Origin of the sequence: Promicromonospora sukumoe 327MFSha3.1 (assembly GCF_000385135.1) — a bacterium.
Taxonomy (GTDB): Bacteria; Actinomycetota; Actinomycetes; order Actinomycetales; family Cellulomonadaceae; genus Promicromonospora; species Promicromonospora sukumoe_B.
Genome location: NZ_ARQM01000018.1, coordinates 56,585 through 114,255, shown reverse-complemented (window position 1 = coordinate 114,255; position 57,671 = coordinate 56,585). Strand labels below are relative to the sequence as shown.

Genomic DNA, 57,671 nt, shown 5'->3' with positions numbered 1-57,671 from the left:
GCGTGGTACATCCGCATGGACGAGCCGATGGTGCCCGTGAGCCAGTAGATCGTGATGTTCGTGAGGATCTCGTCGCGGGTGTACGCGTCCTCCAGGTCGCCGAAGCTCCAGGCCCGGAGCTTCTCGACGATCCACGCGGCGAGCCCGGCGGGGGAGTCGTTCAGCGCGGCCGCGGCCGTCTGGGGCTTGGTGCGGTGCATCGCCCCGTAGGCGCCCTCGGTGGCGCTCCAGGTCGCGGTCTCGGCGAACCAGGCGCGCTCCTCGGGCTGGAGCGTGGCCGGATCACCCGCGAAGACGGGCAGCCCGCCGTCGGTGCGGTGCACGGCGACCACGCGGTCGGGGTGGTCGAGCGCCAGGTACCGGCTCACGTGGCTGCCGATGTCGCCGCCCGCCGCGCCGAACCGCTCGTACCCGAGCACGGTCATCAGCCCCGCCCACAGCCCGGCGACGGCGATCGAGCTCAGGGGCTGCCCCGTCGGCCGGTCCGAGTACCCGAAGCCGGGCATGTCGGGGACCACGACGTCGAACGCGTCGGCGGGGTCGGCGCCGTGCGCGCCCGGGTCGGCCAGGAGCGGCACCACCTTGGAGTACCGCCAGAACGAGTCCGGCCAGCCGTGGCTGAGCACCAGCGGCAGCACCGGGCCCGACGGCGCGACGGCGCGCGCGTGCACGAAGTGGATCCCGAGCCCGCCGATACCGGCGCGGAAGCGGGGGAGCCGGGTCAGCTCGGCCTCCTGCGCCCGCCAGTCGAACCCGTCCGTCCAGTACGCGACGAGCTCGCGCAGGTAGTCGAGGTCGGTGCCGAGGGACCAGCCGACGTCCTCCGGGGAGTCGGGCCAGCGGGTCGCCCGCAGCCGTGCGCGCAGGTCCTCGATCGCCTCCGGCGTGGCCTGCGGGGCGAACGGCTGCGGGGCGGTGGTGTCCGGCACGGCACACACCCTACGTGCGCCCGCGGCGCCCGGCGCGCCGCCGTCGTGGGGCCCCGCGGGACCCGGCCGACGGCGGCACGCGGGGCGCCGTCCGGTCAGTCGAGCGGCGAGACGCGGATCAGGTTGCCGTCGGGGTCGGCCACGACGAACGTGCGGCCGAAGACCGCGTCGTGCGGCTCCTCGACCACGGTGGCGCCCTTCGCGACCCAGGACGCGAAGACGTCGTCGACGGCGGCCGCGGACCGCTCCACCATCAGGCCGACCTCCGACGACCGGGGCGTGCGCGCGGTGAGCCCGTCGCTCTGGCCGCCCCACAGCGCGAACAGCACGCCGGGCGCGACCTCGAACGGCACGTAGCGCGGCGTGCGCATGACCGGCTCGATCTCGAACAGGTCGCCGTAGAACGCCGTGGCGCGCTCGACGTCGGTCACGTACACGAGGAAGAGGTTCGGTGCGGGCATGGGTTTTCTCCTTCCAGAGCGCCGCCGGCGTTCGGCGACGTCCCCACGCTCCCGGCATAATGCGACAGAACCTGTCATGTTCCGGACGGCCGGGGGATCGGAGGCGAGATCGTGGGCTCGGCGCAGCGCCTCATCGGCATCCTCGGGGCGCTCCAGGCGCGCCGGTACGCCACCGCTGCCGAGCTCGCCGCCGAGTTCGGCGTCTCGGCCCGCACGATCCTGCGCGACGTCCAGAAGCTGGTCGACGCCGACATCCCCGTGCTCACCGAGCGCGGCAGGTACGGCGGCATCAGCCTGCTGCCGGGACAGCAGGTCGACCTCACCCGGCTGACGACGTCGGAGGCCGACGTGCTCCGCGCCGTCGGCGTGGACCTCGACCGGGCGCGCGCGCTCGGCGCGGAGACGGCGGCGCGGGCCGCGGTCGGCAAGTTCGCGACCCGGCCCGGGTCGCCGCAGACCCGTTCGAGCGCGGCGCCGCTGTCCCTGGCCGACGTCGTCACGGTCGAGAACCGCGCCTGGTTCGCCGCCGAGCCCGCGGGCGACCCGCCCGACGTCGCCGCGCTGGCGCGCGACCTGCGCCAGGCCCGGCGGCTGCGCGTGACCTACCGGCGCAGCGGCGCCCGTTCGGCGTCGGACCTGGTGGTGGACCCGTACGGCCTGCTGCTCCGGGTGGACCGCTGGTACCTCGTGGCCGACGTCGACGCGGCGCCCCGGCTGTTCGCGCTGACCCGGCTGGACCGCTGGGCGCTGCTCGACGAGCCGCGCCGCACCCGCGCCGGTGCCACGCTGGCCGACGTCGCCGGCGGCCTGGGCCGGGCGCTCGAGACGCGGCACGAGGTCACGGTTCACGCCCTGCTGGACGCCGACGGCGTGGACCTGGCCCGCCGCATCCTGGGTTCCCGGCTACGCACGGTCGGCCCGGCGGACGCCGCCGGCCGGGTGCCGATCACGCTCGCCTACGCCCAGGTCGAGGCCGCCCGGCAGCTCCTCCAGTTCGCCGACCACGTCGAGGTCACCGGCCCGCCCGAGGCCCGGGCGCTCCTGCGCCGCCTGGCCGAGGCGACGGCCCGCCGCCACGTCTGACACGCGGGGCTACGGCGCCAGCCGGCGGGCCGCCTCCAGGAGGGCGCGCGTGCCCTGGGTCAGGGCGCGCAGGTCCTCCAGGGCGAGCTCGTCCAGCAGGTCGGGCGGCAGGTCGTCCTCGTACGCGACGATGCGGCGGATCGCCTCGCTGCCCTTCTCGGTGCTGGTCACGCGGCGCACGCGGCCGTCGACCGGGTCGGGGGTGCGGACCGTCATCCCGGCGGCGGTGAGCCGGTCGAGGATCCCGGAGACGGTGGCGGCGGAGACGCCGAGCGCCTCCGCGAGCCGGTGCGGCGTCGAGTCGCGGTCCACCTGCACGAGCGCGAGGGCCCGGATCTGTTGCACCGTCAGGTCGGTCTCCAGCAGCGGCCGGACCCGGGAGGCGAAGAACGCTTCGCCGAGCCGGTGGTGCAGGGCGGCGAGCTCGGCGACGAGCTGCTCGCGGGTCTGGTCGGTCACGGGCTGACTTTAGTGCGCGCCCGCCCGCGGGAGAACCGGAGTTGCGTGCCGGGAACCACGGCAGGATCCTTTGCGTTAGGCAAAATACTGCGCCGACGGAGTCGTGGACCCCGGCGCGTATACCCCAGACCTGGAGGAAGTGTGTTTCGTCTTGCCCGGATGTCGCTCGCGAATCGTGCTCTCGTAGCACTCGCGACGATCGCCGTCTTCGTCGTCGGCATCTTCAGCATGGGGCAGCTCCGTCAGGAACTCATACCCTCCCTCAACGTGCCCGTCGTGGCGGTCACGGCGGTCTACCCGGGCACCTCGCCCGAGATCGTGTCCGACCGCGTCACCGACCCGGTCGAGACCGCCGTCCAGGGCATCGACGGCGTCACGGGCGTCACGTCGACCGTCGGCACGGGCATCTCGATGACCACGGTGGAGCTGGAGTACGGCACCGACATCGACGACGCCAGCCAGGAGATGACGTCGGCGATCGGCAACATCCAGGACCTGCCCGAGGACGTCGAGCCCGAGGTCATGGCCGGGTCGTTCGACGACCTGCCGGTGATCCAGCTCGCGGTCTCCGGTGACGGCACCGAGCAGGAGCTCACCGACACGATCGACTCCGTGCTGGTGCCCGAGCTGTCGGGCATCGCGCAGGTGCGCGACGTCACCGTGACCGGCACCACCGAGCGCCAGGTCGTGATCGAGCCCGACGAGAAGAAGCTCGCCGCCGCCGGCCTCACGCCCGCCCAGCTCTCCTCCCTGCTGCAGGACAACGGCACGGTCATGCCGGTCGGCTCCGTCACCGAGGACGGCCGCACCAGCAGCGTCCAGGTGGGCACCACCGTCAGCACCGTCGAGGAGCTCGAGGACCTCCCGATCGTCCCGTCCGCGGGCGCGTCGGCCGGCGCGAGCGCCGGAGCCGGGGCGAGCGCCGGGGCCGACGCCGCCGCAGCAGCGGGTGCCGCGGGCGCCGCCGGGGCCACCGGCCAGTCGCCCCAGGCCGAGGCGGGCCCGCCCGAGGTCGTCCACCTGGGCGACGTCGCGAAGGTGAGCGTCAAGGACGTCGACCCCACCTCCTTCTCGCGCCTGGACGGCGAGCCGTCCCTGGCCATCGCCATGACCAAGACGCCCGACGGCAACACCGTGGACGTCTCGCACGCCGTGCAGGACGTGCTGGCCGACGTCGAGGACGAGCTCGACGACGCCGGCGTGAGCACCGCCGTCACGTTCGACCAGGCGCCTTTCATCGAGGAGTCGATCGAGGGCCTGACCACCGAGGGCGGGCTGGGCCTGCTGTTCGCCGTCCTCGTGATCCTGGTGTTCCTGGCCTCGCTGCGGGCCACGCTCGTGTCCGCGATCTCGATCCCGCTGTCGCTGGCGGTCACGTTCGCGGCGATGAACCTGACCGGCTACACGCTGAACATTCTCACGCTCGCGGCCATGACCATCTCCATCGGGCGCATCGTGGACGACTCGATCGTCGTGATCGAGAACATCAAGCGGCACCTGTCCTACGGCGAGGACCGCGTGGACGCGATCGTCACCGCCGTCCGCGAGGTGGGCGCGGCCATCACCGCCTCCACGGTCTGCACCATCGCGGTGTTCGCCCCGATCGCCCTGGTGGGCGGCATGGCGGGCGAGCTGTTCCAGCCGTTCGCCGTCACCGTGGCCATCGCGATGGGCGCCTCGCTGGTCGTCGCGCTGGTCGTCGTGCCGGTGCTCGCGTACTGGTTCATCAAGGTGCCGGTCTCGGCCGACGGCGGCGCCGCGATGCGCGAGGCCGCCGAGCTCAAGGAGCGCCGCGGCGTCTGGCAGCGAGCCTACGTGCCGTCGCTGGCCGCCGCGCTGCGGCACCCGGCGGTCACGCTGACCGTCGCGGTCGCGCTGCTGGCCGGCACGCTCGCGCTGGTGCCGCGCATGGAGACCAACTTCATCGGGGCGGCCGGGCAGGACACGCTGTCGGTCACCCAGGAGTTCGAGCCGGGCACCTCGCTGGAGAACCAGGACGCAGCCGCCAAGGAGGTCGAGGAGGTCCTCGACGGCGTCGACGGCATCGAGACCGTGCAGACCACCGTCGGGTCGGGCGACGGCATGGCCGCCGCCTTCGGCATGGGCGGGGCGGGCGCCAGCGCGTCCTTCGCGATGACCCTGGCCGAGGACGCCGACGGCGAGGCGGTGCAGGACGACGTCCGCGACGCGATCGCCGAGGCCGACCTGGACGGCGAGGTCACCGTGGCCGCCGGCGACGCCGGGTTCTCCAGCACCACCGTGGACCTGGTGGTCACCGCGCCCGACGCCGACGACCTGGCCGACGCCGCGAGCACCGTCGAGGACGCCGTCACGGACCTCGACGGCGTCGAGAGCGTCACCAACAACCTGGCCGCCGAGCAGTCGACCGTGCAGGTGACGGTGGACCGCGACGCGGCCGCGGAGGCCGGGCTGACCGAGGCCGCGGTCTCGGGCCTGCTGGCCGGCGCCATGAACGAGTCGAGCATCGGCACCGTCGACCTGGACGGGACCAACCTCGACGTCGTGGTGGCGGGCGACGTGCCCGCCACGGCGGCCGAGATCAAGAAGGTCGACGTGCCGACGGCGGCGGGCATGGTCCCGCTGAGCGACCTGGTGACGGTCGAGGAGGTCTCGGCCCCGGCGTCGGTCACCCGCGTGGACGGGGAGCGCAGCGCCACGGTCGCGGTCACCCCGGCCGGGCAGGACCTGGGCACCCTGACGGTGGCCCTGACCGAGGAGATCGAGGGTCTGGACCTGCCGGGCGGCGCGGACGTGACCATCGGCGGCGTGGCGTCCGACCAGGCCGACGCCTTCGCGGACCTGGGGCTGGCGCTGCTGGCGGCCATCCTCATCGTGTACCTGGTCATGGTGGCGACGTTCCGGAGCATCGGGCAGCCGCTGATCCTGCTGGTCTCCGTGCCGTTCGCGGCCACGGGCGCGCTGCTGGCGCTGCTGCTGACCGGCACGCCGCTGGACGTCGCCGCGCTGATCGGCGTGCTGATGCTGGTGGGCATCGTGGTCTCCAACGCGATCGTGCTGATCGACCTGATCAACCAGTACCGCGCCGAGGGCCGGCCGCTGGACGAGGCGGTGCGCGAGGGCTCGCGCCAGCGCCTGCGGCCGATCGTGATGACGGCGGCGGCGACGATCCTGGCGCTGACCCCGATGGCGTTCGGCCTGACCGGCGGCGGCGCGTTCATCTCGCAGCCGCTGGCACTCGTGGTGATCGGCGGGCTCGTGTCCTCGACGCTGCTGACCCTGTACGTGGTGCCGGTGATCTACACGCTGTTCGAGCGGCGCTCGGAGGGCAGCACGCCCAAGCGGGCCGCCCGCGCCGCGCGCAAGGCCGAGAAGGCGCAGGTCAAGGCCACCGAGGCGGCGCAGGTCGCCCAGCGCCTGGCGGCGGACGCGAGCTGAGCACTGCCGGCCCGGCCCTTCGCGGGCCGGGCCGGCGTGGCCTCAGCCCTGGTCGGCCAGCCAGACGGGCGGGTGGGTCCTGGCCAGCTCGGTCAGGTCCCGGCGGTCCCGGACCCGCAGCACCTCGTAGATGCGGCGGAACCGGTTGGCGACCGTGCGCAGCGAGATGTAGGCGATCTCGGCGATCTGAGCGTTGGTGCTGCCGCGCAGCGCCAGGCGGACGATTTCTCGCTCGTCTTCGCTCAGCTGGTCCCAGCCGTGCCCGCCCGGGGTGTCGTGACGGGCGAGGCAGACGTCGATCGCCACGCCCCAGCCGGGTACGCCGGCCAGGTGGGCCAGGGTCCGAGCCTCCCTCAGGGCCGGCTCGGCCGCCGTCCGCTCGCCGCGGGCCAGGCCGTACCTGCCGTAGGCGACGAGGGACCGCAGACGTTGCCACGGCGAGACCGGGGACAGGCCGGGCGGCAGCCACTCGTCCAGGCCGCCGTGGTCCGGGTCCACGCCGGCCAGCGCCGCCAGCATCCGGGCGTGCGCGACGCCGGTGTCGGGGTCGGCGTGCTCCTGGGGGTGCACGGGCGGGTCGGCCAGCCGCCGGGCCTGGCGGGGGATCGCGCCGCGGTGGCCGTCGTGCGCCAGGGCAGCCTCGACGAGGTCGGCACGGGCCTGCACGCGGCCGCGGTAGGGCCAGGCGCAGCGCTCCAGCCCGATCGTGAGCAGCTCGGCGGCCCGGTCCACCTGCCCGACCGCGAGGTGCGCGCTGCCGAGGTCGACGGCGAACTCGCCCAGCGCCCGCGTGGACCACGCGCCGGCCCGGGACGGCAGCTCGCCGTCGGGCCCGCGGCCGTCGAGCATGGCCGTGGTCGCGGCCCGTAGCCCCTGCACCGGGAGCCAGTCCTGGATGCTGGGCCGCAGGTCGGTCGCGCGGGCGAGGTGGGCACGGGCGTCGGCTGCGCGACCGTCGAACATCGCCACGCGGGCCGCCGCGAGGTCGCGCGCGACGATCTCGGCGACGGTGCGGCCCGCGACGGGTCCGGACTGGTTCTCCAGGAGCCGGTGCGCGCCCGGCGCGTCGCCCAGCAGCAGGCGGCCGCGCACCTGGACGCACAGGCCCACCCAGTGCGGGTCGGGTCGTGCTCCGATGCGGCCCAGGTCGGCGCGCAGGACGGCGGGGTCCGCGAGCCGGCCGGTGTGCTCCAGCTCGATCAGCGCGGCGGCGGCGCGGGCACCGGCGGCCCGGGTCTCGGCGTCCGCGTCGGCCGGGTTCCGCCACCACAGGTGGTCGGTCCACCCCGTGCCGTCGACGGTGGGTGCCCAGCGCCCGGGACCGTCCTCCGCCCAGGTGGTCCCCGTCAGGAGCGTCACACCGGCCGTGCGCGCGGCGGCCCGCGGTTCCGCGCCCACCTCGGCCATGCCGGCGACGTCGTCCAGGTGCAGGCCGTCCAGGATCGCCTCGGCGACCGTGGCCGATCCCGCGTACGCGGGGCGCTCCACCCCGCCGGGCAGGGTGACCGGACCCTCCTGGCGCAGCAGGCGCAGGAGCGGGTAGCGCTCGGCGTCGGCCGGATCGGCGGCGTCGGGCGAGCCGGCCCCGCCGAGAAGCTCGCGGTAGGCGCGCCGGGCCGCCGGGCCCGCGGTGTGCGGGCCCGTCCACTCGGTGTCGCCGCGTTGCTGGGCCGGGCTGAGCCCGTCGGCCAGCTCCAGCGCGATCCGGGGGTTGCCCGCGCTCCAGCGGTGCAGGCGGACGGCGACGTCGGCGGCGACCGGTAGCCCGAGCTGCGCGTCCAGCAGCAGGCGCAGCGACCGCTCGTCGAGCGGGTTCACGGCGAGCACCTCGACGTCGTCGGGCAGCGGGCCCTGCGCCACCCGCCGCGCGGCGACCAGCACGCGCCAGTCGCGCTCGTAGGCGACGTCGCCCAGGTGCTGCAGCCAGGCTGCGCGGCTCGGCGAGAGCACCTCGACGTCGTCGACGAACAGCACCCGGGGGCCGGTGGTGGCCGGCGCGATACCGGCGGACACCGCCTCCAGGAGCCCGACGGCGTCGATCTCGTAACCTGGGCCGGGGTCGGCAGGACCGACCTGCTTGGACAGGTCGATGCGGTCCCGGCCCGCCATTCCGTGCGCGTACGGGCGCGAGGAGCACGACCGCACCACGCGGACGGCGCCCGCGGCCGCGCCGATGCGGCCCAGCGCGGCCAGCACGGCGGTGCTCTTGCCGATACCGCTCAGACCGCTCACGACCAGCGTCGTCGGGTCCAGGCCGGTGGCGAAGGCTCCGATCAGTCGCAGCTCCCGCTCCCGGCCGTGCACCGGACGGTCCAGCCCCCTGCCCCCCTCGGCAGGCGCCCACCCGGAGGAGTCCGTGGCGGGCGCGGCTGCCGGGGGTCCGCTTTCTGGACCCACGTTCGTTCCTTTCCAGAAGGCTTCATGAATGCCTGTGGAAGCTTCCCTGGGGGAGCATAAGACATCGGGTGAATTTTGCGAGATATCGACACGATCCCGTCGTGTCGCGGCCGTCGCCGGCCTGACTGGCCCCTTGAGCAGGGCTGAGGTATTTTTTCACCCGCTCCCATTCGCGGTTTCCTGGGCATTGTGTGCTGTTGAGCTGTCGCGCCTTTGTCCGGCCGGAATGTCGCGGATTGCATCAACGCAAACTCACGTGCATTGCCTTGCGCTCATGCACGTTTGGCCATTCTGCGTGGCACCTGTCTCAGAACGTGTGTCTTCTGAGACCGGGTCCGCAGCACCCTCGTCGCGGCCCGCAGTCACCCGGACGCCGTCTCAGGACGCGCGAGTGTGAGGAGTGATCTCTTGATTCCGAAGCGTGTGCCGACAGGTCGAACCCGGAGGCGAGGGGGCGCGACGTGGCGCCGTGGCCTCGCGGTGGTCGCCGCCTCAGCCCTCGTCGCCACGACCGCGGGACTGCCCGCGGCGGCGGTGGACAACTACCCGGACGAACCCGCGGAGGCCGCGGCCGGCGTGCTGGCGGCGTCGCTGATGCAGCAGGCGCTGCTGGGCGCGGCGACCTCCGACGCGGGTTCGGTCAGCAACCCCGGGCCCAACACCGAGAACCTGGACGCCGATGTCCTGGGCTCGCAGGTGCTGGCGCTCGGTGACCTCCAGCTGCCGGTGGACCAGTTCCTCGACTACGGCCAGATCGGCGCCCTCGCCAGCACGAGCGAGGCGTCGGGTCCCGCCGACGCCCACGCCGTCTCGGGCCTGCTGGGCGCCGACGGCGGCGTGACGCTGGACGGCGCGGAGGACGCCTTCGGCACCGCCAGCATCGACGTGCTGTCGCTGGCCCGGCTCGCCGGCGTCGACGGGATCTCCGACGCCGTGGTGGACCAGCTCACGATCGAGCTCGGCGCCCTCGCGGCCGAGGTCACGGCAGAGGACGGCGTGATCCTGGACCCCGACGGCGGCGTGACCGGCCCGGGCCAGTACCGGCTGGGCGACGGCACCCTGCTGGTGCACTCGCCCGTCGTCGAGGATGCGGCGGGCACGATCTTCGACATCGGCGGCGCCGTCGACTCGCAGATCGAGACCCTGGTCAACGACACGTTCGACGTGTCTGAGCTGACCGCCCTGCTCTCGGCGGTGCCGGGCATCCCGGAGCCGACCGTCACCGTGGACTCGAACATGCAGGAGACGCTGTTCCAGTCCGTGGTCGGGGAGCCGATCACCTCGGCGAACCAGCTCGTGACCGTCGACTTCTCGACGGGTGAGCTCCAGGTCCACCTGGAGCACCTCGTCGAGGGCAACGACCCCTGGGGCGGCGGCGACGACGTCGGCATGAACGGCCTGGCGCCGAACTACGAGGTGTTGGACGACCAGACGTACCCGCAGATCGCCGAGGGCGTGCACGAGATCATGCAGGAGGCCACGCGCATCATGATCGGCGCGATCGAGGACGCCCTCGACGCCGTGACGATCGACATCGCCTTCTTCGACCAGTCCCCGCTCGGCACCCTCGACGTGTCCTGGTCCGTGCCGCTGGCGGACGCCGTCAACGGCGACTTCCCGCAGGTCGTGAACAACAGCACCGGGACGCAGGCGATCACCGGCACCCTGCTGGCCACCACGATCAACGGTCTGGGCAACGCGGCGGCGCCGATCTTCGGCACCGTCTATGACCTGATCATCAGCGACGAGGGCGACCAGCTCTTCGACCTGCTGATCAACGACCTCAAGTCGGGCATCACCTCGACGATCGGTGCGGCCCTGTCGCCCGTGTTCGACGTCGTGGTGCAGTTCGTCTCGCTGCAGATCAACCACCAGGAGACGGCCACCTGCACGACGGCGGGCGGCGACGAGCTGCTCGGCCAGGTGGAGGTATCCGCGCTCAGCCTGGGCCTGGTGCAGTCGGCGGACGCCGGCCGGATCGGGCTGGGCAACGCCGGTGTGCGGATCGACGCGTGCGACCTCGCGGCCGTCGCCCCGACGCTGACGGTGGACCCCGCCGAGGTCGCTCCGGGCGACACCACCACCGTGATGGGTGAGGGCTACACCCCAAGCTCGACGGCGACGGTCCAGCTCACGGACGCGGACGGCAACCCGGTGGGTGACCCGATCACCGTCGACACCGACGAGAACGGTGCGTTCACGACGCCGCTGGTGGTCCCGGAGGACGCCGAGCCGGGCGACTACACGGTGGTCGGCACGGACGACGCGACGGACACCCCGGCGGAGGCCCCGCTGACGGTGACCGACGCTCCGGCCATCACGCCGGAGCTGACGGTCGATCCGACCGAGGTGGCTGCCGGTGAGTGCACGGAGGTCTCGGGCGAGGGCTACACGCCCGACAGCACCGCGACCGTGCAGCTGACGGACACGGACGGCAACCCGGTGGGTGACCCGATCAGCGTCGACACCGACGAGAACGGTGCCTTCACCACCGAGCTGTGCGTCCCGGAGAACGCCGACCCGGGCGACTACACGGTCGTCGGCACGGACGACACCACTGGCACCCCCGCCGAGGCGCCGCTGACGGTCATCCCGGCCGCGGCGATCGACCCGGCGATCACGGCGGCCCCGTCGGAGGTCGCCCCGGGCGGCACGACGACGGTCACGGGTGAGGGCTTCACGCCGGACAGTACTGCGACGGTCCAGCTCACGGACGCCGACGGCAACCCCGTGGGTGACCCCCGCCCGGTCGACACGGACGCGGACGGTGGTTTCACGACGCCGCTCGTGGTCCCGGAGGGTACTGAGCCGGGCGACTTCACGGTCGTCGGCACCGACGACACGACAGGTACGCCCGCGGAGGCGGCGCTGACCGTGATCACGGGGGCCGAGCAGTGCGAGTCGGCCCCGGCGATCACGGTGACGCCGAGCTCCACGCCCGCGGGCGAGGACGTCACGGTGGTCGGCACGGGCTTCCCGGCCGGTGTCGACGTCACGGTCCAGCTCACCGACGCCGACGGCAACCCGGTGGGCGAGCCGGTCGTGGTCACGCCTGACGAGACCTGCTCGTTCGCCACCCCGTACTCGATCCCCGAGGGGACCGATCCGGGTGACTACGAGGTGGTCGCCGAGCCCGAGGACGGCAGCGCGGGCGCCACGGCGCCGCTCACGGTCGAGGGCGCGGGCGACGGCCCGGCGATCACCGTGGACCCGGCCGAGGCCCGTGCGAGCGAGGACGTCACGGTCATGGGCACCGGCTACACGCCGGACTCGACGGTGGACCTGGAGATCGTGAGCGACCTGGGCGTCCTGTACACCGCGGGCGACATCCCGACGGACGAGGAGGGCGGGTTCGAGCACGTGGTGACGCTGCCGGCCGACTCGTACCCGACGGCGTACGTCGTCACGGGTACGGACGCCGAGGACCTGACCGCCGAGACGGACCTGACGGTGCTGCCGCTGGAGCCGACCCTGTCGGTGGACCCGTCCGAGGCGTTCCCGGGTGACGAGGTCACGGTCACGGGCACCGGCTACACCCCGAGCTCGACGGTGGGCCTGGAGATCGTGAGCGACCTGGGCGTCCTGTACACCGCGGGCGACATCCCGACGGACGGGGAGGGAGGCTTCGAGTACGTGGTGACGCTGCCGGAGGACTCCGCTCCGACGGACTACGTGGCCACGGGCACGGACTTCTCGACGGACGTGTTCGCCACCGACGACCTGGTGGTCCTCGACCCGGCGGCAGAGATCGACCCGGCGATCACGGTCGCCCCCGCTCAGGTCGCACCGGGCGGCACGACGACGGTGACCGGCACGGGCTACACCCCGGACGCCACCGCGACGGTGCAGCTCACGGACGCCGACGGCAACCCCGTGGGTGACCCGGTCACGGTCGACACCGATGCGGACGGCGGCTTCACGACGCCGCTGGTCGTCCCGGAGGATGCCGAGCCGGGCGACTTCACGGTCGTCGGCACCGACGACACCACGGGCACGACCGCCGAGGCGTCCCTCACCGTCGCGGGGGCGCCCGGCGAGGAGTGCACCGACCCGACCGTGGTGGCCGCCCCGAGCACTGTCGAGGCGGGCGGCGACGTCACGGTCACCGGCACCGGCTTCCCCACGGGGGTGGAAGTGAGCGTCACGCTGACCGACGCCGCGGGTGAGCCGGTGGGTGAGGCCGTCACGGCGGTCCCGGACGAGGACTGCGGGTTCACGGTGACGGTCGCCGTGCCCGAGGACGCCGAGCCGGGCATCCATGTCATCGTCGCCGAGCCGGCGGACGGCAGTGCGGGGGCGGAAGTGCCGATCGAGGTCTCCGCGGACGGCGCCCGCACGCTGACGGCCCGGTTCGCGAAGGCCGCGGTGAACCCGGGGGAGAGCCAGACCTTCTCCGCCTCCGGCTTCGCGCCGGGAGAGATGGTCACCGCGGTGATCCGCTCGACGCCGATCGTGCTGACCAGCGCGGCGGCCGACGAGGACGGCGAGGTCAGCTGGACCTTCACCGTGCCGGAGGACCTGCTGACCGGGGCGCACGTGGGTATCGCCACGAGCGCCGAGGCCGGCGACTCGGCCCTGGCCACGTTCCAGGTCGAGCCGACGTCCACGGCCGGCCCGGGGAACGGGGACGGCAACGGCTCCGGGACGGGCGACGGGGACGGTGGCTCGGGTGACGGTTCCGGCAGCGGTACCGGCGGCCTCGCGGCCACGGGTGCGGACGTCGCGACCCTCGTGACCGGCACCGCGCTCCTGCTCGCCGTCGGCGCCCTGCTGATCCGGCGCCGGCGCGAGCTCGGTCTCGCCGTGGCGACGGCTCTGGGCAAGATGCCGCAGGAGGACGTCCACGACCGCTGACGGTGACCCGTGGGCGAACGTCCGGCCCGGTACGACCTGCGTCGTACCGGGCCGGACGTTCGCCGCGGCACGTCGCCGGGCGAGGGTGCTACACCGCCGAGGCCGCGAACTGCGAGAAGAACTCGTCGATCTCGGCCTCGTCGTAGACCTGCCGCCCGAGCACGAGGGCCAGCTCGTCGCAGCAGTGCTCGGTGCAGTAGGCGCGCACCTCGGCGGCCTCGAAGAGGTCCCACGAGGGCGCGAGGTTGGACTGCAGCCCGGCCCGGACGAACCCTGCGGCCGGCGCGAGGCTGTCGAAGAACGCCCACCGGTCGCCGATGTCGACGGCCGCCCCGCGGAACACGCTCGTCTCGCCCTCCTCGCGGGCCGGTGGGAGCGGCGCATGGTCGACGACGGCGCAGTAGTCGCCGTCCTCGGCGGTGGCCCGGACTCCGGGATGGCTGCCGTAGTGCCGGCAGAGGGATGTCTCGTGGTCGCTGCCGACGGTCGGCTTGCCGTCCATCAGGCGTGCGGTGAATGCCTGCGCGAGCATGGCGGTCCTTACTTTCGAGATCCAGGTCGTGGTCACGACACAGTGCAGAGCGGACCAACTGGTCGAACCCGGCTTCGGCGGCAGCGTAGCGACAAGTGGGGCAAATTGCCTGGGCAAGCGTCCAACTCAGGGAGCCGCGGAGCCGGGCGTCTCGATCGCGGCCCAGTCCATCGAGGAGCCGAACAGGTCGGTCAGGCCGATCCTGGAGACCTCCGCGGTAGCCTCCTGCCCGTCGGCCGCGGCCTGGTCCCAGGCGTCCGTCGTGGCGATCACCAGTCGGCTACTGAACCGGTCGTCAGCGGACCCGGAGAGGAACTCCGCCAGGTCCGTGACGGCCAGCGGCTCGTCCGGGTCCTGGAAGGCGCACCGCACTGCGACGAGGTCGCCCGTGTCCCGTTCCTGCGCCACGAGGTCGACGACGTCGGCGGGCCCCTCGCTCTCGGGCCACTCGTCCCAGGACCACACCTGCTCCAGCCGCGTGGACCAGTGCTCGTCGGTGCGCAGGAAGGCCTTCATCAGGTCGACGAATCTCTGGTCCTGAGCTGCCTTGGTCGGGGACTCGTACAGGCAGTCGTCGAGGAGGGCGCCGAGCGTTGTCACCCGGACATCCTGGCAGCGTACGCGCACGACGGCCGGGCGTGACCCGAAGAGTGCACTCGTTGCGTTGCCGCAGGGCTCGCACGACCGCGGGGCGCACGGTTGCCCGTACGCCCCGCGTCACCGCCGTGCCGTCGTCAGCTGTTCCAGGTGGAGACCTGGTACCGCTCGCCGTCGACCATGAAGGCGACCTCCGCCCCGTTGTACTTGCCGCTCATGAAGCACGAGAGCGTGCGGGTCCCGCTGGACCCGTTCATCGGGTACTTGGTGCTCCCCGCCCAGGCGTTCGAGTGCGGCGGGTGGATGTCGTGCCAGTACGTCGGGCTGTCCTGGTCGTACTTCTGCGTGTTGCCCGCCCAGCAGGCCGCCTCGTGGTTGCCCGAGTCGAAGCCCGACCAGTTCAGCACCCAGTTGCGGCAGTTCGCGCAGTCGCCGCTGTTGCCGCCGACGGTCACCCAGGCCTTCGGCGTCAGGCCTGCCGCCGAGTCGCAGGCGCTGGCCTTGGTGCCCGTGGAGTCGGTCACCGTGACGCACGCCTTCTTGGACACCCCGGGGCCGGCCGTGGCCGACTGGGTACCGCTCTTCGCGGTGCTGCTGATCGCGCCCGTCACCGCGACGGTGGTCGGGCGGCCGTTCTCGGCCCGTGCGTCCCAGGTGAACGTGACCTTGCCGCCCTCACCGGTGGCGGTGATCTTCGGCGTGGGCGGCGGACCGTACGGCGTCACCGCGTTCGAGGCGGCCGACCAGTCCGAGCAGGAGTTGGCGTTGGCGTTGCACGCCCGCACCCGGAACGTGTACTCCGTGCCGTTGTTCAGGCCCTTGTACGTGTACGTGTTGTTGTTGCCCGCGCTCGGGCTGCCATCGCCGTTGGCCGATACCTCGTAGCGCGCACCGGTGCCGCGGAACTCCGAGACCCGGCTCCAGCTCACGTCGGCCTGGCCGCTCGTGGTGGACCCGAGCTTGGCGGTCGGCTTGCCCGGGACGTCGGGGATGCCGAAGGGCACCACCTCGTTCGAGAAGGGGCTCGCCTCGCCCTTGCCTGCCTTGTTGATCGCCCGGACCTTGAACGTGTAGGTCGAGTCGGTCGACAGCTCCTGGACGGTCTGCGTCGTCCGGGTGGTGTCGACGGCCTTCACCAGCTCGCCGCCCGTGTACACCCCCAGCCAGTACTTCGAGATCGCGTCACCGTTGTTGGCCGGCGCCGTCCACTTGACCGTGATCTGCCCGCCGACGGCGGTGTCCACCCGGCTGGCGTTGGGCGCGGCCGGCTGGGCCGGGGGCGCGGCCGGGGTCTCCGGCGCCGACGGCTGCGACCACTCCGACGGGTCCGGCGCCTTGTTCTTGGCCTGGACCCGCACGGTGTAGGCCGTGCCGTTCTCCAGGCCGCTCCACGTGACGCTGCTCCCGGCCTGGCAGGTCTTCTGGGTCACGTTGTCCGCCGGGGCCGGGCTGATCTCCAGGTTCACGCACTCGATCGCCGAGCGGTCCGTGTACGCCTTGTTCTTCCAGGACACGGTCAGCTTCTGGTCGCCGAACTTGAGCGTCGGCGCCGCGGGCTGGTCCGGCTTCGCGTCCGGCCGGACCTCACGGGAGGCCGGGGACGGCGCCGAGTCGCCCACCCCGTTGGTGGCGGTGACGGTGAACGTGTACTTCACGTTGTTCTTGAGCCCGTCGAACGTGCAGGTGGTCGTCTTGCACGCGTGCTCCTGACCGTTCTGCGTGCGCAGCGTGTAGCCGGTGATGTCCGAGCCGTTGTTGTTGGGCTGGTCCCAGCTCAGCACCACCGTCTCGGAACGGACCTCCTCGACCCGCGGCGCGCGGGGCGCCTCGGGCTTGCCGAGCACCGTCAGCTTGGCGATGCCGTCGACCTCGCGGTCGGGGTCGCCGGTTGCGTCCTGCACCCGGTAGCGCACCGTCATGACGCCGGTGAAGTCGTCCGCGGGCGTGACGATCACCTCGGAGTCGTTGAACTTCACGTCGCCCTGGCCCGTCTCCTTGTCCGCGCCGACCACCTTGAGCGGCTTGTCGGGGAACGGGTTGGTGTCGTTGGCCAGCACCGGGATCGTGGTGGCCTTGCCCTGGTGGGCGTCGAGCACCACGTCCTGCGCCGTCTTGGCGAGCTGCCTGGTCGACGGCACCACCCGGACCGTCAGGACGGTCTCGACGGCCGGGTTCTTGCCGTCCGAGACCGTCATCGGCAGCTCGCGGAAGGTGCCCTTGGGCACCGAGGCGTCGACCTCGCCGGTCACGACCGCGCCCGACACCGTGGTGGTGACCCCCGCGACGCCCTTGACGTCGAACGTCAGCGGGTCCTTGTCGGGGTCCGTGACGTACCGCGACAGGTCGACCTCTGCCTTCTCGGCGGCCGCGACCTTCAGCACGGGCCGCCCGGTGATCTTGGGCGGCATGTTCTTGGACGGCGTCACGTCGATCGGCAGGGTGAGAACCGCCGTCAGGCCGTCGGTGTCGTCCGGCCCGTCGCCGTCGGTCACCTCGAAGCTGACCGACGTCCCGCCCGCGTAGTCCCGGGCCGAGGTGTACACGATCGTGTCGTGGTCCTCCGCCTCGGCCTTGCCGTCCCGGGCCTTGACCGTCTTCTCCTCGGTGATCCGCGGCTCGCGACCCTCGCGCACCACGACGTAGTCCGCCAGGTCGATGGTCAGCGGCTCACCGGAGAACGCCTTGAGCGGCTCCAGGCCCGGCTTCACGTGCGGCCGCGCGAGGTCGCCCGGGACGCGCACGAACGCCTTGGCCTCCAGGCCGTCCATGTCCTTGACCGTGTAGGTGACGACCCGCGGGTCCTGCGTCAGCTCGACCTCGATGCCCTTCTCCTCGGTGAGGGTCACGCCCTCCAGGCCCGGGTCCACGGACACCTCGAGGTCGGCGGCCACGCCGTCCGGGTCGACGTCGTTGGCGAGCACGTCGACCGTCACGCTGGTCGAGCCCTCCACGTCGGCGGCCGTCACGACGTCGTCGTGGGCGATGGGCCGCAGCAGGGGCGCGTTCTGGTCCACGTTCAGCGTGATCGCGCCGCTGGCCTTGGCCTTGAAGGCGTCCTGGATGCCGTAGTAGAAGGAGTAGGCGCCCTCGTCGTCGGGGGCCGTGACCACGACGTCGTCCTCCACCGCCTTGGGCTTCAGGTCGCCGGTGCCCTCGAAGCCGTCGCCCACCAGCGAGATCTGGTCACCGTCCGGGTCCGAGTCGTTCTCCAGGGCCGGGACGGCGACCGTGCGGCCGGGCCGCACCGTCGTCACGTCGTCGATCGCCTGCGGTTCCTGGTTCGACGCCGGGGGCACCGCGATGCCCACCCGCACGACTCCCTCGGCGGGTGCGCCGCGGGTGTCCGTGACCTGGTAGGTGAACGTGTCCAGACCCGTCGAGTCCTCGCCCGCCTGGTAGTCGATGAACCCGTCCACGATCGTGGCGGTGCCCTTCGTGGGCGCGGCCGAGATGCTGCTCAGCGTCACGTAGTCGCCGTCGGGGTCGGTGCCGTCCAGCGGCAGGGGGATGCGCACGACGCCCTTCGCGAGCACGCGGGCCTCGATGTCGGGCAGCTGCGGGGCGGAGTTCTCCGGCGCATCGAGCACGTTGATCGTGATCTGGGCGGAGTCCTTCTGCCCGTTGGCGTCCGTCACCTCGTAGACGGCGTGGTAGGTGCCCGCCTCCTGGCCGGCGCGGAAGCGCACCGTGTCCTCGGAGACGAAGGCCTCGCCGGCCGCTGCCGGCGGCGACTCCTGCAGCTCGTCCGTCAGGGTCAGCTCCAGGCCGTCCGGGTGGGTGTCGTTCTTCAGCACGGGGATGGTCACGACGTCGCCCACGTGCACGGTCGCCTCGTCCGGACCCGCCTCCGGCGGGCGCAGCTGGGCCGGCGTCGGGATCGGGACCACGCGCACCTGGCCCGTGGCCGTGCTGGTGCCGTTGGCCACCGTGTAGGTGAGGGTCACCGGACCCTCCAGGCGCTTGACCTCGGAGATCTTGAGGATCTGGTGGTTCAGCACCGACACGCTCACGGGGGCGTCGCCGGGCACGTCGACGCCCTGCACCACGAGCACGCCGCCCGCGGGGTCGGTGTCGTTGGCCAGCACGTCCACCAGCGCGGTACCGCCTGCCGGGAGCAGCAGCTGGTCCGAGACGGCGATCGGTGCGCCGGCCTCCTCCGGCGGGTCGACGACGTCGACGCGCACCAGGCCCATGGTCGGCTCGGGGCCGTCGGTGATCTGGTAGGTCACGTCGTACGAGCCGGTGGTCTCGGACTCGAACTTGAACGTCTCGGCCGTCGAGTTGGTGGTGATCGTCGCGCCCTGCTTGTCGTCGACCCGGGTCAGCCGGATGTCGTCGCCGTTGGGGTCGAAGTCGTTGACCAGCGGGTCCACCGTGACCGGCTCGCCCGCCAGGACCGTCACGTGGTCCTGCACGGCGACCGGCGGCACGTTGGACGCGACCACCTTGATGATCAGGCTGCCCTGGAAGGCCTGGCCCATCGCGTCGGACACCTGCACCTCGACGACCTTGCTGCCGGTCACGGTGCCGCCGTCGCGGAACTCGATGGTGCCGTCCGGCCGGAACCGCACCTCGTCCAGCGGGTCGGCGGTGCTCGCGCTGGACAGGAACATGTCGTCGCCGTCGGGGTCGGTGAAGTAGGGCAGCACCTTGATGGTGCCCATGCTGCCCTGGCCCACGACGAGCACCGGCTTGCCGGGCTGCTCGGGCGGGTTGTTCTCCTCGAGCGGCACCACGTCGACCTCCACGGAGCCCTCGTCGTAGCCGCCGCGGCCGTCGTCCACCCGGTAGGTGAACGTGGTGGTGCCGCTCGCGCCGTCCGGCACGTCGGCCTGCAGGGCCGCGCCGTCGAGCACGCGGTTGACCTTGATGTCGCCCTCGACCTCGCCCACCACCTCCGCCGTCATGACGTCGCCGTCCAGGTCGGAGTCGTTGCCCAGCACGTTCAGCACGGTCGTGCGGCCCGGCCGCACGCCGAACGTGTCGTCCTCGGCGACCGGTGCGCGGTTCGGCTTGCTCCGGTCGGCCACGGCCTGGTCGACCTGCTCCGGGGTCGCCTGCTCCGACTTGGTCTTCTCGCCCTTGGCGTTGTCGGGCATCGTCTGTTCCCAGTCGTCGACCTTCTCGAACTCCTCGGCGGCCATCCACAGGAAGCCGTTCGCGACGTCGTTCAGGACGATGATGTTGCGGTTGACGCGGTAGACCAGGTTCGCGGCGGAGTCGACGCCCTCGAGCACCTCGTTCACGTTGTCGTCGGCGTCGCCGCACTCGCGGATGACCTGACCGCCGGCCCAGGCGCCGTAGAGGCACCCGCCGAGCTGCACGGGCGCGGACGGCTGGCCGCCGCTCCCGCCCGCGAAGTTGTGCTTGACCGGGTCGCCCCCGCCGAGCGGCACGGTGACCAGGTTCCCCGGGGTCGCCACCGCGACCTCGTCCGCCTCGCCGGAGGGCTGCTGGAGCATGCCCTGCGAACCGCTCTCGATCTGCACGGAGTCGCCGCCGGGCAGCACCAGGTTGCCGGTCGACTGGTCCAGCACCACGGGCTTGTCGCCCACGGCCGAGACCTGCAGCTTCGCGTCAGGGCCCAGCGAGATCGACGACTCGTCGGCGTCCTCGGCGACGCCCTGCGTGCTGGTCGGGACTGTGTACAGCTTGCCGTCGGCGGGCACGGCCAGGAACACGGTGCCCTCGCGGCCCACCGCGAGCGTGCCGCCCTTGCCCACCTTGAGCGTCGGCCTGGTCTCCTTCTCGTCGAAGGTGGCCGAGTCGAACGGCATGACCCATGCCCGGCCCGTCTCGCCGTCGTACACGGCGGTGGTGGCGGCGCCCGACGCGACCTGCGCACCCACGGGGAACTTCATCGTCCCGTCCAGGGTCAGCTGGGCCGGGTTGACCGGGCTCGCGGAGAAGTCGCTCACGCTGTCCAGGAGCACGCGCTGCGCGTCCTGCTGCACGTCGAAGCTCGCCGCGCCCGCCACCAGGACGCCGTCCAGGGCCTTGGCCTCGTAGTTGAACCGGCCGAGCTGGCCCTCGGCGGTCTGGGTCACCCAGACCCCGCTGTCGTTCAGGTCCAGCTCCGCGGTGGTCTCGCCGTCGTACCAGAGCGCGAGGCCCAGCAGACCCGCGCCGAAGAGCGTTACCACACCCGCCGAAACTACCGACCTGCGATTCTCAAATACGCGTGAGGCAAAGCTCATGCGTCCTCCCGATCATCACTCCACAAAGAAAAGCCCGCCCGGACATCCAACACAGGCGCGGCGTCAGCAACCCTATCGATCGAGGAGGTGAATTGTCGCCGAAATGGGCACTTTTCGCAGCGCGTATGCCGACGTCAGCGGGTTTTCGGGGGGTGCGAGGTCAGTAGGACGCGGCGCGCCGGTCGACCCATTCCTTCGCCTCCAGCAGATCGTGGCCAGTCTCCTCGCGGTACAGCTTGATCGCCTCGATGCGGCGGTCGGACCAGATGCACCGGTCGATCTCGGTCAGCGCCTCGGGCGAGATCCCCTCGGCGGCGGGGCCCTCGATGCCGAGGTGCTTGATCACCAGGTCGAGCTTTCGCTCGACGCGCTCCACCGTCTTGCCGTTCGCACGCAGGTTGCCGCTCACGGTGATGTACAGCAGGAGCAGGACGACAAAGATCGCGACGGGGATGATCTCCAGGGGAAACATTCCTGCACCCTAGTGGTCGGAGCGCGCGAGCAGGCTGAAAGTGTTCGGCACGCGCCCGTCCCAGGCCGCGGCGGTCACGCCGCCCGGGTACCAGAAGGGTTCGGGGTGCTCGTCGAGGTGCTCGATCTCGAGGCCCGCGCGTCGGCAGGCCATGACGATGCCCGACAGGGTGTGCTGCCGCTCCACGGCGCCGTTGCCGGGGTAGGTGTCGTTGACGTGCGCGGGGGAGAAGTACCCGCGGTCGGCGCGGACCCGGATCTGCTCGGGGTCCCAGTCCCACAGCGGCACCAGCGGGTGCGCCTCGTAGACGTAGAGCCGGCCGCCGGGGCGCAGCAGGCGACGGCACTCCGCGAGGAACGCGTCCAGGTCGGTCACCCAGATGAGCGCGCCCTTGCCGGTGTAGACCAGGTCGGCGCACGCATCGTCCAGGCCGCTCGCGGGCAGGGCGGCCCGGGTGTAGCGGCAGGGCAGGCCGAGCTCGTCCGCCCGCCGCCGCGCGCTCGACACCGCCGCCTCGCTGTAGTCGATCCCGTGCACCGAGCGTGCCCCGAGGCGCGCCAGGGCGACGTCGTCGAGCCCGTGGCCGCTCATCGGGTGCACGACGTCGGCCCCCGGGACGAGCCTGCCGATGACGCCTACCTCGGCCGGCAGCAGCTCGGCGGTCCGCGCCAGCGAGAGGTGCTCGGCGTACTCGTCCTCGTACTTGCGCGAGGCGATCGCCCAGGCGGCCCGCGTGCTGTCCTCGGTGGCGTCCATCGAGGCAGCCTGGCACCGGTGCCCCGCCCCGGAACAGGTCTTTTCCGTCAGCTCCCGTCCAGCGGCATGACGCCCGCCGCCGTCGGGCGGAACCCGCACCTCGCGTAGAACGAGGTCAGGTGCGGCTCGAAGTCGACGTGCAGCCAGACGGCGCCGGCCGCCCGCGCCGCCTCGGCGGCCGCGCGGACCAGCCGCACCCCGAGCCCGCGGCGCTGCTCGTCGGGGTGCACTGTCGTGTCCAGCACGAACGCATGCGCGCCGCCGTCGCCCGCGACGTTGACGAACCCGACCAGGCGGCCGGCCCGTCGGGCGGCGACCCAGGCCAGGCTCCGCGCCAGGACCGGCTCGAAGGACGTCGGGCGGTGGCCGGGCCAGGCGGCGTCGAACAGCTCGTTGAGCTCATCGTCCGTGAGGTCGGGGCGCAGGGCGAGGGCGGCGTCGTCGGGCACGTCGTCGGGCGCGGTCCCGGGTGGTGGGTCGGTTCGGGTCATGCCGGGCAGCCTGCCACCGGGTGGGTGATCCGTGTTGCGCGAGATACCCCACAGGGGTATATGGTGAGCGACATACGGTTACCCCCTAGGGGTAACAGCGTACCAACCACCGAGAGGCGAGACGATGGCGACGAGCGAGTACCAGGTGACGGGGATGACCTGCGGGCACTGCGAGATGTCGGTGCGCGGTGAGGTGAGCCGCCTGCCCGGCGTGGAGCAGGTCGAGGTGAGCGCGGCGACCGGCCGGCTCGTGGTCAGCAGCGCCGAGGCGCTGGACGAGGCGACGGTCCTGGCCGCGGTGGACGAGGCCGGGTACCAGGCGGCGCGGGTCTCGTGAACGCGCCCCAGCGGCTCGGCCTGTACGGCGGAGGTCTCGCGGCGGTCTTCGTCGCGGCCTTCGCCGTGGCGGGCGCGGTCGTCCCCGACAGCACCGTCGTCGCCTGGTCGGCGACGGCTGGGGAGGGGTCGGGCGGCATGGAGATGTCCGACGGCGCCGCGGCCGGCGGCCACGGCCAGGACGACGCCGCTCACGGGGCTGGCGGCGCCCCGGCGCAGGTCCGCGGGCTGTCGCTCGAGCAGGACGGCCTGCTCCTGAGCCCCGTGTCCGTCCCGGACGAGACCGGGGAGAAGGGCACGCTCTCCTTCTCGGTCGTGGACGCCGACGGCGCGGCGGTGACCGGCTTCGAGACCGAGCACGACAAGGAGCTGCACCTGATCGTGGTGCGCTCCGACGGCGCGGAGTTCCGGCACGTGCACCCCACCATGTCGGCCGACGGCGTCTGGTCGATCCCGTGGACGTGGGCCGAGGCGGGCAGCTACCGCGTGTTCGCCGACTTCGTGCCCGAGGCGACCGGCGAGAACGTCACGCTCAGCCGCGCGGTCGACGTCGCGGGCCGGGTCGCCCCGGAGCCGCCGACGGCGGTCTCGGCGTCCGACACGACGGGCGGCTACACCGCCACGCTCGTGGGCGAGCTGAGCGCGACCGGGGAGTCGACGCTCACGGCGACCGTCACGAAGGACGGCGAGCCCGTCACGGACCTGGAGCCGTACCTCGGCGCGTACGGGCACCTGGTCGCGCTGCGCGCGGGCGACCTGGCCTACCTGCACGTGCACCCGGAGGGCGCCGAGCCCGGGCCGGACTCGGCGTCCGGGCCGGACGTGGCCTTCCTGACCCAGGCGCCGACGCCGGGCCGCTACCTGCTGTACCTGGACTTCAAGGTCGACGGGGACGTGCACACCGCGCGCTTCGTCCTGGACACCCACGGGAGCCACTGATGGGCACCACGTCCCGCACGGAGGCGGCGGGCACCACCGTCGACCTCGAGATCGGCGGCATGACCTGCGCGTCGTGCGCCATGCGGATCGAGAAGAAGCTGAACCGGCTGGACGGCGTCACCGCCAGCGTCAACTACGCCACCGAGAAGGCGACGGTCACCACGCCTGCCGGGTACGACCTGGCCGCGGTGGTGGCGGAGGTCGAGAAGACCGGCTACACCGCCGCCCTGCCCGCCCCGAAGGAGACCGCGGCGGACGGCGACGCCGCCGACCCGCGCGACGCGGAGCTGACCGCGCTGCGGAACCGGCTGATCACGTCGGTCGTGCTCGCCGTCCCGGTGATCGCGCTCGCGATGGTCCCGGCCTGGCAGTTCACGTACTGGCAGTGGGCGTCGCTCGCCCTGGCGGCCCCCGTGGCGCTGTGGGCGGCGTGGCCGTTCCACAGGGCGGCGTGGACCAACCTGCGGCACGGCGCGGCGACCATGGACACCCTGGTCTCGCTCGGCGTGCTGGCCGGTTTCGGCTGGTCGGTGTACGCGCTGTTCCTCGGCACCGCGGGCGTACCGGGCATGACGCACGGCTTCGAGCTGACCGTGGCACCGTCGGACGGCGCCGCGAACATCTACCTGGAGGTCGCCACCGGCGTCACGATGTTCGTGCTGGCCGGGCGGTACTTCGAGAAGCGGTCCAAGCGCCGCGCGGGCGCCGCGCTGCGCGCGCTGCTGGAGCTCGGCGCCAAGGACGTCGCGGTGCTGCGCGACGGCGCCGAGACGCGCGTGCCGGTCGAGAGCCTCGTGGTGGGCGACGAGTTCGTGGTGCGGCCGGGGGAGAAGGTCGCGACCGACGGCATGGTCGTGTCCGGCTCGTCCGCGATCGACGCATCGCTGCTCACCGGGGAGTCCGTGCCGGTCGAGGTCGGCGTGGGCGACTCCGTGGCCGGGGCCACGGTGAACTCGGGCGGGCGGCTCGTGGTCCGGGCCACGCAGGTGGGCGCGGGCACGCAGCTCGCGCGGATCGCCCGGCTGGTCGAGGACGCACAGTCCGGCAAGGCCGAGATCCAGCGCCTGGCCGACCGCGTCTCCGGGATCTTCGTCCCGGTGGTCATCGCGATCGCCGTGGCCACCCTCGGCGCCTGGCTGGGTGCCGGGTTCCCCGCCACCGCGGGCCTGACGGCGGCCGTCGCGGTGCTGATCATCGCGTGCCCCTGCGCGCTGGGGCTGGCGACGCCCACCGCGCTGCTGGTCGGCACCGGGCGCGGCGCCCAGCTCGGCATCCTGATCAAGGGGCCCGAGGTGCTGGAGTCCACGCGCAAGGTCGACACCGTGGTGCTCGACAAGACCGGCACCGTGACCACCGGCAGGATGGCGCTGCTGGACGCCGTCCCGGCCGACGGCGTCTCACGTACCGAGCTGCTCCGGCTCGCGGGCGCCCTGGAGGACGCGTCCGAGCACCCCGTGGCGCAGGCCGTGGCCACGGGCGCCACGCAGCAGGTCGGCGACCTCCCGGCGGTGGAGTCGTTCGAGAGCGTCCAGGGCCTGGGCGTGCAGGGTGTCGTCGACGGGCACGCCGTCGTGGTGGGCCGCGAGAGCCTGCTGGCGGACTGGTCCCAGTACCTGCCCGCGGACCTCGCCGAGGCGAAGGCCCGCGCCGAGGGTGCGGGCCGGACCGTGGTGGCGGTCGGCTGGGACGGGCAGGCCCGCGGCATCCTCGTGGTCGCCGACCAGGTCAAGCCGACCAGCGCGGACGCCGTCGCCCGGCTCGTGGGGCTCGGGCTCACGCCCGTGCTGCTCACGGGCGACAACCGGGCCGTGGCCGAGCAGGTCGGCGCCCAGGTGGGCATCGACCGGGTGATCGCCGAGGTGCTCCCGCAGGACAAGGCCGACGTCGTGGCCAAGCTGCAGGCCGAGGGGAGGGTCGTCGCGATGGTCGGCGACGGCGTCAACGACGCCCCTGCGCTCGCGCAGGCCGACCTGGGCCTGGCGATGGGCACCGGCACCGACGTCGCGATCGAGGCGGCGGACATCACGCTGGTCCGGGGCGACCTGACCTCGGCGGCCGACGCGATCCGGCTGTCCCGGCGGACGCTGGGCACCATCCGGACCAACCTGTTCTGGGCCTTCGGCTACAACGTGGCCGCGATCCCGCTGGCGGCGCTCGGCCTGCTCAACCCCATGCTGGCCGGCGCCGCGATGGCGTTCTCCAGCGTGTTCGTGGTGGGCAACAGCCTGCGGCTCCGGTCGTTCTCACCCCGCTGACGGCGGCGCGCCGACAGGGGGCTGACGGCGGACGCGGCGCACCCGGGTGGTGCGCCGTGTCCGCCGGGCTGGGACGGCCGGGCTCAGGTGGCCGGGCTCAGGCGTGCAGCGGCTCCAGCGCCCTGGACCACGCGACCGTCTGGTCGAGCAGCGTCTCCAGGCCGGGGGTCAGGTGCTCGCCCGGCTTGAACACCGAGTAGTTCTCGAACTCGGTCATCAGCGACAGCGCCACCTGCTGGCGCACCGTCGCGACCTGCAGCTCCGCGAGGATCAGCCGCAGGTGCTCCGCGGCGCGGGCCCCGCCCACCCCGCCGTAGGACACGATGCCCGCGGCCTTGTTGTTCCACTCGCCGTAGACGAAGTCGAGCGCGTTCTTCAGCACGCCCGACGTGGAGTGGTTGTACTCCGGCGTCACGAACACGTAGCCGTCGAACTCGGCGACCTTGGCGGCCCACTCCTTGGTGTGGTCGTGCGCGTACTGGCCCATCGCCGGCGACATGGGCTCGTCGAGGTGGGGCAGGGGGTAGTCGGCCAGGTCGACGAGCTCGAACTCGGCGTCCGTGCGCTGCGACGCGATCTCGTGGACCCACTTGGCCACGGCCTCGCCGTTCCGCCCGGGGCGGGTGCTGCCGAGGATGATTCCGATCTTGAGCATTGCTGGTCCTTCGCTTCCGGGGTGCTGTCGGTGGACCGGCCGCGCCGCGCGGGAACGAACGCGGGCCCGGGCTGGTTGGTCCACGTGACACAACAGTGCGGAGACGCCGGTAATCCGGTTTTCAATTACGCACTTTGCAGTTCGTCGGTAACCGGAGAGGAAGCAATGCGGCATGACGCCGATCTCGCGCGACGCGCGTCTTGAGTCCCTGGCGGCGCGGATGCCCGGTGGGCCGGAGTCGCCGTGCGACAGCGAGACGCACGAGCTGACCCGGGACCTCATGGGCCAGGTGGCCGACCGCTGGACGCTCCTGGTCGTGGCGGCCCTCTCCGACGGTCCGCAGCGGTTCTCCACCCTCCAGGCCGTCGTGGCCGGCGTCTCGCACCGGATGCTCAGCAAGACCCTCCGCGGCCTGGTGCGCGACGGGATGATCACCCGCACCGCCTACGCCGAGGTGCCGCCCCGCGTCGAGTACGAGCTGACCCCGCTCGGCTGGAAGCTCATGGACCTGGCCCACGGTTTCGTCGACTGGGCGCAGGACCACGGGCAGGTCGTCCGCGACAGCCGCGCCCAGTTCGACCGGGGGAGCGCGGTGGGCTGACGGCGGGGCGCGTCGGTGCGGCGGCTCGACGGCGTCAGCCGTCGAGGACCGTCAGCGCCAGCAGCTGCTCGCGCAGCCGGGTCAGCTCGTCCGGCGTCGGCTCCCCGCCCCACGCGGGCTGGGCGCTGGCGCCGTCCGCCGCCGCCAGCACGAGCGAGAGCACGTCCTCGGGCAGGCCGTCCGCCCGCAGGTCCTCGTTCCACCGGCGCGCGTCCGCCCGGGCGAGGTCGATGACCGCCTCCACGCTCGACAGGTGCGCGATGACCACCAGGGCGTCGCGCGAAGCCGTGGCGTCCAGGGCGCCGTCGATCGAGACCCGCACGTAGGCGCGGGTGAGGCGGCCGGGGGCGTCGTCGTCCGGCGGGATCGCCGCGAGCACCGCCGTCCGGAAGCTCTCGAGCCAGTCGGTCGCCAGCGCGAGGTGCAGGTCGTGCTTGTTCGCGAAGTGGTAGAGCAGCCCGCCCTTGGACACGCCCGCGCGGCGGGCGACGTCGTCCAGGCTGGCCGAGACCCCGCGCTCGCGGACCAGCCGGCCCGCCGCCTCCAGGATCGCGGCCCGCGTCTGCTCCGGGCTCCTGCCCGCCGTCCGGCCCACTGCCACCACCTCGCATCCGATGCACTGCCCGGCACGAACTATAGGCCGCGTCACAGACCGGGCTCTTCAAAACTGTACCGGCTAGACGGTACAGTTACGACGTGACCGCTCCTGCTCCCCTCCTCTCCGTGCGCCGCCGGTGGGCCGCGCTCGCCGTCCTCGTGCTGGCGGTCGGCCTGCTGGCGATCGACGGCACCGTGCTCTACCTGGCCGTGCCGTCGCTCACCCGCGACCTCGCGCCCACCGCCACCCAGGTGCTCTGGATCGGCGACATCTACTCCCTGGCCATCGCCGGGCTGCTCGTCACCATGGGCACCCTCGCCGACCGGATCGGCCGCAAGAAGCTGCTGCTGATCGGCGCGACGGCGTTCGGCGTCGCCTCGGCGCTCGCCGCGTTCGCCCCCACCGCCGAGGTCCTGATCCTGGCCCGCCTGCTGCTCGGCGTCGCGGGAGCCACGATCATGCCCTCGACGCTGTCCCTGATCCGCACCCTGTTCCCCGACGCCGCCGAGCGCAGCCGCGCCATCGCCGTCTGGTCCGCCGCGGCCGGTGGTGGCGCCGCCGTCGGACCTCTGGTGGGCGGCCTGCTCCTGGAGCACTTCTGGTGGGGTTCGGTCTTCCTCGTCAACGTGCCCGTCGTGCTCGTCCTCGTGATCGCGGGCGCCGTGCTGCTGCCCGAGGCCAAGGACCCCCACCCCGGCCGCCTCGACCTGCTGTCCGTGCTGCTCTCCTTCGCCGCCGTCATGCCGCTGGTCTGGGCCATCAAGCACGCCGCCGCCGAGGGCGTCGACCTGCTCGCGATCGGCGTGCTGGCGCTCGCGGTGGGCTCGGGCGTCTGGTTCGTGAGGCGGCAGAACCGGCTCGCGGCCGACGGGCGCGGCCCGCTGCTCGACGTCGGCCTGTTCAAGGTGCCCGCGTTCAGCGGGGCCGTGGCGGCCAACCTGATCGCGATCTTCGCGCTGACCGGCATGCTGTTCTTCTTCTCGCAGTACCTGCAGCTCGTGCGCGGGTTCTCGCCGCTGGTCGCGGGCGTCGCCGAGCTGCCGGCCACCATCGCGTCCATCGCCGTGGTCGTGGTGGTGGGCTGGTCGCTGCGCAGGTTCGGGCGGGGGCGCGCCATCGCGCTCGGCCTGGCGATCACGGCCCTCGGCATGGTCGGCATCGCGATCGCGGAGGGCGCCGAGCACTACGTGTGGCTCGCGCTCGCCCTGGTCCCCGCGGGCCTCGGCGTCGGGCTCGCGATGACCCTCACGACGGACGCCGTCGTCTCCGCCGTGCCGCCGGCCAAGGCGGGCGGCGCCTCGGCGATCTCCGAGACCGCCTACGAGCTCGGCGTCGCCCTGGGCGTGGCCGTGCTCGGCTCCCTGGTCACGCTCGGCTACCAGTCCCGCGTCGCGCTCCCGGACGGCCTCGCGCCCGACGACGCCGCGCGGGCGGGCGACTCGCTCGCCTCGGCGGTGACGGTCGCGGGCGACCAGGCGGGCGCCGTCGGGTCTGCGGTGCTGGAGGCGGCCCGGGAGGCGTTCGTCGCCTCGCTGCAGACCACGTGCGTCGTGGCGGCGGTGCTGGTCGCCGTGGCGGCCGTGGTGGCCTGGCGGCTGATCCCGAACGACCGCTGACGGGGACACCCGGCCGCATGGAAGGGCCGGCCGCATCGGCCGGCCCTCCACGTCGCCGGGGGGAGTCAGCGGGCGAGCGCGGCCGCGGTCCAGGCGTCGGCGTCGGCCGTGCGGCGGCCGGCCAGCATGCTCTCGATGACGTCGACCACGCGCCCGGCGGCGTGCCCGTCGCCGAACGGGCTGGGGGCCGACGCCATGCGGCGGTGCAGCTCGCGGTCGGTGAGCAGGGCGCCCAGAGTGCCCGCGATCTGCCCGGCGTCGGTCCCGACCAGCACCCCGCCGCCGGCGTCGACCACCTCGGGGCGTTCGGTGGTGTCCCGGGTGATCACGACGGGGACGTCGAACGCGGGCGCCTCCTCCTGGATGCCGCCCGAGTCGGTGACCACCACGCTGCTCCGCGACAGCACCCGGCAGAACTCGGCGTAGGGCAGCGGCTCGGTGAGCCGCACGTTGGGCGTGTCCAGGACCGCCGGCACGATCGCCTCGCGCACGATCGGGTTGCCGTGCAGGGGGAGCACGAACAGCACGTCCGGGAACAGCTCGGCCACCTGGACGACGGCGGCGGCGATCTGGGCGATCCCGTCGTCCCAGGACTCGCGCCGGTGAGCCGTCACGAGCACCACGCGCCGGCCGATCTTGAGCGCGGTGTCGACCACGGGGTCGCTGATCCGCACCGGGCGGGACGCGGTGTGCATCAGGGCGTCGATCACGGTGTTCCCCGTGACGGTGACGTCGCGCTCGGGGACGTGCTCCAGGTGGAGGTTGCGGGCCGCGCGCGCCGTCGGCGCGCAGTGCCGGGTGGCGATGGCGCTGATGAACTTGCGGTTGCCCTCCTCGGGGAACGGCGAGTAGACGTCGCCGGTGCGCAGGCCCGCCTCGACGTGCACCACGGGGATCTGCCGGTGGTAGGCGGTGAGCGCCCCGGCGAAGGCGGTCGTCGTGTCGCCCTGCACGACGACGGCGTCCACCGGGTGCGCGTCGAGGTACTCGCTGAAGCCGCGGATGGCGCCCACGAGCACGTCGTCGAGCGAGTAGCCGCGCCGCAGCAGGCCGAGGTCGTGGTCGGGGACGATCTCGAAGAGGCGGTTGACCTGGTCGAGCATGCCCCGGTGCTGGCCGGAGGTGACCACGAGCGGCGTGTGTCTGCCCCGGCGCTTGAGCTCGTTGACGACCGGGGCGAGCTTGACGGCCTCCGGCCGTGTTCCGTACAGCACTGCGATCTCGCGGCGAGCGGTGTGGTGCATGGCGCTTCTTTCTGCTCGGACATGGGGGCTTCTGCTCGGACAGGGGCCCGCGGTTGGTCGGGCAACGTGACCGACGCAGCCGGGCACCGGTGGTGACGTGCGGGCCCGTGATTCAGGCGGAGGCGCGGGCGGCCTCGGGGCGGGCGACCTCGGGCCGGGCGGACGCGTCCAGGGCGCGCGAGGTGAGCCCGGCGGCCACCAGGAGGCACAGGGCGAGCAGCCCGGCGAGGCTGCCGACCACGACGTGCCGGCCGGCGTCGGTGGCCTCCGTGAGCGCGGTGCCGGCCACCTGGCTGACCGCGACGCCCAGCAGGAGCAGTGCGCCGGACGCGAGCCGGCGGGCGTCGGCGCCGTGCACCGGCGAGCGCGTGACGACGAGCGCCAGCCAGGTGAGCACCGCCCCGAGGAGGACGGCCACGGGCAGGCCGAACGCGAGGAGCTGGTCCTGGCGGGACGAGAAGAGCGTGACCCGCCGCTCCTGCTCCCCGGGCCGCGCGGTGCCGGCGTCGTACGAGCCGAGGCTCGCCGGCCGGCCCTCGCCCATGGCGCGCACCGCGTGGTCGAGCCGGTCGTGCAGGACGGCCGGGTGGCTGAGCACGTAGCCCTGGACGCGGAGGGGGTCCGGGTCGACGTCGGGCCAGCGGTCCCAGCCGCGGATCGAGGCGGGGGACCAGACCGGGATGCCGAGGAACCGCTCGGCGTCGGCCGGCAGCCCCATGGCCGCCAGCTCGGGGCCGGGCCGGTCGGTGTCCGCGAGCACGCCGGTGCTCACGTAGTCCCAGGTGTCGTACCGGCGCTGGGTGGGGTCCACGCCTGCGACGGCACCGGCCGCGAGCGTGGTCAGCGCGACGGTGAGCGCCGCGGGGGCGAGCCAGGCTGCCCGGTCACGGGCTCGGGCCCGGGCGCTCGCCCGGGCCCGCAGCAGCAGGGCGACACCGAGCGGTACGACGGCGAGCGCGGCGACAGGCCCGGAGGACACGAGCACGGCGGCGCCCAGGGTGAGCGCCGCGCGGCCCACCCAGCGGGCGGGTCCGGCGGCCTCGAGCAGCAGCCAGCCCGTGACGGTCAGCAGCAGGCCCGTGATCCCGGCGGCCTGCGGGTACAGGCTGGCGGCGTACCCCGCGAAGGCGGAGTCGACGAGCAGCAGCCAGGTCAGCACGGTCGTGACGGCGCGCGCGTGGCGGCGGCGCCGGGCGAGCGCACCGACCAGGGCGGCGGTCACGGCCGCGAGCGCGCAGTACGCCACCACGGCCACGCGCAGGTCGAGGGCGCCCGCGCCGAGCGTCGTGGACACCAGGCGGGCGAGCAGCAGCCCGGCGTGCTGCGGCCACGGGGGCGGCGTCCCGGAAGCGCACGACGCGTCGTCGTCGGCCACGTAGCGGAAGACCGCGAAGGCGAAGTACCGCACCTCGCCCTCCGGGGCGACGCCGAGCCGGCAGGCGAGCCGGGCGCCGCTGCCGTCGTCGGCCAGGCCCACGGCGCGCGGGACGAGCATGCGGACCAGACCCAGCGCGAACAGGACCGCGGCCCAGGCGGCGGTCGGCACCCACGGGCGCGCGGCGACGGCGACGGCGGAAGTCCTGCGCTGCCCCGTCACGACGCGACCGCCGGGCTGGTCAGGGCGCGGGCCGGCTCGGGGGTCTCGCGCGTCCGGGCGGTCTTGGCCCAGGCGGTCTCGCCGCGTAGCACGCGGGCGAGCGCCTTCCAAGCGCACGCGAACGAGAGGTAGTTGGTCAGCACCATGTAGTTGCCCATGGCGAGGCCCCGCCACAGCCCCACCCGGCGGTCGCGGCGCCAGTAGAGCACCCCGTTGAACACCGCGGGCGCGAACGCGAGCAGGTACCACGCGAGCACCACGACGGCCGTGGCGACGGGCGTGGCGGCGAAGTCCAGCAGGGCGGATCCGTTCAGGATCAGGTCGCCCAGGCAGACGTGGAACAGGACCGACCACGGCAGCGTCAGGATCCAGGGGGACAGGCAGTAGAACGACAGCTCCAGCGCCGCGACGTGCGACAGGTGGGGCGAGCGCCAGATCTCCGGCAGGCGCTTGATCGTCATCAGGTGGCCCTGGTACCAGCGGGTGCGCTGGCGCAGCAGCAGCGGCACCTGCTCCACCGCCTGCTGCTCGACGGCGGCGAACGGCGTGGTGGTCAGCTCCCAGCCGCGCAGGGCGAGCGTGATGGCGAGGTCGAGGTCCTCGGTCAGGGAGTCGGTCCAGGGCCGCTCGCCGGCCGAGTCGAGGGCGGACAGGCGGCTGAACTGCGCGTTGCCGCCCAGGCTCACGGTGCCCGTGGCCGAGCGGCCGATCTGCGTCACGCTGGACGCGCCCCAGAACTCGAAGTCCTGGAACCGGGTGAGGAACGAGTCGCGGTTGCGGATGCGCACCTGGAGCTGGACGCCGCCGACGTGCGGCCGGTCGAACAAGGGCAGCACGTGGTCCAGGGCGCGCTCCGAGAGCCGCCCGTCGGCGTCCATCACGCACACCACCACCTGGTCGGGGTGCTGCCCGCGGGTCGCCACCATCTGGCGCACCCGCGCCAGGCCCGCGTTCAGGGCCTCGCCCTTGCCCTGGCGCGCGTGCGGCAGGTCACGGCGGACGACCTCGACCCGGGCGCCCCCGGCGGCGAGCGCGAGGGCGGCGGTGTCGTCGTCCGACCCGTCGTCGACGACGATCGTGGTGGTGCCCGGGTTGATGGTCAGGCCGGCCACCGTGCGGCCGATGACCTCGGCCTCGTCGAGGCACGGCACCAGGAAGTAGACGGCGAGCGCGGGCCCCTCGGCCGTGGGGCCGGTGCCGTACGCCGTGGCGCCCAGGTGGTCCAGGCGGGTGCCGGTGCGGCGGATCGCCTTGAGGCCCGACCCCACCAGCAGCACGAAGTAGGCCATCGAGGACGTGATGATCAGCGTGGCGACAAGACTGACGAGACTCACGGGCGGCCGGCCTCTCGGGGCAGGGTGGCCCCGGCGCGCGCAGCGCGGGGCAGCAGGGCGATGCGGGCGAACAACAGGGCGCTCAGGCACAGCGTGGCGATCATGAGGATCGAGCCGCCCACCGTGTGCGACCAGCCGAAGCCGGCCTCGCCCCAGTGCACGGTGGCCTCGGTGATCAGGACCATGCGTGCGGTGTTGACCACGACGAGGAGCACTGCGGTGACCAGGCTCGCGACCAGGAGGCGGCCGGCGCGCGCCCGCCGCCACACCACGAGCAGCAGCGCGGTGGCCACCAGCACGCCGCCCACGAACCACGCCGCCGAGCACTCCTCGGTGATGGTGAACCCGCCCCAGACCGGGACCGGGCCGGCTTCGGCCCGGTAGTAGAAGACGGCCTCGGGCGACGGCACCGCGGCCGGGCGGCGCAGCACGTGCTCCAGCGCCCAGGCCGTCAGGTGCGCCTCGCCGTACCGGAACCGGTCCGTGCCCAGCACGACGGCGGCGCCCAGCGCGGCGACCGGGAGCGCGAGCAGCGCGCGGAGCACCGCGCCCCCGGTCCGGGGGCGCGGTGCGACGCGGGCGGGCGGGCCGCCGTCGGTCAGGGCCGGCAGGGGTGCGGTCACCGCTCGCCCGCCGCCTCGACGTGGCGGGCCGCCTCGACGTGGCGGGCCGACCGGCTCGCGCGGATCAGGATGAACCCGCCCACGAAGCACGTGACGGCGGCCACGGCGAGCCACAGCCCGTCGAAGCCGGTCTGGGCGAGCGTGCCGGCGCCGACGACGCCGGTCGCGACGCCGCTGCCGATACCCGGGGTGTTGTACATGCGTGGTTCCTCTCGGTGCGCGGGCCGCGCGGGTCGCGGCCCTCCTCGTGGGACAGACGCAGCCGGCGGGCGGCGACGACGGTCCGGTTCTGTGGGCCGGGTCACGGGGTGCGTGAGCCGGGCTCGGTGCGCGACGGCGGGCCGGTGACGTCCTGGATGCTCGTGACCAGCCACGGCGCGATCCAGCGCATCCCGGCGCGCGTGAAGTGCACCGTGTCGAGGTAGGCGGGCGCGCCGTCGGGCGTCTCCTGCCGGCAGGCCGTGTCCGTGCACACGAACCGGTCGAGCTCCAGCATGCCGACCACCGAGCGGTGCTCCGCGGCGAAGGCCCGCAGCAACTCGGTGTGGCAGGCGGCGTCCTCGGGCGTGGCGATGGGCGTGAACTCACGGGAGGTGGCCAGCAGCACGCGACGCGGGACGCCGTCGGCCGTCAGGATCTCCAGCGCGGTGTCGAGCTGGTCGCGGTACCGGGCCGCGTACCCGGCCGAGCACGGGCGCAGCCACCGGCCACCGACCCGCTGCTCGGCGCCGTCCCAGGCGAGGTTGACCAGCACGACGTCGGGTGCGGACTCCCGCACGGCGGACCGCCACCGGTCCTCCCAGGGCAGGCAGCCGGGTGCGGGCCCCTGCTCGACGGCGGTGGTGCGGCTCGTCTCCGGGCTGAAGACGCCGCACCCGTTGAACGCGCCGTCCGTCACGGCGAACTCGTCGGGGGCGAACGTGGTCAGGGCCGTGGCGAAGTCGTGGCCCAGGGAGTCGCCCAGCACGAGTACCCGGGTGCCGCCCGACCCCGACTCCTGCCGCACCAGCGTGGGGGAGACCACCAGCGCCGCGCAGACGGCGGCGGCGAGCAGCGCGAACGACGTGCCGCCGGCGCGGTTCCAGCGGCGCAGCCGCACCGGCTCGCCCACGATGTGGTGCAGGAACAGGGCGAGCACCGTCGACAGCGGCACGCCGACCAGCGCGATCACGGCGGGGCTCGGGTTCTCCAGGGTGCGCTGCAGCACCCAGAACACCGGCACGTGCACCAGGTACAGCGAGTAGGACGCCTTGCCGACCTCCACCAGCGGCGTCGTCATGAGGACGCGGGCCACGGGGGTGTCCTCGCGGGTGAGCGACAGGATCAGGGCGGCGGCCAGCACGGCCACGACCGTCAGGCCGCCCCGCTCGTAGAGCCACGGCGCCGCGTAGGTGTCGGTGCCGACCGAGACCAGCACGATCGCGGCCAGCAGTCCGAGCGAGACGAAAGTCGCGACCGGCCGGGACAGGCGCCGTCGCGGATGCCCGTCGACGCGGCGCACGGGCAGGGACGCCGTCACCAGCGCGGCGCAGGCGCCCACCATGAGTCCGACGCCGTGCGAGTGCGTGCCCAGGTAGAGCAGGTCGGCGTTGGTGCCGTCGTACTGCAGCACGGTCACGGCGGTCATCGCGACGGCCAGCAGGCTCGCCAGCCAGGCGACGGTGGCGCGCCGCCGCCGGGCGACGACCACGCACACCAGGGCCAGCAACGGCGGCCAGACCAGGTAGAACTGCTCGGTCAGCGACAGCGACCACATGTGGGCCAGCGGCCCGGGCACGCCCATCGCGTCCCAGTACGACTCGCCGCGCGCGACCTGCTCCCAGTTGGCGACCTGCAGCAGCGACGCGAGTCCCTGCTGGAGCACCCGGTCGGCCTCCTCGGGCCGGCCCAGGCGGGCCACCGCGATCCCGGTCGCGCCCAGCGTCACCAGCAGCGGGACCAGCAGCCGCTTGGCCCGACGCCGGTAGAACTCGCCCAGCCGGATGCGGCCTCCCCGGGACTCCTCGCGCAGCAGCGTCAGCGTGATCAGGTAGCCGGACAGCACCATGAACAGGTCCACGCCGAAAAGGCCGTTCTCGTAGAGGCCCGTGTGGTACATCAGCACCGACAGGACGGCGACGCCGCGCAGGCCGTCCACCGCCCGGAAGTACACCGACGGCACGGGGGTGCGCCGGGGCGTGCTCGGCCGGTCCTCCGGCGGCGGTGCGGGCGGCTGGTCCGGGGGCTGGTTCGGCGGGCCCGTCGTCGGGCGCGGGACGATCGCGGTGCTCACGTCGGGTACTGACGGGGGTGGCGGGGCCCGGTGACGGTTGCGTGCCCCGCCGCCGGGGGCCCGGCCGCCTGGGCGCGGGGCCGCCTGGGCGCACGACGCCCCGCCGCTCGTGGAGGAGAGCGACGGGGCGTCGATCTACGGGCCGAGGGGTGGCTCACCCGTAGGTTCGTGGGCGGCCTGGTCAGGCCTGCGTGGTGGTCACCTCCGCGGTCTCCCGCTTGGCGCCCCGCATCCGGCGGACGCCGGCGAGGGCGCCCGTGGCGAGCAGGCCCGCGATCCCGAACGCCGGGGCGACCGCGGGGACGGGCGGGGTGTCGTCGCTCGTGATGTACAGGTCGCGGATGGTGCTCTGCCGGTTGCCGCCGCTCGTCCCGGTGATGGCGATCTGCGTGACCGGCTGGCTCGTGCGGAAGGACGAGATCGTGTTGCCGTTCGTGTTCCCGTCGGCCGAGCTGCCCTGGGGTCCGCGGAAGCAGATCTGGCGGGTGCTCGGGTTCCAGGTGTTGTCCGGGTCGAGCCTGACCAGCACGACGTCGGGGGAGAGCTGGGCGCACTCGCGCGACGCCCCGTCCCACCCGTTGAGGTTGTGCACGTCGAACGTCGCTGTCACGGGCTCGCTGAACGTGAGTGTCCGGGTCACGTCGTCCCGGACGTTGTTGCCGTTGGCGGGCAGGCCGCCCCGTCCCGTCCAGCTGACACCGCTGGCGGTGGTGCCAGAGTTCGACGCCCAGTTCACCGGCTCGGTCACCGGCGCTGCCGAGGCCGTCAGCGCGCCCGCGCCCAGCAGGAGCGAGGCACCGAGCCCGACGGCGGCCAGCCGCGAGCGCAGCTGTGCGCGCCCGGGCTTGATCTCGTGAGAGGTGTTGCTCATGTGTGTTCCCTTCCTGTGTGCGTCCGCGACGTTGAGGTACGGCGGTGTCGCGGCTCGCACAGGGTTTGACGTGCTGCCCGTGCGCCGGTGACGGGTGATTCGCCGTCGTCGGCCCGGGCAGCGGGGAAAGGACTGCTCAACGGGAGGGGTAACGGAGAGGTAGCAGTGCTACCTCTCCGTTACCTGGCTGGGGGAGTCGTCCTCGTCCGACGGTCACCCGACCGTGGTGACGGAAACGCCCCACCGCTCTGGCCGAGCGGCGGGGCGTTCCGAACCAGCGGGGACAGGGCCCCGCGGGATCAGCGCGAGAGACCGCGCACGCGGCGGACGCCGGCAAGAGCGCCCGTCGCGACCAGGCCCGCGACGGCGAACGCCGGGGCGACCATCGGGATGGCCGGCTCCTCACGGTCGACCGTCACCCGGGGGTTCGAGATCCAGCGCGCCCGGCTCGTGTTGGTGCCGTTGCCCGACATGGAGAACGAGCTCACGTCGTCCAGGCGGAACTGCGACGTGGCGTCGTTGGCCGCAGCCGGGTCGTCGGCCGCGTTGTTGTTCGTCGCGCAGATCGTGCTGCTTGCCGCGTTCCACTCATGCATCGGGGACAGCTGCACGGGCGTGGAACCGGCGGGCAGGACCAGGCACTCGGTGTCCGACGGCCCGTTCGACTGCAGGCTCACCACGTCGAACGTGAGGTCGACCGTCTCACCGAACGTCAGCATGGCGTCCTCGCCCCGTCCCACGCTGAAGCCGTTCGTGACGACACCGGCCGCGTCGCGCAGCTCGTCGCTCGCCGTCCAGGTCACGCCGTGTGCGGTGGTCCCGCTGGTGCCCGGGCCGACCGGGTCGGTGACGGGTGCCGCCGCAGCGGTCAGCGCGCCCCCGCCGAGCAGGAGAACGGTGCCCAGGCCGACGGCCGCGAGCCGTCGCGCCCCGTGGCCGGCCTCCGTCGGCTCGGTCTTGTGGGAGGTGGTGCTCATGTGTCTTCCCTTCTGTCGGCGCCCGCGACGTCGTTGGCACGTCGGTGTCGCGGCTCGCACGAGGTTGGACGGGAAGCGGCCGCTGCGGTGACGGTGCGCCGTGCGGCACCCGCGCCGGCAGCGGCGGGCAACGGTGAACATCGGCGAGCGTAGGGTTCGTCGCCGCATGAGCGCTGTTGCGCCGACCATTCCTACGTTCGGCCTACGCCTACGGTTCCTACGTTCGGCGGCGACGCCGGTGGCGAACCGGGATCGGCGGCAGGTCGACTGTTCTGGAAGGATCGCGGCATGCCGAGCGCCGTGCAGCTGATCCGTTCCTCGAGCCTCTCCGACGCGCCGTACGCGTACGCGGCGACCGCGCCGTCGGACGCCCGGCTGATCTTCCTGGCAGGGTCGTGCCCACTGGACGCCGACGGCGCGACCGTCGGGGTCGGCGACTACGCGGGTCAGGCGGCTGCGTGCGTCGAGACGATGACCCAGGCGCTCGCGGCAGCCGGGGCGACGATCGAGGACGTGATCAGTACGCGGGTGCTCGTCGCGTCGTCCGAGCGGGCGGACCTGGTGACCGCCTGGGACGTGGTCCGGCACGCGTTCGGCGAGCATGACGTGCCGAGCACCCTCCTGGGCGTCACGGTCCTGGGTTACGCCGACCAGCTCGTGGAGCTCGAGGCGGTCGCCGCCGTCGTCGACTGACCCTCTCTGCTCCCGGGCAGCGGCGCCGAACGTAGGGTTCGTCGGCGCATGAGCGCCCTTGCGCCGACTCTTCCTACGTTCGACCAGGGCCAGCGGCGCGAGAACCGACGCCGCCGTCACCGCCTCCCGTACGTCGCGTCTGACCTTCCGAGCGCGGACCTCAGCCGTGCTGCAAGCGCGCTCCGCCGGGGCGCACGAGCAAGGGAGTTCTCTCATGACCCGAACGACAACTGTCCGGGGCGCGTCCCGCGGACGCCGTCTCGCAGCGGTGGGGGTGCTCGCCGGCGTGCTGGCGGGCGGGCTGGGCGTCGCGCTCGCCGGCCCGGCAGCCGCGGCGGCGCCGACGATCGACTGCTCGACCGACCCGGCGATCTTCAACACCGGGTACGACGCCTCGACGGGCGGCATCCTGCCGAACGGGACCCGGGACCCGCACTGGCAGGTCACCGGTCCGCACTACGCGATCCCCACAGCGGCCTCCAGGACCGTGACGGAGGTGCCCGCTGCCCTGCCTCCGGCGGGCGCCACCTGGACCGCGCCCTACGCCAAGCACGAGACCTACTGGCCGGGCGGCACGCAGTACTCCGACGCGCAGTACGTGTCGCAGCAGGCCCCCGGCCAGACACAGCCCGACGTCGCCGCGAGCTGGTACTACAAGTACGACTTCAACCTCGCGTCCGGCGTCACGCTGGAAGAGCTGAGCCTGGACTTCTATGCCGACAACACGGTGCTGGAGGTCTGGGTCAACAACACGGCGCAGAGCCCGAAGGTCTCGGGCCTCCCTGCCCTCACCTCGCCGTACCCGTACTGGAACGGTGGCTTCCACGAGGGCGGCCAGGCCTCCGTCACGCTGGGTGACGACTGGCGGGCCGGAGCCAACAGCATCATCGTGCAGGTCACGAGCGCACCGGGCGCCGAGGGCTTCCTGGCTCGCTTCACGGGTGAGTTCGCCTGCGAGCCCGCTGCCCTGGTCGACGACTCGGCCTCGACCACGGTCGACACGCCCGCCACCGTGGACGTCCGGGACAACGACACCATCCCCGAGGGCTCGACCGGCTGGGACGTGGACACCACCACGGCCGAGGGCGGCACCGTCGTCGACAACGGCGACGGCACCGTCACCTACACCCCGCCGGCCGGGTTCACCGGCACGGACACCTTCACCTACCGGGTGACCGGGCCGGACGGCGTCGAGGTCGAGGCGACCGTGACCGTCACCGTCACGGAGGACCCGGAGCCCCCGGTCCCGGCGATCAGCCTCGCGGGCACGGCGCTCGCGCTGGCCGGGGCGGGCGTCTACCGCCTGCGCCGCCGGATGACCGCCTGACGACCGCCGCACGCAGGTGAGGTGGGCGTCCCCGGCACCGTGCCGGGGACGCCCACCTGACCCCACCCGGGAGGAAGACCGCATGGACCACACCGTCTCGCCGGAGGGCGCCGCGTCGGTACCGTTCGGCCTGGGCGCGCGGGCCGAACCGGCCGCGACCGCCCCACCCGGCCGCCGTCGGGCCCTGACCGTGGTGCCGCGCCTCCTGGCCGCCGCGTCGCTGATCGTCGCCGGGGCCGTCGTCCTGCTCGCCGAGCAACGCCTCAGGTTCGCCGAGTCCGCGCTGACGGCGTGGGTGCTGGGCGGTCTCGGCCGCCCGTCGCGGACCCTGACCACGGACCCGGTGTTCCTCTACCAGCAGGTGCCCGGCGACGACACGTCCTGGGCCGGGCTCGTGGTCACCAGCGCGTGCACCGCGGTGTTCTACGTGGGCGGCCTGCTGGTCCTCGGCGGGCTCCTGCTCCTCTCCCGGCGCACCAGCCTCCCGCGGGTGGCGGCCGCGGTGCTCGCCGCCGGGCTGCTGCTGGTCGTGGTCAACACCGGCCGCATGGTCCTGATCGCCGAGGCGCAGGCCCGCTGGGGCGCGCAGGGCTTCGGCTGGACGCACACGGTCGTCGGCTCGGTGCTGATGATCGCGACGCTCGGCGCCTGCGCCGTGCTGTTCGCCCGCCTCGGCCTGCTGCGCCGGGGGAGACCCTGACAGGACCTCCCACCCGCGCGGCATCGGTCGTAGCGTCGAGTCATCACCTACGAGAGGACCCGTCGCATGTCCACCATCGCCATCATCGGTGCCGGCCCCGGCGTCGGCCAGGCCGTCGCGCGGCGCTTCGGCCGCGAGGGCTTCGCCGTCGCGCTGCTCTCCCGCAGCCAGGACAAGGTCGACGCGCTCGCGAAAGAGCTCGCGGCCGACGGCGTCACCGCGCGCGGCTACGCGGCCGACGTGCTCGACGCGGACGCCCTCACCGCGGCCCTGACCGCGGCGGCCGCCGACCTCGGGCCGGTCTCCGTGCTGCAGTACAGCCCGCTCCCGGCGCGCCACTACCTGCGGCCCGTGACCGAGACGCCCGCCGCCGACATCCTGGAGGCCGTCCGGTTCTCCGTGCTCGGCCCCGTGGCCGCGGTCGAGGCCGTGCTGCCCGGCATGCGCGCGGCGGGCGCGGGCACGGTCGTCCTCGTCAACGGCGGCACCTCGGTGCGGCCGCGCGCCGACTACGCGGGCACGTCCATCGGGTTCGCGGGGGAGAGCGCCTACGGGCAGATGCTGCACGACGCCCTGGCCCCCGAGGGCATCCGCGTCGCCCAGCTCGTGATCCCGGGCGCCATCCGTGGCGACGACCCCGAGCGTGGACACGACGCCGTCGCCGAGCGCATCTGGGGGCTGCACACCACGCCCGGCGAGTTTCGCGAGTTCCTCTCGCCGCTCGACTGACGCCGCGCCCCGCCGCCGTCGGGCACGGCGACGGGCACGGATACCGGGCACAAAGTCCGGGCGGCGACCGGGTGTGACGCGACGGGTGTTAAGAAACCGTCAATGCCGCGCCCGGCGCCCCGGATCCGCCTTAGGTTCCCCTGGTGACTACTGCCCTTCGTCAGGTCGGCCAGACGACTCGGCCCGCGGACGTCCTTCGTCTCGCGGTCGTCGTCGGCGCGCTCGGTGTCGTGTTCGGCGACATCGGGACCAGCCCGATCTACACGCTCCAGACCGTCTTCAACCCCGCCGACCCGCACCCGGTCCCCGCCACCACGGAGAACGTCTACGGCGTGGTCTCGCTGATCTTCTGGTCGGTGATGCTCATCGTGACCATCACCTACGTGCTGCTGGCGATGCGGGTCGACAACGACGGCGAGGGCGGCATCATGGCCCTGATCACGCTGCTGCGGCGGTGGGCAGCCAACGCCAGCACGCGGACGGCGCTCACGCTCGCCGGCCTCGGCCTGTTCGGCGCCGCGCTGTTCCTGGGCGACAGCATGATCACGCCCGCGATCTCCGTGCTCTCGGCCGTCGAGGGGCTCAAGATCATCAACCCCGAGTTCGAGGGCTGGATCGTCCCGGTCACCGCGGTGATCATCGTGGGCCTGTTCGCGGCCCAGAAGTTCGGCACGGCCGCCGTCGGCCGCCTGTTCGGTCCCGTGATGATCGCCTGGTTCGTGGCCATCGGCGCGTGCGGCATCTGGGGCGTGGCCAACGAGCCCGGGATCCTCAAGGCGCTCTCGCCGACCTATGCGATCGGCTTCCTGGCCGGCCGGTTCGACCTGGCGTTCTTCGCGCTGGCCGCGATCGTGCTGTCCGTGACCGGGGCCGAGGCCCTGTACGCCGACATGGGGCACTTCGGCCGCCGGCCGATCTCGGTGGGCTGGATCTTCCTCGTGCTGCCGGCCTGCACGCTGAGCTACCTGGGGCAGGGTGCCCTGATCCTCCAGGACCGCGCGAACCTGTCGGCCCCGTTCTTCCTGCTGACGCCCGACTGGGCGCTGATCCCCATGGTCGTGCTCGCCACCATGGCGACCGTCATCGCGTCGCAGGCCGTCATCACCGGCGCGTTCTCCGTGACCGCCCAGGCGGCCCAGCTCGGCTACCTGCCGCGCCTGCGGATCCTGCACACCTCCAGCTCCGAGCGCGGCCAGATCTACGTGCCGTGGATCAACTGGCTGCTCATGGTCTCGGTGCTCACCCTGGTGTTCGCGTTCCGCGACTCGGCCTCCCTGGCCTACGCGTTCGGCATGGCCGTGACCGGCACGATCACGATCACCACCACCCTGTTCTTCTACGTGGCCTGGAAGACGTGGAACGTACCGAAGTGGGTGCTGGCGACGCTGGCCACCGTCCTGCTCACCGTCGACCTGCTGTTCGTGGCCGCCAACCTCACCAAGCTGGTGCACGGCGCCTGGCTCACCCTGTTCATCGCCATCACGGCGTTCACGGTCATGTCCACGTGGCAGCGCGGCCGGGAGGTGGTCACCGCGAAGCGGGAGGCCATGGAGGGCTCGCTGCGCGGCTTCGTGGAGAGCCTGCGCACCCGGTCCGTGCCCGTCCGGACGGTCAGCGGCACCGCGATCTTCCTCAACCGGGGGAGCCAGACGGCGCCGCTCGCGCTGCGCGCGAACGTGGAGCACAACCACGTGCGCCACGAGCAGGTCGCGGTGGTGTCGGTGGAGACGGCGATCGTGCCCCGGCTCGCCGACGAGGACCGCGTGACCGTCGAGCACCTCGGCGAGGGCGACGACGGCATCACGCACCTGACCGTGCGGTTCGGCTACGACGAGGGCCCGGACGTGCCCTGGGCCCTCGCGCAGCTCGCGCCGGAGGAGACCGAGGGCCGCCTCGACCTGGACAACGCCACCTACTTCCTGTCCCGGATCGAGCTGCGCCTCGGCGACGAGCCCGGCATGGCGGCCTGGCGCCGGCGCCTGTTCATCGCGACGTCGCACATCACCGCCGACGCCGCCGAGCACTTCTCCCTGCCGCGCGACCGCACGGTGCTGCTGGGCTCGCACGTCGACGTCTGACGGTAGGGGGCTCACCCCGCTCTGACCTGCTGAATCACCCCCTCGATCACCTCTGTGCCGTGCGACACGCACGTCCCCTCCTCGCGTCTTCACCATCGCGTACACCCGTGCGCCGACGGCCCGGCTCCAGCGGGCCGTCATCGCGAGGAGGGGACTTCGATGCCGGTGACGACGACGGCGGCTTGGCAGCGCGCGCTCGGCCTGATGCAGGGCGGCGGCAACACGGCGGAGGCGGGGGACGAACCCGAGGAGCTCCCCGACATCGAGCTGTTCACCCGGGCGCGGGCCGGTGACACGGTCGCGATCGACCTGGTCTGGCGGCGGCACTATCCCTACGCGCTGAAGGTGGCCCGCCGCTACACCCGCAGCCACTCGGATGCCGACGACCTCGCCGCCGAGGCGTTCGTCCGGATCCTGTCGCTGCTGCGCGCCGGCCGCGGCCCGCGCGAGCACGGCAAGACGTACGTGGCGCGCACCGTGCGCAACATCGCCACGGACCGGTCGCGCCGGCGGCAGCCGCCGACCACCGTGATCGACGAGGCGCACGACCTGCCCGCCTGGGACGACCCGGCGTCGGCGGCCCTGTCGGCCATGGAGCTCGGGGACGTGCTCGAGGGCCTGGCGGCCTGCCCGCCGCGGCAGCGGTACGCCCTGCAGATGACCGTCTTCGAGGGCGTGCCCATCGCCACGGTCGCCCAGGACCTGGGCATCTCGAAGAACGCCGTGGCGGCCCTGCTCGTGCGGGCGCGCGAGTCGATCCGCCGGTTCGTGGCGCGCGGCGTGCACGAGCAGGGCGCGCCCGAGCACGGCTAGTCCGGGTCGCGCCCCGCCGTCAGGCGGCGTCATCGACGGCGATCATGCGGCGCAGGGCGGCCAGGTCCTCCGGCAGCGGGCGCACGGTGATGCGCACCGGCGCCCGCAGGATGCTCGGGTTCTTGCGGGCCAGGCCGGTCAGCGTGGCCCGGACGCGGGCGACGTCCGCCAGGAGGTGCCCCGCCGGCTCGGACCGCCCGAGGACAACGGCCACGCCGTCGCGGTATCCCGTGGGGTACCGCGCGTCGAACGCCGTCCGGACCGCCTCGCCGAGCAGCACGTCGCGCTTCCACCGCACGAGCCGCGCCGCGCCCGCCCGGCCCACGCGGCCGTCGATCGTCACCAGCACCAGCGACCCGCCCTCCCGCGTGCTGTCGATCCCGGCGAAGATGTCCGCGGCACGCGCCAGGAACTCCGTGTGCTGCGGCAGCCCGCTCATGCCCCGGGCCGCGGCCACCGGGTCGGGCGCGGTGTCCGCTGTCTCCCACCCCGCGGCGAACGCCAGCGTGACCGAGTGCGGCACGCTCGCCAGGCACAGGTCGTAGAGCGCGCCCACGTCGCGCAGCCCCTCGGTGACGCCGACGTCGGCCATCGCCCGGGCCGTGCCGAGCGCCTCGGCCGGCCCCTCGGCGGGCAGCCCGTGCAGGACGGCGCTCGCGAGCGGCACGACGGCGGGCGCCGCCCAGTCCTCGGGCATGCGCCAGCCCTCGGCGACCGTGCGTCTGCGCCATCGCGCGCACAGCGTGCCGAGTGCGTCGTCTCCTGCCGGTCTCGTGTTCATCGCCGGGCTAGACGGTGACACAGGCAGGTGGTGACGCCGCAACCGGTAACGGGCCGGATCTGCCCGGATCACCCCCCGGATCACCCCTGTGATCTGCGCAGTTACCCCCTTTTGCCCGTAGTATTCCACTCAAACGGGACAACTACATCGATGTGCCAGGGGAGCGCTCTTCGGATGGTCGAGACGACCGGTTCCACCCCTGCGCGGCGCCCTGACGGTGCGCCTCCCGTGTCCGACGAACAGCTCCTGGCCGACCTCCGCTCCGGGCGGGACGAGGCGTTCGCCGAGCTGTACGAGCGCTACCACCGCACGGCTGCCGGGATCGCCCGGCACGTCGTGGGCGCGGGCCCCACGGTCGACGACGTCGTCGCCGAGGCCTTCACGTCGCTCCTCGCCGCCGTGCGCAACGGCGGCGGCCCGTCGAGCAACGTGCGCTCCTATCTGCTGACCACGGTGCGCAACACCGCGATCGGGGTGCTGCGCGCGCAGGGCCGGGCGGTGCCCGCCGAGGCGGAGCTGATCGACCGCCCGCACCACGACCCCGACCCCGTGCTGCTGGCCGACGACGACCGCCGCGTGCGACACGCGTTCGCGGCCCTGCCGCCGGCCTGGCGCCAGGTGCTCTGGTACCTGGACGTGCACGACCTGCCCCCCGCCCGGGTGGCCCCGCTGCTGGACGTCTCGCCGAACGCGGTGTCGTCGCTCGCCCGCCGCGCCCGCGCGCGGCTACGGCGGGAGTACCTGCAGTCCCACCAGGACCGCGTGGCGCCCGGGTGCGAGGACTACGCGCCGCACCTGGCCCGGTACGTCGAGCAGACGCTGGCCGTGCCCGTGCACCACCGTGTCGACGCGCACGTGCTGGGGTGCGTGTTCTGCACCGCGGCCGTGGACCAGATGCGAGACCTCAAGCGGCGCATGCGCGTGCTGCTGCTCCCGTTCGGGTTGCCGGTCGCGGCACTGGCGGAGCCGGAGCGCGAGTCGTACGAGGCGGCGCCGGCGCCGCGGGCGGGATTGCGGGGTGCAGGGCGGGGGAGCGCCGGGCGTGGGCCCGGCGGGCGTGGGCCCGGCGGTCGCGGGCCCGCCGGCCGGGGCCGCGGCGTGCGCGCGGCCGGGCGGCGCTGGTGGTGGGCGCGGCCGCGCGGCTCACGACGGGCGGCCCTCCTCGGGGCCGCGGTCGTCGTCTGCCTGCTGACGCTGACGACGGTGGCGGCGTCCGACATCCTGGGCGGCGCGGCGGGGGACGGCGACGGCGTGGTGGAGGCGGCCGCGCTGCTGCCGGTCCCGGGCGCGCCCGGGCGGGAGGGCTGGGTCGCGGACCTGGGTCCGGGCACGGACCGGCTGCCCTGGCCGGGCGGGCTCGGCGGCTCCACGGAGGGCACGGGGCCGGTCGAGGACGACGTCGCCGACCGGGACGGCGCGCTCGGCGCCGGGCCCGGAGGCGTCCCGGAACCGGCGCCGTCGCCGGGCCCTCAACCTCGACCTGAACCTCAGCGGGATTCGAACCCTCAACCTCGACCTGAGACTGAGCCCCAGCCTGCTGCGGAGCCCGGACCTGCGGCGACGCCCGAGCCGACCGCCACACCGACCGGCCGGCCGACGTCCGCGCCGACGCCGGACCCCACCCCGACGCCCACCCCGCCCCCGACGCCCGAGCCGTTCGCGCTCACGGTCGAGCACGACGACCTGGGCGACCTGGTGCCCGGACGGCCCGGCGTGCTAGGTGCCACCGTGAGCAACCCGGACGATCGCCCGACGGCGGCCGTGGCGGTCGACGTCACGCTCCCCGCAGGCGTCGAGCTCGACCCGGCCGGCGGCTCCCGCGCCGTCTCCGCCTGGACCTGTGCCGAGGGTGCGGGCGCGGGCGTGAGCTGCACCGTGGACACGATCGCCGCCCGCCGTACCTCGACGCTCCTGGTGCCGGTGCTCGTCGGCGCCGACGTCGCCGAGGGCGGCGTCGACGTCCGCCTCGACGTGCGCGGCGACGACGTCGTGCCCAACGGGGCGAGCCGCGCGGTCCCGGTGCGGGCCAGCCTGCTGGCCGCGCGGTACGTCGCCACGGGGCAGGTCGAGGTGACCCAGGTGGGCGCCCCCGTGCTGCACTGCGACCCGGCGCTCCCGGGGTGCGCGGCCGTCGTGGACGGCACCGCGACCGGCGTCGCGCAGGACAACAACGGGTGGGACATGACGCCCGTGGACGCCCTCGGTACCGGGACCACGTCGTCGGCCTCCGTGCTGGGCCTCCCCGCCGGGCACGAGGTGGTCGCGGCGCGGCTGTACTGGTCCGGCGTGTGCGACGGCGCGGTGGCGCCCGTCCGGGTCGCGCCGCCGGGTGGCGAGCTGCGCACGGTCGGGGACGGCGACGACGTGACGGTCGAGCGCACCGGCCGGAGGTACCAGGCGGGCGTCGACGTGACCGCCCTCGTGCGCGCCGGCGGAGCGGGCACCTGGGGCGTCGCGGACGTGTGCGCCACCGGCGGCGTCGGCGCGAACGCCGGCTGGGCGCTGGTCGTCATCCACCGTCCGGCGGGCACGGGGGCCGACAGCGGCGGGCTCGCCATCGTCTACGACGGCCTCATGCCCGTCTCGACCGCCGACGGCTCCGCGGCCTTCACCGTGGCCGGCCGGGCGGGCACGCCGGCCCGGATCGGCGCCGTCGCCTGGGACGGCGACCGTGGGGGCACGGGGGACCGGTTCGCGCTCGCCGGCACGCCCCTGGTGCCGCTGCGGTGGGACGGCACCGCAGCGGCCGGGCCGGGCGCGGCCGACAACGCGTTCGACTCGACGGCCTGGGGCTCCGCCTACGCCAACGCGCTGGGCGTGGACGTCAAGCCGTTCCGGCCCGCGACCCTGCCGGCGGCGCGGGCGGAGCTCGCCGCGCTGTCCGACGGGGACGCGTTCCTCCTGGGCGTCGTCACGGTCGCGACGGGCTAGCGCCGAGGCGCGCCCGCACGATCGGGTCCAGCAGCCCCAGCTCGCGCGCCCGCTGGAGGGCGGCGGCCCGGTCGTGCACGCCGAGCCGCCGGTAGATCTCCCGGATCTGCGTCTTGACCGTGTTGTGCGAGACGAACGCCTCCTTGGCCACCTGGGTCGACGTCAGCCCGTCGGCCAGCCGGTGCAGCACCACGAGCTGCCGGTCGGGCACCGTGACGAACTCGACCGGCCGCGGCGTGCCGCGCCGGCGCAGCACCTGCGCGATCTGCCGCACCTGCTCGGGCGCCGAGCGGGCCAGGGACCGCAGCACCCCGGGCGCGGCCCACCAGTAGGGCAGCGCGCCGCCTACGCGGCGGGACAGCGCCGTGGCGTGCGCGAGCTGACGGCGCACGTCCGTGTCGCGGTCGGCGTCGGCGTCGACCTGGCGGACACCGGCATCGGCGTCGAGCAGTGCGTCGTGCGCCTCGGCCGCCAGCAGGTGCGCCTCCAGCCGCGCGCCCGCCGTCGACCCCTCGTGCGCCGACCGGACCCCCGTGATCGCCAGCAGCGCCTCCTGCGGCCGGCCCTGCGCGAGCCGCAGCCGGCCGTCCAACAGCGCCCGCGCCGGGGCCTGGGCCGTGAGGGCGTCGGCGATCACGGCCGCGCTCGTGCCGCGGCCCAGTGCCAGGTACAGCCGCCCCAGGTCGAGCGCGAGCAGCGGCGGGATCCGCAGGTCGCCGGTGGGTGGGCCCGTCTCGGACGGCGCCAGCCCGCGCTGGGCGAGCGCCTCCCGCAGGTGGTCCACGGCGAGCTCTTCCTGCCCGCGCAGCACTGCCAGCACCGACTCGACATGCAGCCCGGCGAACCACAGGTCCGACCGGGCGGAGCACCGTACGGCGCCCCGGAGGTGCTCGGGCAGGTCGTCGTCGAACCGCTCGAGGCGCGCGAGCGCGGCGGCCAGCGCGAGCGGCTCGCCCACGGCGTGCCGCCACCACACGGGCGGGTCGGGCAGCGCCTCGGCCTCGGCCGACCAGTCGCCCGCGGTGTGCACGTTGGAGTCCAGCGCGTGCACCAGTGCCACCAGCTCCGCCGCCGCGGCGGCCAGCGGCAGGGTGCCGCAGCCGAGCGCGTCGTGGTGCGCCGTCTCCGCGTGCCGCAGCGCCTCGTGCAGCTGCCCGGCCTCGGTCGCGGCCAGCGCGGCCTGCAGTCCCACCAGCACCCGCGCGACGGCGGGCGCGCTCCCCGGCGTCCGGAGCCAGCCCCGGGCCAGGCGCAGGGCGTCGTCCGCGCGTCCGGCCCGCCGCAGCCGCGCGGCCGCGCCGAAGACCGTCAGCGACGGCGCCGGCGCACCCGGCTGGTCGGCGGGCCGGGCCGGCGGCTCGGGCGCCCCGGCAAGGCCGGGGGAGCGTCGGGTGACGGACAGCAGCGTGCGCAGCTCCGGGGGCACGTGCTGCGCCGGGGCCGCCGAGACGGCGCTCCACAGCGCCTCGTGCAGCGTGGGGTCGCGGCCGTCCAGCACCCCGGCCCACAGTCCGTGCAGCAGGTCGCGGACCAGCCCGGCGTCGTCCGCCTCGAGGGCGACCAGCAGCGCGCCCCGCGCGTCGTGCGCCTGTTCCTTGCGCCGGGCCGCCTTGGTCGCCCGCAGGTGCAGCTCGTCACGGTCGCGCCCGCGCGCGTAGTCCAGGACGGCGCGGCGCGCGTGCGGCTCCACGGCCAGGACGTCGTCCGGCGAGGCCGGGTCGTCGAGCAGCAGGCCGGTCTCCACCAGCCGGTCGACGAACGTGTCCGCGCCCGGGACCGCGGCGAGCAGGCCGGTCGCCGCCAGCTCGGTGCGGCTGAACCGCGGGGCGAGACTGGCCTCGACCACCACGCTGATCGCCTCCTCCGGCAGCGCGGCCCGCAGGAACGCGGCGCGCCGGGCCGCCGCCACACTCGCGACGAGATCGTCGGTGACGGCATCGCCCGCTGCGCTCGCCCGCGCGATCTCGGCCAGTACCGGGAACAGGACCCCCGGCCACCCCGCCGTCGCCGTGACCAGCAGCCGCGCCTGCGTGCGGCTCAGCGGCACGTCCAGGGCCGACGCGGCGGCCTGCGCCTCGCCCGCCCGCACGGCGAGGTCGCGAAGCGTGAGCTCGACGTGCGCGGGCTCGCGGGCCGGCCGCGGCGCCTGGACCAGCGGCGCCCAGGCGTCGAACGTCGGCTCGGGACCGGGCAACGGCATCGCCGTCAGCGCGACGACGCGGCCGCGCCGCAGCCGCCGCGCCAGCCGGTCGAGGAACACCAGCGCGTCCGCCGACTCCGGCCCCAGCCGGTCGACGACCAGCACGACCTCCCGGGCGTCGAGCGCCGCGGCGAGCTCCTCGACGCCGGGGGCGTCGAGGGTGTTCGATGCCAGCCGGTCGCGGATGGCCGTGGCGAGCGCCGCGCCGTCGACGGTGTCGCCGCTGCCGACGTCGACCCGGACGACCACCCGGCCGTCGTCAGCCAGCCGGCGCGACCAGAGCCGCACGGCCGTGCCGCGGCCGGCGCCGCGCGGCCCGCGCAGCACGACCATGCCGGAGCGGCCCGGACGGAGCGCGTGGTCGAGCATCTTCTCGACGGCAGGCCTGGGGAGCACGATGCCGCTATCCACTCAGCCCCCTGGGGTTGGACAAGACGATCGGGCACCACGGGCGCCCGGCTGGACAGGACCTTGGATCACACTCGGGTAAGACGCCGCCGACCGGCCGACGTGTCGAGTGACCTGGGTCACACTCGGTCCGAACGGACAATCCTGGCAAGCCTCTGACCTGCGGGAACCGGTGACGGCGGCCGTCGTCGACGGGACCTCCGGCGCAAGGTGTGGTCGACCGGCGCTTCTCGCCGGGAACCGCTTGACGAAGATACCCCCTAGGGGTATATATGGAGGTGCGCAGCCCGTACGGGCCTGCACTGCTCAACCCAGGAGCGATCCATGAACGAGCCACACCAGCACCCCGCACCACCCGCCGCGGCCGGTCCGGACACGGACCACGAGCACGCGCACCACGAGCACCACCACTCCGGCCCCGACCACGCGTCCCACGAGGGCGCCCTCGTCGACGAGCACGCGGCGCACACGAACCACGCCGTCCAGACGGGCCACGACGCGCACGCGGGCCACGGCGCCCACGGAGGTCACGCCGGCCACGGCGACCACGTCGGCCAGTTCCGGCGCCTGTTCTGGATCATGCTCGTGCTCGCGGTCCCGGTGGTCGCGTTCTCCGGCATGTTCGCGATGATCCTCGGCTACGAGCTGCCCGACGCCGCCTGGGCCACCGCCATCCCGCCCGTGCTCGGCACCGTCATGTACGTCTGGGGCGGTTCGCCGTTCCTCACCGGCGCCGTCAGCGAGCTGCGCTCCCGCAAGCCCGGGATGATGCTGCTGATCGGGCTCGCGATCACCGTCGCGTTCGTCGCGTCGCTCGGCGCCAGCCTCGGCCTGCTTGACCACCAGCTCGACTTCTGGTGGGAGCTGGCCCTCCTGATCGTCATCATGCTGCTGGGCCACTGGATCGAGATGCGTTCGCTCGCGCAGACGACGTCGGCCCTGGACTCGCTCGCGGCGCTGCTTCCCGACGAGGCCGAGCGCGTCGAGGGCGACCAGGTCGTCACGGTCGCCCCGGCGGACCTGGCCGTCGGTGACGTCGTCGTGGTCCGGCCGGGCGGGAGCGTCCCCGCCGACGGCCGCGTCGTCGACGGCCGGGCCGAGATGGACGAGTCCATGGTGACGGGGGAGTCGCGCACCGTGCCGCGCGGCCTGGGCGAGCCCGTCACCGCGGGCACCGTCGCCACCGACTCGGGCCTGCGCGTCGAGGTCACCGCCACCGGCGACGACACCGCCCTGGCCGGCATCCAGCGGCTCGTCGCGGAGGCGCAGGCATCGTCCTCCCGCGCGCAGCGCCTGGCCGACGTCGCCGCGGGCTGGCTGTTCTGGTTCGCGCTCGGCGCGGCCGCGGTCACCGCCGTGGTCTGGACGCTCCTCGGCCTGCCCGACGACGCCGTCGTCCGCACCGTCACCGTGCTCGTGATCGCCTGCCCCCACGCGCTGGGCCTCGCGATCCCGCTCGTGGTCTCGATCGCGACCGAGCGGGCTGCCCGCGGCGGCGTGCTGATCAAGGACCGCCTCGCGCTGGAGAGCATGCGCACCGTCGACACCGTGCTGTTCGACAAGACCGGCACGCTGACCAAGGGCGAGCCCACGGTCGCCGACGCCCAGCCCGCCGGCCGGCCCGGCCACGACGGCGCCGCCGACGACACCGACCACGACGGCCTCGACACCGACACGCTCCTGGCGCTCGCGGCCGCAGCCGAGCAGGACAGCGAGCACCCGCTGGCCCGCGCGATCGTCCGCGCGGCGCAGGAGCGCGGGCTCGTCGTCCCGCGTGCCACGGGCTTCACGTCGTCGCCCGCCGTGGGCGTCGCGGCGACGGTCGACGGCCACGAGATCCGGGTCGGCGGGCCGCGCCTGCTGGAGGAGAACCGCCAGGCGGAGATCCCCGCGACGGACGCGTGGCGCGAGGACGGCGCGATCATCCTGCACGTGCTGCGCGACGGCGTGGTGATCGGCGGCATCAAGCTCGCCGACGAGGTGCGGGCCGAGTCCGCCGAGGCCGTCCGGGCCCTGCACGACCGCGGCGTCCAGGTGGTCATGATCACCGGCGACGCCGAGGCCGTGGCCCGCTCCGTCGCCGAGGAGCTCGGCGTCGACCGGTACTTCGCCGGGGTGCGGCCGGAGGACAAGTCGGCCAAGGTGGCGCAGCTCCAGGCCGAGGGCCGCAAGGTCGCGATGGTCGGCGACGGCGTCAACGACGCCCCGGCGCTCGCGCAGGCCGACGTCGGCATCGCGATCGGCGCCGGGACCGACGTCGCCATCGCCTCCGCGGGCGTGATCCTCGCCAGCGACGACCCCCGGTCGGTGCTCTCGGTGATCGAGCTGTCGCGGGCCAGCTACCGCAAGATGAAGCAGAACCTGTGGTGGGCCGCCGGGTACAACCTGATCTCGGTGCCGCTGGCCGCCGGGGTGCTGGCGCCGATCGGCTTCGTGATGCCGATGTCCGCGGGCGCCGTCCTGATGTCGCTGTCGACCGTGGTGGTGGCGCTCAACGCCCAGCTGCTGCGCCGGCTCGACCTGCGACCCGGGCGCCAGGCCCGCTGAACAGGCTGTTGACCTGGTCCGGTGCGCCGCCTAGCCTGCTGGGCGGCGCACCGGCCGCATTCCGCGGCGCATCCGAAGTCAAGGGAGACCTCGTGAAGCTCGTACCCGCGTTCCGTCCTGCCTTCCACCTGGTGACAGCGGTGTCAGCGCTCGCGCTCGTCGCGAGCGGCCTGGTCGTCGCCGGCAGCGCCAGCGCCGCCCCGGCGGGCACGGGACCGGGCGGCGAGCCAGGCGACGGGCCGAGCACCGCGGCGGAGACCTGGCGCGTCGACGGCCCGCGCGGCTCGCACCTCGACGGCCTGCTGCGCCTCGACGACGCCGGGCAGGTCACGCTCGACGTGCTCGACGACGGGGACGCCGTGGTCTCGGCCACGCGCCTGGGCCTGCGGGGCAGCGACGGCGACCTCACCACGGGCCTCGCGTTCGCCGGCCGGGCCGACCGCACGGTCTCCGACAAATACACCATGTCCACGGGCAAGAGCCGGCAGCGCACGTACACCCACCGCGAGTCGGTCTTCACCTTCACGGCCGCGGACGGCGGCCGCCTCGGGATCGCGGTCCGCGTGTCCGACGACGGCGTCGCCTACCGCTACCTCCTGGACGGCCCGGGCGAGCACCGGGTCGACGACGAGTCGGGCGCCTGGGAGCCGGCCGCCGACGGCCCCGCGTGGATGCAGCGCTCCTACGCCGTCAACTACGAGGCCGAGTGGAGCACCACGACCGCCGCGGCGGGCAACGGCTCCGGCAGCGTCGGGTACCCGGTGCTGTTCGGGCAGGGCGACCGGTACGTGCTGGTCACCGAGGCCGACCTGCACGGCGACTACTCCGGCTCGCACCTCACGCACGAGACCGGCAGCCTGCGCTACGGCGTCGACCTCTTCGAGGGCCGCCCCGTCACCACCACGGGCGACCTGTCGACGCCGTGGCGGGTCGCGATCGTCGGTGACCTGCCCGGCGTCGTCGGCTCCACGCTGGTGGACGACCTCGCCACGCCCGCCGCGCTGGACCCGGGAGCCGACTGGATCAAGCCCGGCCGGTCGAGCTGGAGCTGGCTGACCGACGGGAGCAGCCCGCGCGACGAGGCGCGGCAGCGCGACTTCATCGACCTGTCCGCGCGCAACGGCTGGGAGTACGTGCTGCTCGACGAGGGCTGGGACGCGAGCTGGGTGCCGCGCACGGTCCGCTACGCGCACACCCGCGGCGTGGACGTGATCGTCTGGTTCCACAGCCGCGACCTGCGGACGCAGGAGCAGCGCGACGAGTGGCTGCCGCGCCTGAGGTCGTGGGGCGTGAGCGGCATCAAGGTCGACTTCATGGACTCCGACTCGCAGGAGATCCACCGGTGGTACGACGACGTGGCCCGCGACACCGCCCGCTACGAGCTGATGATCAACTTCCACGGCGCCGCCCTGCCCACCGGCCTGCAGCGCACGTGGCCGCACATCATGAGCTACGAGGCGGTGCGCGGCATGGAGAACGGGATCAGCCCCGAACGCAGCCTCATCGTGCCGTTCACGCGCAACGTGCTCGGCTCCATGGACTTCACGCCCGTCGTCTTCTCGCGCGACAACGACAGGACGTCCAAGGCGCAGCAGGCGGCGATGGCGGTCGCGTACGAGTCGGGCTGGCAGCACATCTCGGACAAGCCCGAGGGGTACGACGACGAGCCCAACGCGTGGCCGTTCCTGCGGAACATCCCGGCGACCTGGGACGAGGTGCGGCTGCTGAGCGGCATGCCGGGGAAGGACGCGGTGATCGCGCGGCGCTCGGGCGACCGCTGGTTCGTGGGCGGCCTGCGCGCCGGCTCCGGCGACCCGCTGCGGCTCCCGCTGGCGGGCCTGACCCGCGGCGGCAAGGTGCAGGTCGACCTGCTGACCGACGACGGCGCCGACGGTTCCGCCACCGTGCACTCCACGGTGCGCACCACGGCCGGTGACACCCTGCGCGTCCCGACGGCGACCAACGGCGGTTTCGTCGCGGTCGTCTGCGCGGCGACCGGCGGCCGCGAGTCCTGCCTGGACCCGGTCGAGGCCCGGCCGGACGCCACGATCACCGTCGAGCCGGCCGAGGCCGACGTCGAGCCCGGCAGCACCGTCGAGGTGCGGGCCGCGTTCACGGTGGCCGACCGCGCCGTCACGCGCGTGCGGCTGACGCCGGACCTGCCCGAGGGCTGGACCGCCGACCGGGGCACGCAGACGGTCGCACGCCTGGCCGCAGGGGAGACCGCGGAGGTCTCCTGGCAGGTCCGGGTGCCCGCCGACGGTGCCACGGGCACGTTCGAGGTGCCGGTCGACGTCGCCTACCGCGCCGGGGGAGACGCGTACGTCGCCGCGAGCCAGGCCACCCTGTGGGTCACGCCGCCCGCGCCGACCGGCAGCCCGTACGTCTCCGACCTCGACTGGACGGAGCAGTCCAACGGCTACGGCCCGGTCGAGCGCGACCGTTCCAACGGCGAGGCCGCGGGCGGCGACGGCAACCCGCTCCGGATCGCCGGCGTCACCTACGACAAGGGCATCGGCATGCACGCCACCGGCTCGGTGACCGCGTGGCTCGGTGGCGCGTGCACCGCGTTCACCGCGCAGGTGGGCATCGACGACGAGGTGCTCGACAAGCCCGGCGACACCGGCGTCGGCTCGGTGCGGTTCGCCGTCTACGGCGACGGCGAGCTGCTGGCCGAGACGCCGGTGCTGTCCAACGACGACGGCGCCGTGGCGCTCGACGTCGACGTCACCGGGGTCCGCCGGCTGCGGCTGGTCGCGGACGAGGGGTCGGACGGCAAGAACTTCGACCACGCCGACTGGGCCGACGCGCGCGTCGAGTGCGGGGAGGGCTGACCGGGCTCGCCGGGCCGGCCGGGCTTGCCGGGCGAGCGTTCAGCCAGTGTTCAGCCGGCCGTCGGGTGCGCTTCGCCCCGGCGGCCGGCGGCGGCACCAGGCTCGTACCCATGAACTCACGCATGCGTACCCGCGTCGGCGCCGTCGTCACCACGGCCGCGCTGGTGCTCTCCGGGGCCGTGGCCTCCGTCGTCGCCGAGGCCGGGACGGAGGCCGGCCTGCAGGCCGGGACCGCGTCGTCGTCGGCCGCCCCGGCCGCCTTCGGTGGCGCCGGCCACGGCGGTGGCACGCCCGCCGAGCGCGCCTACCGCGACCTGCTGGACCACGGACCGGACGCCAAGATCCTGACCGCCGCGCACCGCGCCCAGTGGCGCTCCGCCCCGGAGAACAGCGCGCCCGCGATCCTGGCCGCCTTCAAGGACGGCGCCGAGATCGTCGAGCTGGACGTGCAGCTCACCGCCGACGGCGTCCCCGTGCTGATGCACGACACGACCGTGGACCGCACCACGAACGGGACCGGCCGCGTCGACAGCCTCACGCTGGAGCAGATCGAGGGGCTGCGGCTGCGCGAGGGACTTGGCGGCGCGCAGGCCGCGCTCACCGACGAGCGCGTGCCCACGCTGGAGCAGGCGATGCGCCTGGCCAAGGACCGCGGCCTGGTCAACCTCGACAAGGGCTGGCCGTTCCGCGAGGAGATCTGGGCGGTGCTGACCGAGACCGGCACCGTCCGCAACGGCCTGTTCAAGTCGGACGCGCCCGTGGAGCAGGTCCAGGAGTTCCGCGCCACGCACCGCGGCGCCGTCTACCTGCACATGGTCACGGACGCGAACGTCGCGGACGTCGAGAAGTTCGGCGCCGACCAGCCCGTGGCGTACGAGGTCAACTTCGACAGCACCGCCGACGTCGTCGCCCGCCGTCCGTTCCTGGACCGCGTGGCGAGCGGCAGCCGGGTGTGGAGCAACACGATGTGGAACGGCCTGTCCGAGCGGATGACCGACGAGGCGTCGCTCATCGACCCGCTGCGCGGCTGGCAGGCGCTGGTGGAGGGCTACAACACGACGATCTTC

At 73.8% G+C, this 57,671-nt stretch carries 40 protein-coding genes (2 of these 40 running past the window's edge); 18 read left to right on the top strand and 22 right to left on the bottom strand.

Annotated features, from left to right (window positions below):
- Together H291_RS0127570 and H291_RS0127565 are read right to left on the bottom strand one after the other, a co-directional pair.
- On the bottom strand, positions 1 to 929 hold the 5' portion of the coding sequence (locus H291_RS0127570; RefSeq protein ID WP_020018264.1) for an epoxide hydrolase family protein. Its footprint begins 229 nt before the window's first position; only the first 929 of its 1,158 coding nucleotides appear in the window; its start codon is at positions 927 to 929; its stop codon lies off the left edge, out of view.
- Positions 930 to 1,024: 95 nt separating this feature from the next.
- Complete coding sequence (locus H291_RS0127565) at positions 1,025 to 1,390, bottom strand: VOC family protein (protein ID WP_020018263.1); 366 nt, start codon at positions 1,388 to 1,390, stop codon at positions 1,025 to 1,027.
- 111 nt (positions 1,391 to 1,501) lie between these two features.
- On the opposite strand from H291_RS0127565, the gene H291_RS0127560 reads away from it, so the two are divergent.
- Positions 1,502 to 2,473, top strand: coding sequence for a helix-turn-helix transcriptional regulator (locus H291_RS0127560; protein WP_020018262.1), 972 nt, complete (start codon positions 1,502 to 1,504; stop codon positions 2,471 to 2,473).
- Between the two features lie 9 nt (positions 2,474 to 2,482).
- On the opposite strand, the gene H291_RS0127555 is transcribed toward H291_RS0127560, so the two are convergent.
- Positions 2,483 to 2,932, bottom strand: a complete 450-nt coding sequence (locus tag H291_RS0127555; RefSeq protein ID WP_020018261.1) for a MarR family winged helix-turn-helix transcriptional regulator — start codon at positions 2,930 to 2,932, stop codon at positions 2,483 to 2,485.
- Between the two features lie 159 nt (positions 2,933 to 3,091).
- On the opposite strand from H291_RS0127555, the gene H291_RS0127545 reads away from it, so the two are divergent.
- On the top strand, positions 3,092 to 6,349 hold the full coding sequence (locus tag H291_RS0127545; protein WP_020018260.1) for an efflux RND transporter permease subunit: 3,258 nt from the start codon (positions 3,092 to 3,094) through the stop codon (positions 6,347 to 6,349).
- A 42-nt stretch (positions 6,350 to 6,391) separates the two neighbouring features.
- Here the strand turns inward: H291_RS0127545 and H291_RS0127540 are convergent, their stop codons facing one another.
- The gene (locus tag H291_RS0127540) at positions 6,392 to 8,746 is read right to left on the bottom strand and encodes a helix-turn-helix transcriptional regulator (protein ID WP_157237396.1); all 2,355 of its coding nucleotides are present in this window, start codon (positions 8,744 to 8,746) and stop codon (positions 6,392 to 6,394) included.
- 480 nt (positions 8,747 to 9,226) lie between these two features.
- Between H291_RS0127540 and H291_RS0127535 the strand changes: the two genes are divergently transcribed.
- Entirely contained in the window at positions 9,227 to 13,600 is a 4,374-nt protein-coding gene (locus tag H291_RS0127535) for a choice-of-anchor G family protein (RefSeq protein ID WP_020018258.1), read from the top strand.
- An 88-nt stretch (positions 13,601 to 13,688) separates the two neighbouring features.
- Here the strand turns inward: H291_RS0127535 and H291_RS0127530 are convergent, their stop codons facing one another.
- The 6 genes from H291_RS0127530 to H291_RS0127505 form a co-directional block, all read right to left on the bottom strand.
- A complete protein-coding gene (locus H291_RS0127530) occupies positions 13,689 to 14,168 on the bottom strand; it encodes a hypothetical protein (protein WP_198012605.1) in 480 nt (159 codons plus the stop codon).
- 90 nt (positions 14,169 to 14,258) lie between these two features.
- Complete coding sequence (locus H291_RS0127525; RefSeq protein ID WP_020018256.1) at positions 14,259 to 14,732, bottom strand: restriction endonuclease; 474 nt, start codon at positions 14,730 to 14,732, stop codon at positions 14,259 to 14,261.
- A 134-nt stretch (positions 14,733 to 14,866) separates the two neighbouring features.
- Positions 14,867 to 20,872, bottom strand: coding sequence for an Ig-like domain-containing protein (locus tag H291_RS31900; protein WP_020018255.1), 6,006 nt, complete (start codon positions 20,870 to 20,872; stop codon positions 14,867 to 14,869).
- Between the two features lie 214 nt (positions 20,873 to 21,086).
- Positions 21,087 to 21,398: a hypothetical protein gene (locus H291_RS0127515; RefSeq protein ID WP_020018254.1), complete on the bottom strand. Its 312-nt coding sequence runs from the start codon at positions 21,396 to 21,398 to the stop codon at positions 21,087 to 21,089.
- A 9-nt stretch (positions 21,399 to 21,407) separates the two neighbouring features.
- On the bottom strand, positions 21,408 to 22,154 hold the full coding sequence (locus tag H291_RS0127510; RefSeq protein ID WP_020018253.1) for a class I SAM-dependent methyltransferase: 747 nt from the start codon (positions 22,152 to 22,154) through the stop codon (positions 21,408 to 21,410).
- A gap of 47 nt (positions 22,155 to 22,201) precedes the next feature.
- Positions 22,202 to 22,645: a GNAT family N-acetyltransferase gene (locus H291_RS0127505; RefSeq protein ID WP_020018252.1), complete on the bottom strand. Its 444-nt coding sequence runs from the start codon at positions 22,643 to 22,645 to the stop codon at positions 22,202 to 22,204.
- Positions 22,646 to 22,769: 124 nt separating this feature from the next.
- On the opposite strand from H291_RS0127505, the gene H291_RS0127500 reads away from it, so the two are divergent.
- Genes H291_RS0127500 through H291_RS0127490 form a run of 3 tightly spaced genes read left to right on the top strand, consistent with a single transcriptional unit; the run spans position 22,770 to position 26,175 of the window.
- Positions 22,770 to 22,982 (top strand): heavy-metal-associated domain-containing protein, encoded by a 213-nt coding sequence (locus H291_RS0127500; protein ID WP_020018251.1) that lies wholly within the window; start codon positions 22,770 to 22,772, stop codon positions 22,980 to 22,982.
- Positions 22,979 to 23,920 (top strand): hypothetical protein, encoded by a 942-nt coding sequence (locus H291_RS0127495; protein ID WP_020018250.1) that lies wholly within the window; start codon positions 22,979 to 22,981, stop codon positions 23,918 to 23,920. Before H291_RS0127500 ends, H291_RS0127495 begins: the two co-directional genes overlap by 4 nt.
- Positions 23,920 to 26,175 (top strand): heavy metal translocating P-type ATPase, encoded by a 2,256-nt coding sequence (locus tag H291_RS0127490; RefSeq protein ID WP_020018249.1) that lies wholly within the window; start codon positions 23,920 to 23,922, stop codon positions 26,173 to 26,175. The genes H291_RS0127495 and H291_RS0127490 overlap by 1 nt, the downstream gene beginning before the upstream one ends.
- A gap of 97 nt (positions 26,176 to 26,272) precedes the next feature.
- On the opposite strand, the gene H291_RS0127485 is transcribed toward H291_RS0127490, so the two are convergent.
- Positions 26,273 to 26,830 (bottom strand): NADPH-dependent FMN reductase, encoded by a 558-nt coding sequence (locus H291_RS0127485; RefSeq protein WP_020018248.1) that lies wholly within the window; start codon positions 26,828 to 26,830, stop codon positions 26,273 to 26,275.
- Between the two features lie 172 nt (positions 26,831 to 27,002).
- Here H291_RS0127485 and H291_RS0127480 point away from each other — a divergent pair, with 172 nt between their 5' ends.
- Positions 27,003 to 27,431, top strand: a complete 429-nt coding sequence (locus H291_RS0127480) for a winged helix-turn-helix transcriptional regulator (protein ID WP_020018247.1) — start codon at positions 27,003 to 27,005, stop codon at positions 27,429 to 27,431.
- A gap of 34 nt (positions 27,432 to 27,465) precedes the next feature.
- Here the strand turns inward: H291_RS0127480 and H291_RS0127475 are convergent, their stop codons facing one another.
- Positions 27,466 to 28,035, bottom strand: a complete 570-nt coding sequence (locus tag H291_RS0127475) for a TetR/AcrR family transcriptional regulator (RefSeq protein WP_232216188.1) — start codon at positions 28,033 to 28,035, stop codon at positions 27,466 to 27,468.
- A gap of 92 nt (positions 28,036 to 28,127) precedes the next feature.
- Between H291_RS0127475 and H291_RS0127470 the strand changes: the two genes are divergently transcribed.
- On the top strand, positions 28,128 to 29,645 hold the full coding sequence (locus H291_RS0127470) for an MFS transporter (RefSeq protein WP_026366192.1): 1,518 nt from the start codon (positions 28,128 to 28,130) through the stop codon (positions 29,643 to 29,645).
- A gap of 65 nt (positions 29,646 to 29,710) precedes the next feature.
- Here H291_RS0127470 and wecB read toward each other — a convergent pair whose 3' ends face one another.
- From wecB to H291_RS0127430, 8 genes are all read right to left on the bottom strand, one after another.
- A complete protein-coding gene (gene wecB, locus H291_RS31895) occupies positions 29,711 to 30,889 on the bottom strand; it encodes a non-hydrolyzing UDP-N-acetylglucosamine 2-epimerase (protein ID WP_020018244.1) in 1,179 nt (392 codons plus the stop codon).
- Positions 30,890 to 31,001: 112 nt separating this feature from the next.
- Complete coding sequence (wsfD, locus tag H291_RS0127460) at positions 31,002 to 32,486, bottom strand: glycan biosynthesis hexose transferase WsfD (RefSeq protein WP_026366191.1); 1,485 nt, start codon at positions 32,484 to 32,486, stop codon at positions 31,002 to 31,004.
- Positions 32,483 to 33,820: a glycosyltransferase gene (locus H291_RS0127455; protein ID WP_026366190.1), complete on the bottom strand. Its 1,338-nt coding sequence runs from the start codon at positions 33,818 to 33,820 to the stop codon at positions 32,483 to 32,485. The genes wsfD and H291_RS0127455 overlap by 4 nt, the downstream gene beginning before the upstream one ends.
- Positions 33,817 to 34,443, bottom strand: coding sequence for an archaeosortase/exosortase family protein (locus H291_RS33975; RefSeq protein WP_020018241.1), 627 nt, complete (start codon positions 34,441 to 34,443; stop codon positions 33,817 to 33,819). Before H291_RS33975 ends, H291_RS0127455 begins: the two co-directional genes overlap by 4 nt.
- Complete coding sequence (locus H291_RS33970) at positions 34,440 to 34,643, bottom strand: hypothetical protein (RefSeq protein ID WP_020018240.1); 204 nt, start codon at positions 34,641 to 34,643, stop codon at positions 34,440 to 34,442. The genes H291_RS33975 and H291_RS33970 overlap by 4 nt, the downstream gene beginning before the upstream one ends.
- A 101-nt stretch (positions 34,644 to 34,744) precedes the next feature.
- Positions 34,745 to 36,715, bottom strand: a complete 1,971-nt coding sequence (locus tag H291_RS31890) for an acyltransferase family protein (protein ID WP_020018239.1) — start codon at positions 36,713 to 36,715, stop codon at positions 34,745 to 34,747.
- A 181-nt stretch (positions 36,716 to 36,896) separates the two neighbouring features.
- On the bottom strand, positions 36,897 to 37,586 hold the full coding sequence (locus H291_RS0127435) for a hypothetical protein (protein WP_020018238.1): 690 nt from the start codon (positions 37,584 to 37,586) through the stop codon (positions 36,897 to 36,899).
- A gap of 299 nt (positions 37,587 to 37,885) precedes the next feature.
- Entirely contained in the window at positions 37,886 to 38,563 is a 678-nt protein-coding gene (locus H291_RS0127430; RefSeq protein ID WP_020018237.1) for a hypothetical protein, read from the bottom strand.
- A 288-nt stretch (positions 38,564 to 38,851) separates the two neighbouring features.
- Here H291_RS0127430 and H291_RS0127425 point away from each other — a divergent pair, with 288 nt between their 5' ends.
- The 6 genes from H291_RS0127425 to H291_RS31885 all read left to right on the top strand — a co-directional run bounded on the left by H291_RS0127425 (position 38,852) and on the right by H291_RS31885 (position 44,903).
- Positions 38,852 to 39,256: a RidA family protein gene (locus H291_RS0127425; protein ID WP_020018236.1), complete on the top strand. Its 405-nt coding sequence runs from the start codon at positions 38,852 to 38,854 to the stop codon at positions 39,254 to 39,256.
- 214 nt (positions 39,257 to 39,470) lie between these two features.
- The gene (locus H291_RS0127420; protein WP_157237395.1) at positions 39,471 to 40,583 is read left to right on the top strand and encodes an Ig-like domain-containing protein; all 1,113 of its coding nucleotides are present in this window, start codon (positions 39,471 to 39,473) and stop codon (positions 40,581 to 40,583) included.
- Positions 40,584 to 40,665: 82 nt separating this feature from the next.
- Positions 40,666 to 41,283, top strand: a complete 618-nt coding sequence (locus H291_RS0127415) for an archaeosortase/exosortase family protein (RefSeq protein WP_020018234.1) — start codon at positions 40,666 to 40,668, stop codon at positions 41,281 to 41,283.
- A gap of 66 nt (positions 41,284 to 41,349) precedes the next feature.
- Positions 41,350 to 42,012 (top strand): SDR family NAD(P)-dependent oxidoreductase, encoded by a 663-nt coding sequence (locus H291_RS0127410; RefSeq protein ID WP_020018233.1) that lies wholly within the window; start codon positions 41,350 to 41,352, stop codon positions 42,010 to 42,012.
- A 143-nt stretch (positions 42,013 to 42,155) separates the two neighbouring features.
- On the top strand, positions 42,156 to 44,090 hold the full coding sequence (locus tag H291_RS0127405; RefSeq protein ID WP_198012604.1) for a potassium transporter Kup: 1,935 nt from the start codon (positions 42,156 to 42,158) through the stop codon (positions 44,088 to 44,090).
- A gap of 159 nt (positions 44,091 to 44,249) precedes the next feature.
- Positions 44,250 to 44,903: an RNA polymerase sigma factor gene (locus H291_RS31885; RefSeq protein WP_020018231.1), complete on the top strand. Its 654-nt coding sequence runs from the start codon at positions 44,250 to 44,252 to the stop codon at positions 44,901 to 44,903.
- A 19-nt stretch (positions 44,904 to 44,922) separates the two neighbouring features.
- Here H291_RS31885 and H291_RS0127395 read toward each other — a convergent pair whose 3' ends face one another.
- On the bottom strand, positions 44,923 to 45,684 hold the full coding sequence (locus tag H291_RS0127395) for a hypothetical protein (RefSeq protein WP_157237394.1): 762 nt from the start codon (positions 45,682 to 45,684) through the stop codon (positions 44,923 to 44,925).
- 228 nt (positions 45,685 to 45,912) lie between these two features.
- On the opposite strand from H291_RS0127395, the gene H291_RS0127390 reads away from it, so the two are divergent.
- Positions 45,913 to 48,615 (top strand): sigma-70 family RNA polymerase sigma factor, encoded by a 2,703-nt coding sequence (locus H291_RS0127390; RefSeq protein ID WP_033328222.1) that lies wholly within the window; start codon positions 45,913 to 45,915, stop codon positions 48,613 to 48,615.
- Here H291_RS0127390 and H291_RS0127385 read toward each other — a convergent pair.
- The gene (locus H291_RS0127385; protein ID WP_157237393.1) at positions 48,596 to 51,211 is read right to left on the bottom strand and encodes a helix-turn-helix transcriptional regulator; all 2,616 of its coding nucleotides are present in this window, start codon (positions 51,209 to 51,211) and stop codon (positions 48,596 to 48,598) included. The genes H291_RS0127390 and H291_RS0127385 overlap by 20 nt on opposite strands.
- A gap of 336 nt (positions 51,212 to 51,547) precedes the next feature.
- Here H291_RS0127385 and H291_RS0127380 point away from each other — a divergent pair, with 336 nt between their 5' ends.
- From H291_RS0127380 to H291_RS0127370, 3 genes are all read left to right on the top strand, one after another.
- A complete protein-coding gene (locus H291_RS0127380; RefSeq protein ID WP_020018227.1) occupies positions 51,548 to 53,770 on the top strand; it encodes a heavy metal translocating P-type ATPase in 2,223 nt (740 codons plus the stop codon).
- A gap of 92 nt (positions 53,771 to 53,862) precedes the next feature.
- Positions 53,863 to 56,604, top strand: a complete 2,742-nt coding sequence (locus H291_RS0127375; RefSeq protein WP_020018226.1) for a glycoside hydrolase family 97 catalytic domain-containing protein — start codon at positions 53,863 to 53,865, stop codon at positions 56,602 to 56,604.
- A gap of 110 nt (positions 56,605 to 56,714) precedes the next feature.
- Positions 56,715 to 57,671, top strand: the 5' portion of a protein-coding gene (locus tag H291_RS0127370; RefSeq protein ID WP_198012603.1) for a glycerophosphodiester phosphodiesterase family protein. Its footprint extends 522 nt past the window's final position; 957 of the gene's 1,479 nt are visible here — the first part of the coding sequence; its start codon is at positions 56,715 to 56,717; its stop codon lies off the right edge, out of view.

Bases quoted from the DNA above. Each gene is read 5' to 3' on its own strand.
- H291_RS0127565 (WP_020018263.1), bottom strand. From the start codon at position 1,390: ATGCCCGCACCGAACCTCTTCCTCGTGTACGTGACCGACGTCGAGCGC.
- H291_RS0127545 (WP_020018260.1), top strand. From the start codon at position 3,092: ATGTCGCTCGCGAATCGTGCTCTCGTAGCACTCGCGACGATCGCCGTC.
- H291_RS0127515 (WP_020018254.1), bottom strand. From the start codon at position 21,398: ATGTTTCCCCTGGAGATCATCCCCGTCGCGATCTTTGTCGTCCTGCTC.
- H291_RS0127510 (WP_020018253.1), bottom strand. From the start codon at position 22,154: ATGGACGCCACCGAGGACAGCACGCGGGCCGCCTGGGCGATCGCCTCG.
- H291_RS0127505 (WP_020018252.1), bottom strand. From the start codon at position 22,645: ATGACCCGAACCGACCCACCACCCGGGACCGCGCCCGACGACGTGCCC.
- H291_RS0127500 (WP_020018251.1), top strand. From the start codon at position 22,770: ATGGCGACGAGCGAGTACCAGGTGACGGGGATGACCTGCGGGCACTGC.
- H291_RS0127490 (WP_020018249.1), top strand. From the start codon at position 23,920: ATGGGCACCACGTCCCGCACGGAGGCGGCGGGCACCACCGTCGACCTC.
- H291_RS0127485 (WP_020018248.1), bottom strand. From the start codon at position 26,830: ATGCTCAAGATCGGAATCATCCTCGGCAGCACCCGCCCCGGGCGGAAC.
- H291_RS0127480 (WP_020018247.1), top strand. From the start codon at position 27,003: ATGACGCCGATCTCGCGCGACGCGCGTCTTGAGTCCCTGGCGGCGCGG.
- wecB (WP_020018244.1), bottom strand. From the start codon at position 30,889: ATGCACCACACCGCTCGCCGCGAGATCGCAGTGCTGTACGGAACACGG.
- H291_RS33970 (WP_020018240.1), bottom strand. From the start codon at position 34,643: ATGTACAACACCCCGGGTATCGGCAGCGGCGTCGCGACCGGCGTCGTC.
- H291_RS0127435 (WP_020018238.1), bottom strand. From the start codon at position 37,586: ATGAGCAACACCTCTCACGAGATCAAGCCCGGGCGCGCACAGCTGCGC.
- H291_RS0127430 (WP_020018237.1), bottom strand. From the start codon at position 38,563: ATGAGCACCACCTCCCACAAGACCGAGCCGACGGAGGCCGGCCACGGG.
- H291_RS0127425 (WP_020018236.1), top strand. From the start codon at position 38,852: ATGCCGAGCGCCGTGCAGCTGATCCGTTCCTCGAGCCTCTCCGACGCG.
- H291_RS0127420 (WP_157237395.1), top strand. From the start codon at position 39,471: ATGACCCGAACGACAACTGTCCGGGGCGCGTCCCGCGGACGCCGTCTC.
- H291_RS0127415 (WP_020018234.1), top strand. From the start codon at position 40,666: ATGGACCACACCGTCTCGCCGGAGGGCGCCGCGTCGGTACCGTTCGGC.
- H291_RS0127410 (WP_020018233.1), top strand. From the start codon at position 41,350: ATGTCCACCATCGCCATCATCGGTGCCGGCCCCGGCGTCGGCCAGGCC.
- H291_RS31885 (WP_020018231.1), top strand. From the start codon at position 44,250: ATGCCGGTGACGACGACGGCGGCTTGGCAGCGCGCGCTCGGCCTGATG.
- H291_RS0127395 (WP_157237394.1), bottom strand. From the start codon at position 45,684: ATGAACACGAGACCGGCAGGAGACGACGCACTCGGCACGCTGTGCGCG.
- H291_RS0127380 (WP_020018227.1), top strand. From the start codon at position 51,548: ATGAACGAGCCACACCAGCACCCCGCACCACCCGCCGCGGCCGGTCCG.